We start from the raw sequence: 57671 nt of genomic DNA, 5'->3' as shown, positions 1-57671 counted from the left end.
AGATCGCCGTTGTTCCCGGTCCGGCGGGTTGTTTGGCTGAGGGACATGGCTTCGCAACCAACGGTGGCGCACACCGGACCCGCAACGGCACGGACGACTCCCCGGCAGTGGCTGGCGCTTCTCGTGCTCTCCCTGAGCACTTTTACGGTCGTGACCTCGGAGATGATGCCGGTCGGGGTGCTCACCCCGATGGCCGGCGGACTGGGGATCTCCCGGGGCGCCGCCGGATTCAGCCTGACCGTCACCGGGCTCGTCACGGCCGTCACCGCCCCCGCGGTCCCGCGGCTGCTGGGCGACCGCGACCGGCGCACGGTCCTCGCGGCCGCGATGGCGGTCCTCGCCGCGGGCAACGCCCTGACCGCGGTGGCGGAAGGCTTCGGACTGCTCGTCGTCTCCCGGATCGTCCTCGGCCTGGGCATGGGAGCGGTCTGGGGGCTGGCCGCCGCCGTCGCCCCCCGGCTGGTCGCGCCCCGCCGCGCCGCGCTCGCGGTCTCCGCCGCCGTCGGCGGGGTCGCGGCGGCGTCCGTCGCCGGGGTGCCGCTGGGCACGCTGGCCGGCAACGCCTTCGGCTGGCGGGCCGCGTTCGCCGCCCTGGCCGGGGGAGCGGTCCTCCTGGCCGCCGGACTGCTGACGGCCCTGCCGCCGCTGCCCCGCCCGCAGGCCCCGGCGGGCGCCACGGGAGCGGCCGCCCGGGAACCGCTGCCGCGCAACCGTTCCGTCGCGGCCGGGCTGCTGCTCGTCCTGCTCGTCGTGACCGCGCACTTCGCCGCGTACACCTATGTACGGCCGGTCCTGGAGGAGCGTGCCGGACTGGGCGCCGGTACCGTCGCGCTGGTCCTGCTCGGCTACGGACTCTTCGGGCTGGCCGGGAACTTCGCGGCCGGGGCCCTGGCGGCCCGGCGTGCCGGGGCCACGGTCCTCGCGCTCACCGCGGGCATCGCCCTCGCCACCGCGCTGCTGGCCCTCTCCGGCGGCGGCGCGGGTCCGGCCGGGGCCGCCGTCGCCCTCTGGGGGCTGGCCTACGGAGGACTCTCGGTGGCCGGACAGCTCTGGATGACCCGGGCGGCCCCCGGCCGGGCCGAGCAGGTGACCGGGGTCTATGTGGGGGTCTTCACCGCGGCGATCGCCCTGGGCGCCTTTCTCGGCGGCGCCGTCGTGGAAGCCGCCGGGACCACCGCGCTGCTGTGGGCCGCCGCGGCCCTCGCCGCCTTGGCGCTCCTTCTCGGGCCGGCGGTCGGCGACCGGAACACGGCGGGGAGCCGCAGCCGTTCGGCCAGCGAACCGGGCGGTGCCGCCCCGGGTTCCGGAGCCTCCGCCCCCTGAACCCCGGCTCCGGGGACCCGGCCTCCGGAGCCCCGGGCGACCGGGGCTCCGGGGCTCGGCGTGCGTCAGCCCTGGTGCTGCCACCAGAACGAGGCGGGGCGGTAGTGCCGGTCGACCCCGAGTCGCCGCCAGAGCGGGCGCAGCAGTGACCACAGCTCCGGATCACCGTGGACGAATGCGTTCGGCAGCCGGACGCCGAACCGCTCGGGGGCCGCGGTCAGCATCGCCGCCAGCAGATACTGCTCCGAGTAGAACCGCCACCGCCAGGAATCCGGGTAGTCCGCGGGCAGCATGATGTCGTGCACCTGTATCAGCACCCCCGGCTTCAGGCGGGGCAGCACCTCGAAGAAGAAGACCATCACATCCGACCCCATGTGCAGCCGGTGCGAGCCGTCGAGAAAGAGGATGTCCCCCGGCTCCAGCTCCTCGAAGACCCGGGGGTCCGCCTCCTGGAGCGGTACCCGCACCACCTCGTCGCAGAGGGCGTCGATCGGTGCCCGGGGCTGCGGGTCGACCGAGGTGATCCGGGTGGGCAGCCCGAGGTCCTCGACGGCACGGCGGGCGAACTTGGTGGAGTTGCCGGAGCCGATCTCCAGATACCGGGCCGGTTTCGTGGCGGCGAGCATCCCGTACAGGGCGAGGGCGTCCAGCGGGGGAAGCCAGGTGTTGCCCCAGTACGGGGCAGAGCCCAGCTCCCTGCCGTCCACGGGGATGGCGGCGAGCGCGTCGGAGTGGTCGAGGAAGCCGGTCAGCAGCTCCGCGTACTCCTCCCGCCGCTTCTCCAGTAACTCACGGACCGGGGCGAGTTCGGCGCGGGGCTGCGGGGTGACCACATGGTCCAGGAAGACTGGCTTGGCCAGTCCGGAGGCCCACATCACCAGCCCGAAGGCGGTGGGCCTGCGTTCCAGCCGGTCGAGACCGCGCTGGAGGACGGGGAAACGCTCGAACAGGGTGGGGGGAGTTTCTCGGACCGGGTTCGGGTTCTGGGCACGCAAGGGAGAGAAAGCCTTTCGGTCGCGGTGGGGCCGGTAAGGACGTGCTCTGTGCTGTGCGGCTCTGCGGTGCCGGGGCAGTGGGGTGCGCCCGTGCGGTCGGCGGAAGATCCGGACCCGGTGATCATTTCCCCGAACTCCCGCCGGAAACCCCGGCCGGGCGGTGCTGTCGGGGAGGCGCTGGTGGGAGGCCGACGGCCCGGAGCTGCCCGGCGCACCCATGGGGACGGCCCGCCGGTGCCACGGCGCGGGCACCGGCGGGCCGGGTCTTCGGTGAACCGGTCCTCGGTGAACCGGTCTTCGGCGGACGGGGTCTTCGGCGAAGGGCGAAGGGCGAAGGGCGAAGGGGGCGGCGGTCGGCGGCTCAGGCCGCCGGCCGGGCGGACACGCCCAGGGCCTCGTCGATCGCGGACGGCAGCCAGTCGCGGAGCGGGGAGAAGCGGAATCCCAGGTCCGCGGCGCGGGCGTTGCTCATGGCGTAGTGGCGGTCGAAGGAGTACGGCGATGCCTCCTCGCCCGCGGCGACCGTCCGGAACCGCGGGGTGCGCCCGGTCCGCTCCGCGACGGCCGCGGCCAGTCCATGGACGTCGAGAGGCTCGTCGGAGCAGGCGTTGAGCGGACCGGTGAAATCGGTACGGGTGGCGGCCCAGAGCAGACAGTCCGCCATCTCCTCGTGGTGCACGAAGACGGATGGCAGCGGCCGTTCGTGGACGGCGATCTCCGCACCCCGCACGACGCGTTCCGTGTAGTGGGCCAGCCGGCCGGTGAAGTCCCGTGCGCCGCCGCCGAGCACATGGGCGACCCGGACCGTCGCGAACTCGAAGGCCGCTTCCCGGGTGAGTACGGCCTCCGCCTGGCGCTTGCCCTCGGAGTAGTGGGCGTCGAGGAATTCCTGGTCGCGCCAGGGAAGTTCGGGCCGGACGGCCCAGCCCGCGGGGCTCACGTTCCCTTCGGTCAGCAGCGTGCCCTCGGGTACCGGCGGCAGCGCCGCCGTCGCCGGGTTGTAGACCTCGATGGTCGAGGTCAGGACATACCGCCGGGTGCGCCCGCCGAAGACCCGGACGGCGTCAGCCGCCTGGAGGGGGCTGTAGCAGAACTGGTCGACGACGGCGTCGAAGGTACGGGACCCCAGGGCCGCGCCGAGCGCGGCGGTGTCGTCGCGGTCGGCGACGACATGGTCGACGCCCGCGGGCGCCGCGGCGGAACCCCGGTTGACCAGGGTGACCCGGTGCCCGGCGGCCAGCAGCCGCCGGACCAGGAGGACGCCGAAGTAGCGGCTGCCGCCGATCACACAGATTCTTTGCATGCCCTCATCGTGGAGTCCTAGGGTCCGCAGTGGAACTGACCGTTCACTGGATGTGTATTAAGGAGAACTGTTGATCGATGTGCAGCGGCTCCGGGTATTGCGGGCGGTGGCCGAGTGCGGGAGCTTCAACCGCGCGGCGGCCGCCCTGGCCCTCACACCGTCGGCCGTCTCCCAGCACATTGCCGCGCTCGAACGGACCCTCGGCACGGCCGTGGTCGCCCGCAGCACCCGCGGCGCCCGCCTCACCGAGGCCGGCCGGATCATGGTGAGCGCGGCCGAGTCGGTCGCCGCCGAACTGGAACACGCCCGGCAGCAGGTCGACCGGCTCGGTACCGGCCGCCCCCAGCTCACCGTCGCCACCTTCACCAGCGGCGGCAGGTTTCTGCTGCCCGGGGCCCTCGCCGCCCTCGCGGCGACCCGGCCCGGCACCATGCTGCATGTGCGGGAGGCGGAGCCCGAGGACGCCCTGCGCCTGGTGCGCAAAGGGGCCGTACACCTCGCCCTGGCCTACTGTTTCGACGGTCCGCTGCCCGGCGGGCGCTCCGGTGCGGAGTGGATCCCGCTGCTGGACGATCCGCTGCGTGTCGTCCTGCCGGAGGGGCACCGGCTGGCGGACCGGCCCTCGCTGGACCTCGGTGAACTCGCTGCCGAGCCCTGGGTGCTGGGCTGCCTCAGGACCGAGGAGTATCTGCGGCGCCACGCCGAGCGGGCCGGGTTCGTCCCTGATGTGCGCGGCACCACCAGCGACTACTTCTTCGCGTGCTCCCTGGTCGCCGCCGGGGTGGGAGTGTCGCTCATCCCGTCCATCGCGCTCGCCCAGGAGACCCCGCGGGGCGTTCGCGCCGTACCGGTCGCGGCACCGGACCCGGTCCGGCGGATCGGGATCGCGGTGATCGGCCGCCGCCGGGACGACCCCCTGGTCTCGGCGCTGATCGGAGCGCTGCGGGACCGCGCGGCGGCCGCCGCCCGCTGATCCGGCGGCCGGGCTCCCACGAGTACGGAGCCCGGCCGCCGCGGCCTTCTCAGCCCGCCGTCACCGTGTCCTCGAACGCCGTGCCCGCCGTGCGGTACCCGGCCACCCGGGACGCCACCTCGGCCGGAGTGAGCACCCGGTCCTTCACATGGAGCACCCAGTCGACCTGCTGCTCATAGGTCCGGGGTGTCGTGGACGTCTGGCCCGCGAGGCTCGTCAGCCACTGGTTGAACGCGATCAGCATGCCCCGCTCCGGCAGATAGGCGGAGCTGTGCGTACCGAACAGCCTGCCGTCGACGTAGTAGCGGATGTCCTGGTCGTCGATGGTGAACACGAGGTCGCGCCAGCCGCCGAAGCTCGCGCGCTCGACGGTGTGCGTGTTCAGGACCTGCCCGGTGACCGGGTGGTAGGTCTCCCAGGAGGTGGTGAAGAAGGCGTTCGAGGTCTCGCCCCAGCCGCCGTTGGGCAGATACTCGAAGTCGTACTCGGCGTAGTCGTCGGCCATCGGGGACTTGAGGTCGTTGATGGCGAAGAACGTCTGGATCACATGGTCGCCGTCGGGGCCGTTGACGGGCGCGTCGGCGAACTTCACCCGGGCCGCGTAGGTGCCGTTGCGGAACTTCATGGTGTTGGTGGAGATCTCCGCCTGCCGGGTACTGGCCGCGGTGCCCTCCGTCGAGGTGCTCAGCTTGAGGAAGCTGCCGCCGCCCTCGGTGGCGAAGCCGATGTTCTGCGGGGACCAGGTCGCTCCGGGCACCCCGGGGCCACCGCCCCAGCTCCGGATCATCCAGCCGTTGGCCGTGAGCCGGGGGTCGTTCGCCGCCGTGTAGGAGAAGTCGTCGAACAGGGTCTGGGCGGGCGGCGGATCGACCGGCCCGCCGGGTTCGGTGCCCCAGACGGTGCTGCCCGACAGTTGCGCCGTGACCTTCGGCCAGTCGGCGTAGGTGCTCTGCCCGGAGCCGAAGGAGTGGTCGTCGCTCTGGACGAGCTGCTGCCAGTCGGCGCGGTGGAAGCGCACCTGGATATCGCCGCTGTCGGCGCCCGGCGCCAGGCTGCCCGCCCCGGCGGTGAAGCCGATCTCCAGATAGCGGTCGGCCGTCGCCGTGGGGTTGGCGAGGGTGCCGAAGGTGCCGGTGATGTTGGCGCAGCCGCGGACCGCCCAGTCGCAGGAGAAGCGGTAGTTGGTGGTCGCGGCGTCGGCCTTGAGGTAGTAGCGGAGCTTGACCCCGCTGAGCGGTACGGCGGCGGTACCGGTGTTGCGGACCTTGAACCAGGGGGCGGACTGGGAAGCGGTGGCGCCGCTCACCCCGGTCCGGTACTGCACGGCGAGGGTTCCGCCGGAGGCGTTCGCGGTGCCGGGGAGCGCCGCGAGCCCGGCCGCGCCGAGGACGAGCGCGAGCGCGCCTGCCGCCGGGATGCGCAGCCGGTTGTGGGGGGTTCTTCGCATGACCTGCCTCTCCGATGAGGAACGAGACGGACGAATCGCCCGGCCGGGGCCGGGCGACGCCGATGATCGTACTGAAGAGCGAACCCGAACGGGGGTGCCGGAGAGCGGCCGAATCGCGTCCGGCGAGTGATGAACAACCCGTTTGTGCAGCGGAGTTGGGGGTACGGGCCGTGAGGCCGGCCCTGCTGCGGCGGGGGCGCCCGGGCCCCGGGCCGGGAACCCCGGGCCCGTGCCGCCGCCGGAAGCCGGGGCGGGGCCGCCGTACGGGGTGTCGCCCACCGCACCGCCTCCCCTACAGTGCGTGACGGTGGGTCGACCGCCGAAGACGTATCGACCGCAGAACAGGAGCAGCCCCGTGGCCACCCATGTCCGCCCCGGCCCGCCCCCACCGGCCGGGCGCCCGGTGCCCGCGCTGGACCCCGCCGTCGTCGCGCACTGGCGGTCGGAGGGCGGTGAACTCGTCGACCTCTTCGCCCGGGCCGCCCGCGGCCACGGCGGACTCGTCGCCCTGCCCCTCGGCCCGCGGCCGTCCGTGCTGGTCACCGGCCCCGAGGCGGTACAGCAGGTGCTCGCCCTCCGCCCCGACCGCTATGTCAAGCGCTCGCACCGGGCCGGACTGCTGATCGGCGACGGGGTGCTGGCCGCGACGGGCGAGGCCTGGCAGCGCCAGCGGAAGCTCCTCCAGGCCCAGTTCACCGGGCGGGGCATGCGGCGGTACGAGCAGCGGATCGCCGCGGCCGCCGGGGTCGCCGCCGGACGCTGGGCCGCCGCCGCGGAGAGCGGCGAGGTCTTCGACGTCGGCGAGGAGATGCGCCGTTTCGCCCTGGACACCATCTGGCGCGCCCTCACCGGACACCCGGTCGACCCCCGTACGGAGCACGACCTGGCCTCCGTGCCCGCGGTGGTCGCCGCACTGCCGAGCCTGCCCGCGGACCGGGCGGCCGCCGAGGGGGCCGTCGCCGCCGACCTGGCCCGGATCGACGCGCTCGCGAGCCGCGCCGTTGCCGCGGCCCGGGCGGGTGCCGGGCCGGACGGCGCCGGACTGCTGCACACTCTGCTGACGGCCGCCGAGACCCGCCCCGAGTACACCGACCGGCTGATCCGCGACGAGCTGGTCACCCTGCTCCTCGCCGGTCACGAGACCACGGCCACCACCCTGACCTGGCTCCATCTCCTGCTCGACCGGCACCCCGAGGAGCGGGCACGGGTCCTGGCCGCCGGGCCCGAGGGCTCACCGGAGCGGCGTCAGGCCGTCCGGGCCCTGGTCCACGAGACGCTGCGCCTCTACCCGTCCGCCTGGCTGCTGCCGCGCTGTGCCACCGAGGACGACGTGCTCGCCGGTCACCGAATCGACGCGGGCACCGACGTCCTGGTCTGCCCCTATCTGACACACCGCGACCCCGGGGTCTGGGACGATCCGGAGCGGTTCGACCCGGAGCGCTTCACCGTGCCCGGCCGCCGTCCGGCGCATCCGGGCAGCTATCTGCCCTTCGGTCTCGGCCCCCGCGCCTGTCTGGGCCTCCAGTTCGCGCTTCTGGAATCGGCCGTTCTGCTGGAGCGGCTGCTGCCGGGCCCCGTCCCCCGGTTCCGTTCGGTCCCGGCCGGTGCCGTGTACGGGATCACCGTCCGGCCGGACGGCCCCACCCCCGCCACCCTGGGCCCGCCCCAGGGGTGACGCCCGCCCTCAGCCGGGCGCGGGCCGGTCGTGGTCCGGGGTGAACATGCCCACGAGGGAACGGAAGGACGCGCGGTAGACGCCCGGTGTGGTGCCGTTGACGCGCTGGAAGTGGTGGCGGAGATTGGCGGGCGTCCCCAGCCCCGTCTGCGCCGCGATCTGCTCCACCGGGGCGTCCCCGCGCTCCAGCAGCCACTGGGCCCGCCGCAGCCGGGCCCGCAGCAGGTACTGGAGCGGACTCAGCCCCGTCCCGACCCGGAACCGCCGGGTCAGGGTGCGCACGCTGGTGTCCGCGCGGGCGGCGATGTCCGCCAGGGTCAGCGGCCGGTGCAACTCCTCCTCCAGCCAGCTCAGGACCGGCCCGAGATCCGCCGCCGCGTCCGCCGCGGGCCCGGGAGCCGGTGGTACGGCGCCGGGCGCCGCCGTCTCCGGCGGTTCGGGCAGCCGCAGGAACAGCCGCCGGTCCACCTCCTGCGCCACCGCCTCGCCGTGGTCCTCCCGGACGAAGTGCAGCGCGAGGTCCTTTCCGCCGAGGACACCCGCGGAGGTGACACAGGGGCCGTCCACGACGGGGGCCTCCCCCGGATCCGTGGTGATCCGCGGATACCGGCGGGCGAGCGGTCCGGTGTACCGGCGGTCGGTGGTGGCCCGCCGGCCGTCGAGCAGTCCGGCGGCCGCGAGGAGGAACGTACCGGTGCCGACTCCGCCGATCCGGCAGCCCCGGGCCGCGGCGGCGCGCACCGCGTCCACCACCGCGGCCGGGGGCTCCGCCCCGAAACCGGCGTAACCGGGCACGATCACCGTGCCCGCGCCGTCGAGGCCGTCGAGCCCCAGCGGCACGGCGACCCGGAACGGACCCGGACCGGCCGTGGTGACGGCGCCCGCGGCCGAGCAGAGCCGCACCTCGTAGCCCGCCCGGTGGCCCACGGCCCCGGAGACCGCGCCGAACAGCAGCCCGGGGGTGGTGAGCTGATGACCGGGGACTCCGTCGAGCAGGAGCAGCGCCAGAACGTCCATGGCCCGAATTTAATCAAGGGTGGCAACGCTTTGGCTGTTTCTGGATGGTCGGCCGCCCGGAGGATGGGAGCACACCACACGGAAGCCGGGGAATCCCCCGTACTCCGTACTGCTCGGATAAACCTCCCAAAAGCAATAAAGGGGATAGTTGCCATGATGCGCCGGACCACCCAGCAGAAGACCACCCGCACCCGCGGAACGATGGCGCGCCTGGCCGTGCTCGGCGCGGCCGCCGCACTCGCCGTCGCCGGAACGGGCGGTACCGCCGGGGCCGTCGTCAACGGCGAGGACTCCACCCAGCGGTACTCGTTCATGGCGTCCGTCCCGATGGAGCTGGCCCTGCCCGACGGCGGCACGCTGAAGGGGGTCTGCGGCGCCACCCTGATCCACCCCCAGTGGGTGCTCACCGCCGGCCACTGCGCCGACCCGCGGGTCGGCGCGAAGCCCTCGGGGACGGTCCGCGTCGGCAGTGAGTACCGCAGCTCCGGCGGCTCGGTCCGGACCATCGTGAAGACCGTCGTCCACCCGGACTACAGCACCCCCGAGCGGCGGGGCCACCACGACCTCGCCCTGCTCCGGCTGGACCGCCCCGTCGCCCAGGCCCCCGCCAGGATCGCCGACCGCGCTCCCGAGGTGGGTGCGCCCACCCGGGTGCTCGGCTTCGGCACCACCGTGGACTCGCTCTCCCTGTCCGACTGGAAGTTCGCCGAGCGGCTCCAGCAGCTCGACACCCGCCGGGCCGCGGACTCCGACTGCACCGGCTTCAAGCCGGGCGCCGAACTCTGCACCACCTCCCGGGTCCCGTCCGCGATGGCCTGCGCCGGTGACTCCGGCGGCCCCCAGATCCAGCGGATCGGCGGACGCTGGCAGCTCGTCGGCGCCACCTCCGGCGACGGCGACTCCGACACCAACCCGTACTGCGCGGGCGGCCCGGGCGTCTGGACGTCCGTACCGGCGCACAAGGGCTGGATCGCGAAGACCCTCGCCCAGCACCGCTGAGCCCCGCCCGGGGGACGGCGGCCCGGGCCCCGGTCGCCGCGCCGTTGCCCCGCCTCCGCCAGGGAACCCGTGCCCGGGGGCCCGCCGGCGCCGTTCCGGCAGCGCTTCGGCGGTCCGGGCAGGCGTGGTCCGCCGGGTGCGGCCCTGCCCCGCGGTGTACAGCGCGTGCCCGCCGCGGGCGGTCCGCCGGGGCCGCGCCCCGCTCCCGGGGCGCGGCCCCGGCGGCGAGGAACCTTCCGGGGGGGCAGGTCGTAACAAGGCGCCGCCCGCGCGGGCCCGGCCCGGCACCGGCTCCGGGTACGGTCGGGGCATGCCCGTGGTCGCCCTGCTCGTGTCCGACGGAGTACCCGCACACCAGCTCACCGCCCCCGCCGCCGTGTTCGACGCCGCGGCGGCCGCGGGCGCCGCGCCCGGCGGATACGAGCTGCGGATCTGCTCGGCCGCGCCCGAGATCACCACGGCCGGGCCGGTTCCGCTCCGGATCACCGTGCCGTACGGGCTCGACTGCCCGGCCGGCGCGGACGCCGTGGTCGTCGCCGGGCGGGACGGCGTCCCCGGCGCACCGCCGCCGGAGGTGTCGGCAGCCCTCGGCGCGGCCGCCGCCCGCTCCGCGTGGACCGGGGCCGTCGGCACCGGCGCCTTCACCCTCGCCGCCTGCGGACTGCTCGACGGGCGGCGGGCCACCACCGAGTGGGGCCATCTCGCGGAGTTCGCCGCCCGCCACCCGGGGGTCACCGCCGACCCCGCCGGAACCCCGGTCAGGGACGGCCCGTTCACCACCGCGGCCGGCGTCCTCGGCGGAGTGGACCTCTTTCTCCGCCTCGTCGCGCACGACCACGGGCCGGACGCCGCCGACCGGACCGTCCGCTGGATGATCGCCCCCGTGTACGCCGACGCCGGGGCCACCCGGGAGGGGATCGAACGCGAGCTGGCCGGGACCGCCGGGCTGGAGCCCACCCTGAACTGGCTGGCCGCGAACCTGCACCGCCCGCTGCCGCTCGCCGATATCGCCGCCCATGCCCGGATGAGCGTCCGCAGCCTGAACCGGCGCTTCCGCGAGCAGACCGGGCTCACCCCGCTCCAGTACCTGCTGAAACTGCGCGTCGACCGGGCCCGGCAACTGCTGGCCGCCGGGGACGGAACGGTCGAGGAGATCGCCGCCCGGACCGGTTTCGGCTCCCCGGCAGGCTTCCGCCGCCACTTCCAGCGGCTGACCGGAACCACTCCGTCGGCCTGCCGCGGTACCGGCGGCCGCACCGCGCCCCGAAGCCGGTAGAACCCGTCCCGGCCCGCCCGGCCGGGCCCGGAGCCGTAGGCCCGGCGGACGAACGTCCCAGCTCCCGGCGTACTCCGGAGCGTGTCCGGGAGCGAACCGGACTATGCGTTCACCTGTTCGTATGACCATGAGTGCGGTTATGTCCGCGCCAAACCTCAACGGCACCGAGTTCACCGGTTCGTAGGATCAAATGCGGATCTGCATGGCTCAACGGCCGTGGCAAAGCCTACGGTTCTGGCGGATCCGGGGCCGCCCGGAATCCACCCTTCTCCCGCACCGATTCCGAACTGCGCCGATGCTGAACGCTGCCCTCATGAAGGAGAGCACTGCCCGATGACCGTGGACACCAGCCCGGAGCCCCAACAGCAGGATCCGATTCCGCAGAGCAGCCTCGGCACGGCGGCTGCCCGCAACCTCGCCACCACGACCAAATCCGCCCCGCAGATGCAGGAGATCACCTCCCGCTGGCTGCTCAGGATGCTGCCGTGGGTCGAGGTCTCCGGCGGAACGTACCGGGTGAACCGCCGTCTGACCTACACCGTGGGCGACGGCCGTATCGAGTTCGTCCAGGACGGGGCCCAGGTCCGGGTGATCCCCCAGGAGCTGGGGGAACTGTCCCTGCTGCGGGGCTTCGACGACAACGAGGTGCTCGCCGCCGTGGCCGGCCGCTGCGTCCAGCGCGACTTCCGCGCCGGTGAGGTGATCGTGGAGCGCGGCACCCCCGCCGAGCAGATCCATCTGATCGCCCACGGCCGGATCGAGCAGATCTCGGAGGGCCCGTACGGGGACGAGACCGTGACCGGGGTGCTCGCCGACGGCGACCGCTTCGGCCAGAGCGCGCTGCTCGACCCCGACGCGGTCTGGGAGTACACCGCCGTCGCCAGGACCGCCGGAACCCTGCTCACCCTCGCACGCGGCGACTTCGAGTCCGTGACCGCGGGCTCCCCGGCCCTCCAGGCCCATCTGCGGGAATTCGTCTCGCTGCCGGAACAGCGGCAGAACCGCCTCGGCGAGGCGGAGATCGCCATGTCGGCCGGCCACGAGGGCGAGGTGGCGCTGCCCGGCGCCTTCGTCGACTACGAGCTGAAGCCCAGGGAGTACGAACTCTCCCTCGCCCAGACGGTGCTGAAGGTCCACACCCGGGTCGCCGACCTCTACAGCAAGCCGATGAACCAGACCGAGCAGCAGTTGCGGCTCACCGTCGAGGCGCTGCGGGAGCGCCAGGAGTACGAGCTGATCAACAACCGCGATTTCGGGCTGCTCCACAACACGGCCTTCAACCAGCGGATCCAGCCCCACTCCGGCCCGCCCACCCCCGACGACCTCGACGAGCTGATCAGCCGCCGCCGCGGCTCCCGGTTCATCTTCGCCCACCCCCGGGCGATCGCCGCGATGGGACGGGAGTTCAACGCCCGGGGACTCTACCCGGACCATGTCGACGTCGGCGGTCAGAGCGTGCCCGCCTGGCGCGGGGTGCCGATCCTGCCCTGCAACAAGATCCCCATCACCAAGGAGAACACCAGCTCCATCCTGGTGATGCGGACCGGCGAGGACAACCAGGGCGTCATCGGCCTCAACCAGACCGGGCTGCCGGACGAGTACGAGCCGGGTGTCTCGGTGCGCTTCATGGGCATCGACGAGAAGGCGATCATCTCCTATCTGGTGACCACCTACTTCTCCGCCGCGGTCCTGGTCCCCGACGCGCTCGGGGTGCTGGAGAACGTGCAGATCGCCCGTACCGGAGGCTGAGGGTGCCGGTGCGGACCACCTCAGCCGCGGGAGGAGTGGTGCGGTCATGAGCACCGAAGCCCCGCGGTGGACCCCGGGCGGCCCGACCGGTCTCGGTACGGCGGACCTGTTTCCGGTACGCCGGGACGAGCCGCCCCGGTCCGGGTCCGCCGAGGCCCCGGACCGGGTCCCGCTGCCCGGCCCGCCCGCGGCGGTCCCCGGGGCCCGGCTCCCGGCCGGCCCCGGAGTCCCGCTTCCGGCGGACCCCGGCGGCCCGGCCGCCGGGCCGCCGGAGCCCGGCAACCCCGTGCCCGGCCTCTACCACCACCCGGTCGCCGCCCCGGACCGGGAACGGGCCGCCGAGGTCGACCGGCGGATCAAGACCTGGGCGATCGACGAGATCGAGCTGTATCCCCCCGAATGGGAGGAGCAGTTCGAGGGCTTCCGGGTGGGGACGTACATGACCGTCTGCCACCCCGACGCCCCCTCCGTCGACCATCTGATGGCCGCGGCCAGGCTGATGGTCGCCGAGAACGCCGTCGACGACTACTACTGCGAGGACCACGGAGGCTCGCCCGTCGGACTCGGCGGACGGCTGCTGCTGGCCCATACCGCGCTCGACCCGCTGCACACCACCGGCGAGTACGGGCCCCGCTGGGCGGAGTCGCTCCGGTCGGACGCCCCGCGGCGGGCCTACCGCTCCGCCATGGAGCACTTCCTGGAACTGGCCACCCCGTCCCAGGCCGACCGGTTCCGGCACGATATGGCCCGGCTCCACCTCGGCTATCTCGCCGAAGGCGCCTGGGACCAGACGGACCATGTACCGGAGGTCTGGGAGTACCTGGCCATGCGGCAGTTCAACAACTTCCGCCCCTGCCCGACCATCACCGACACCGTCGGCGGCTACGAACTCCCCGCCGACCTCCAGGCCCGGCCGGCGCTCCAGCGGGTCATCGCACTCGCCTCCAACGCCACCACCATCGTCAACGACCTCTACTCCTATATGAAGGAGCTGGACAGCCCGGGCCGGCACCTCAACCTGCCCGTGGTGATCGCCGAGCGCGAGAGCCGGACGGACCGCGAGGGCTATCTGAAGGCCGTCGAGGTCCACAACGAGCTGATGCACGCCTTCGAGGCCGAGGCCGCCGCGCTGGCCGCCGCCTTCCCGGTCCCGGTCCTGACGCGCTTCCTGCGCGGCGTGGCCGTCTGGGTGGACGGCAACCACCACTGGCACAGCAGCAACACCTACCGCTACCGCCTGCCGGACTTCTGGTAAGGCCGACTCCCGCCAGGGAAGGGAAACCGTCTTTGTCTCCGTCCGACACCACCACCGTCCACAACGCCGTCACCATCCCCGCACCGGCGACGCCCTACCAGGGTGAGATCGCCCGCTACTGGGACCAGGAGGCCAGACCCGTCAATCTGCGCCTCGGTGACGTCGACGGCCTCTACCACCACCACTACGGCATCGGCGACGTCGACCACGCGGCCCTCGGGGCGCCCGGCGCCGCCGACCGGGAGGAGAGGCTGATCGCGGAGCTCCACCGGCTGGAGTCCGCCCAGACCGATGTCCTCCTCGACCACCTCGGCCCGGTACAGCAGGACGACCTGCTGGTCGACGCCGGCTGCGGCCGCGGCGGCTCCATGGTCATGGCCCACCAGCGCTTCGGCTGCTCCGTCGAGGGCGTCACGCTCTCGGTCAAGCAGGCCGACTTCGCCAACCGGCGGGCCAAGGAACTGGGCATCGAGGACTCCGTCCGGGCCCGGGTCTGCAACATGCTGAACACGCCGTTCGCCACGGGACAGGCCGCGGCCTCGTGGAACAACGAGTCCAGCATGTACGTCGACCTCCAGGACCTGTTCGCCGAGCACTCCCGGATCCTGGCGTCCGGCGGCCGCTACGTCACCATCACCGGCTGCTGGAACCCCGTCCACGGCCAGCCCTCGAAATGGGTCTCCCAGATCAACGCCCACTTCGAGTGCAATATCCACTCCCGCCGCGAGTACCTGCGGGCCATGGCGGACAACCGGCTGGTGCCGCAGGCGGTCGTCGACCTGACGCCGGCCACCCTGCCGTACTGGGAGCTGCGGGCCACCTCGTCGCTGACCACGGGCATCGAGGAGGCGTTCATCAACTCGTACAAGGACGGCTCCTTCCAGTACCTGCTGATCGCGGCCGACCGCGTCTGAGTGAGGGCCGTACCGTCCGTGCGGTACGGAGGGAGGCGGTCCGCACCCGAGTCGGTCGGGTACGGGCCGCCTCCCCGCGTCCGGGGCCGGGGCCGGGCGGACCGGTGTCCCGCCCGGCGAGGCCGGACCGCCGTCCCGCCCGCCGCGCCTCCCCGCGTCCTGGCACGTCCGGCCCGGGTGTGAGGATGCCGGTATGACGAGCAGCCATCTCTCCCGTATCCCCGCCCCGGAGGGCGTGCACCCCGCGACCGCGTACACCCATGTCGTCACCGGCACCGGACGGTGGGTCGCCGTCTCGGGACAGCTCGCCCTCGACACCGAGGGCAGGCTGGTGGGCCCCGGGGATCCGCTGGCCCAGGCCCGCCAGGTCTTCGCCAATCTGGGGCGCTGCCTGGCCGCCGCGGGCGCCGGTTTCGACGATGTGGTCCGGCTGACCTACTACATGGCGGACGTCGCCCATCTGAAGGAGGTCGCCGTCGCACGGGGCGAGGTGATGGACCCGGCGCGGCTTCCGGCGTCGTCCGCGTTCCAGGTCGTCTCGCTGGTGTCGCCCGAGTTCCTGATGGAGATCGAGGCCGACGCGATCGTCCCCGCCGACCGGGAGCTGCCCGGAGACCGGTGAGACCCCGCGCCGAAGCTGCGGAACCATGGCCGCCGTATCAAGGAGCTATGAACACTCCATGGCGCCGGAAAGGCCGCAAAGAGGCTGTTCGCCGGGCGAAAGGCATGAACCAGCCAGTCATTTGAAGGGCATTTGCCCGATTCTTTCTGGTCCGGGAATTCCTCCGGAGCGTTGACGTAAATCCGGGTCGGCGGCACGCTCCTCCGCATGCCCAGGACCGAACCGACCGCGCTGACCCTCCTCCGCCGCACGCACGAGGCGCAGGTGGTCGAGGTGCTGCGCCGGCGCGGCGCGGTCAGCCGCGCCGAACTGGCACGGCACACCGGGCTGTCCCGTACCGCGCTGTCGTCCATCACCGGGGCCCTGATCGACCGGGCGGTCGTCGTCGCCGGTCCGGCCCCGGCCGAGGGCATACGCGGCCGGGGCAGGCCCGTCGAACTGCTCCGGCTCCATCCGGCCACCGGCCGCTGCGCCGGTGTCGACCTGGGCCGGGGCCGGATCCGCGCGGTCGTCGCCAACGCGGCCCACGAGATCGTCGCCTCCGGTGCCCGGGCCTGCCCGCCCGACGCCCCGTGGGAGCTGCGCGCCGAGACCGCGCTGGAACTCCTGGACGAACTCCTCGACGGCTCCGCGGCCGGACTCGAAGGCATCGGGGCCGGTCTGGTGGGACCGGTCAGCGAATCCGCCGGACGGGCCCGGACCGTGGTACGGCTTCTCCGCGAGCGCTACGGCGTACCCGTTCTGGTCGACAACAACACCCGGCTCGCGGCGCTCGCCGAAGCCGTGCACGGCGCCGGGGCCGGTGCCCGGCACGCCGTGTACGTCCATCTCTCGCACGGCGTCGGCGGCGGACTCGTCGTCGACGGGCGGCTGCTGGACGGCGCCGGCGGTACGGCGGGGGAGATCGGCCACATCACCGCCGCGCCCGGCGGGCCGCGCTGCCGCTGCGGCAACCACGGCTGCCTGGAGCTGTACGCCTCACTGCCCGCGCTGACGGCGGCCGGGGGCCCCGGTGACGATGCCGCCGTGGCCCGCGCGGGCCGGCTGACCGGCCGGGTGCTCGCCGGAGTCTGCACCACGGTCAACCCCGAGCTGCTGATCGTCGGCGGGGAACTCGCCGCGCTGGGCCCGCGGTTGCTCGCCCCGCTGGAGTTCGAACTGCGGGCCCGCACCCTGCCCGCCGCCCTGGCGGGGCTGCGGGTGGTCACCGCACGGCTGGGCGACGAGGGCGGAGCGCTCGGCGCGGTCGCGCTGATCCGCCAGGAGGCGCCGGTACCGGCCGTCCACGGCGGGGCCGCGGGTATCGGGGCGCCGCTCGCCGCGTGTACCGGGCCGGACCACTCCGGCTGACTTCTCCCGTACCTGTACCTGTACCTGTATCCGTACGCGACCGGCGGCGCGCGTCCCCTTCGGGGGACGGCCCCGGGGGCGGACCGCGGGAACCCGGCCTTCCGGGAACGGGCCCTCGCGGTCCGGCACCGGCCGTGCGGCCCGCCGGGTCCGGGTGGCCGAGGCACTGGCGGCCCGCCCGTGGCCGGGCCCGTACCACCGCCGCAGTGGCCGTGGTCGTGGTGCTCGGTGGTGCCGCGGTACTCCGCGACCTGCTGTGACCTGTCGCGACCTGCCGTGCCCTGCTGTGACCTGTCCCGTCCTGTCGTTCGCGCCGAAGCCGAAGCCGAAGCCGAAGCCGAAGCCGAAGCCGAAGCGACGCCGGTGCCGCGGTGTCCGTCCGTACCCCTTCCTCCGTCCCGTACGCCCGACTCCGTACGCCCACTCAGTACGTCCCAGGACCCCTAGGCGGCCTTCCATGCCACAAACCACCTCGCCACCCGCACCGCCCGAGCCCGCGGCCCGGCGGCAGCGGGCCCTCCGGTTCCGGGGGCCGGTGACGGCCGCCCGGCTGACCGGAGCCTTCTCCGTCGCCGCCGGGATCGGCCTCTGGCAGCTCGCCGCCGCGCTGGGTACGGCCGGTGTCCCGGGCCCCGGGCCGGTGGCCGCGCGCGCCGCCGAACTCCTCGCCGACGGCACCCTGACGGCGGACGCCGTCGCCTCGGTGCGCCGGGTGCTCACCGGCTGGTCGCTCGGTACCGCCGCGGCGATCCCGGTGGGTGCCCTGATGGGCTGGTATCCGGCGGCCCGGGCGCTGCTGGAGCCCTGGGTGCAGTTCTTCCGGGTGGTGCCGCCCCTCGCGATCATCCCGCTGACGATCGTGCTGCTCGGCATCGACGAGCCCGCGAAGATCACGGTGATTTTCCTCGCGGCCTTCCTCTCCACCGTGGTCTCCGTCTTCCAGGGAGTCGTCGCGGTGGACCGGACCCTGGTCGACGCGGCCCGGGTGCTGGGGGCCCGGGACCCCGGCATCTTCGTCCGGGTCGTGGTCCCGGCGACCGTGCCGTTTCTCTTCGTCGGGGCCCGAGTCGGGTTGGGCGCCGCCTGGTCGACGCTCGTCGCCGCCGAACTCATCGCCGCCCAGCAGGGCCTGGGCTACCGGATGCAGCAGGCCCAGCTCTACTACGACCTCGAAACGATCTTCGTGGGAATTGTGGCGATCGGCACCCTCGGGCTGCTGATGGACCGACTGCTGATCGCCGCCGAACGCCGGGCCACGGTCTGGCAGGAGAGGAGGCCGGTATGACCACCACCGGAACCCCCGCCGAACCGGCCGCCGGAGTCCCGGCCCCGGCCGAACCGACCGCCGGAGCCCCGGACCCGGCTCCGGCGGGAGCGCCCGCCGGGACGCGGAGCCGGCCGGTCCGCGAACCGGCCGGGGCGGTGCCGGAGGCGCCCGCCGCGACCCCGCCGCCCCTGATCTCCTTCCGGGACACGACCCGTCACTTCCCGGGCCCCGACGGCGGGTTCACCGCCCTCGACGGCGTCGGCCTCGATGTCGCCGAGGGCGAGTTCACCGTGCTCGTCGGCCCGTCCGGCTGCGGCAAGTCGACCCTCCTCGGCATTGCGGCGGGGCTCGTCGAGCCGAGTCGCGGGGAGGTACGGGTCGACGGCCGCCCGGTGCGCCGCCCGGGCCCCGACCGTGGCATGGTCTTCCAGCAGTACGCCCTCTTCCCCTGGCTCACCGTCCGCGGAAACGTCGAGTTCGGGCTGCGTACCGCCCGGCTGCCCCGGGCCGAACGCCGACGCGTCGCCCAGCATTTCATCGACCTGGTCGGCCTCACCGACTTCGCGGACGCCCTGCCGAAGACCCTGTCCGGCGGGATGCGGCAGCGCTGTGCCATCGCCCGCGCCTACGCCGCCGGGCCCCGGGTGCTGCTGATGGACGAGCCGTTCGGCGCGCTCGACTCACTGACCAGGTCGCGGCTCCAGGAGCAGTTGCTGGAGATGTGGGAGCGGGAGCGCAGGACCGTCCTCTTCGTCACCCACGACGTCGACGAGGCCGTGTTCCTCGCCGACCGGGTGGTCGTCATGGCCGCCCGGCCCGGCCGGATCCACCGGACCGTCGATATCGCCCTGCCCCGCCCCCGTACCGCCGCCACCCGGCTGACCGGCGACTTCACCGAACTGCGGACCGAAATCTGGCGCGCCGTCCACGAGCAGTGAACGCCCCGCCGCCCCCGGTCTCCCGGCCGCCCGCCACTCGCCCGCCCGCCTTCCGTACCACCGCCGGTCCTTCCGCCGGCCGTCCCGTGTCCACCGTGTCCTTGGAGCCCCGAGAAACCATGTCGTCATCGCATCCCGGCCGCAGTCCGCGGCCCCGCCCGGCCGTCCGCCGTACCGCCGTCCGTACCGTCCCCGCCCGCCGCGCCTTCGCCGCGGCCGCGGTCCTCGCCGTCCTTGCCGTCTCCGGCTGCACCGCTGCCTCCGCCGACGGGGACGACGGCGGCCGGTCCGTCGACTTCGGCTACATCGCCGACTACAACCAGGCCGGGCTGCTGGCCGTCGCCCGGGAGCGCGGCCTCTGGAAGGAGCACGGCATCCGCGCCACGTACAAGGTCTTCACCGACGGCCCCACCCAGATCACCGCCCTGGGCGCGGGCGACCTCGACTTCGGCACCATCGGCCCTGGTGCCGCCTGGCTGCCCGCGTCGGGCCGGGCCACCGTCGTCGCCGTCAACCAGCTCGGCCGCGCGGACCGGGTCGTCGCCCTGCCCGGCCGGGGCATCTCCCGTACCGCCGATCTGAAGGGCAAGCGCGTCGCGGTCCCCGAAGGCACCTCCGGCGACATGATCCTCGGACTCGCCCTGGACCGGGCCGGACTCTCCCGCAAGGACGTCGAGATCGTGCCCATGGCCCCGGCCACCGCGGTCGCCGCCCTGGCCTCGCGCCAAGTGGACGCCGCCGCACTCTGGTACCCGCTGCTGGCGACCGTGGAGCAGCGGATCCCCGGACTGGTCCGGCTCGCCCAGAGCGCCGACTTCGCCGCCGAGTTCGCCTTCCCCAGCTCCGTCGTCGCCGTCCCCGGCGCCGTGACGAAGGACCGCGAGCTGGTCGAGGACGTCGTCCGGGTCCTCCAGAAGGCCAACGACTTCCGGCATGCCAATCCGGGGAAGACGATCGACATCACCGCCCGCTTCCTCCGCCTCGACCGCGACGCGGTGGCCGCCGACGCCCGCAACACCCAGCCGCTGTCCACGGCCGAACTGACCACCGCAAGCCGGAACGGCACCGTGACCCGCTGGTTCACCGCCCTCCAGGGCTTCTTCGTCCGCGCGGGCAAACTGGACGCCCCGGTACCCGTGGAGAAGTTCTACGCCGGTGACCTCTACACCCGGGCGGCGGCCCGGTGAACGGCCTGGTGAACAGCCCCGTGACACGCCCCGCCGACGGTGCTCCCCGGCGCAACATCCTCTTCCTGATGACCGACCAGCACCGTACGGACACCCTCGGCGCCTACGGTGCCACCGGCGGACACACTCCCCATCTCGACCGGCTCGCCGCCTCCGGCACCCGGCTCGACCGCTTCTACACCCCCACGTCCATCTGCACCCCGGCCCGCGCCAGCCTGCTCACCGGCTACGCCCCCTTCCGCCACCGCCTGCTCGCCAACTACGAGCGGAACGTGGGCTTTGCCGAGGACCTCGCCGACGACCAGTTCACCTTCACCACCCCGCTCGCGGCGGCGGGTTACCGGCTGGGCCTGATCGGCAAATGGCATACCGGAGTGCGCCGTCTCCCGGCCGACTTCGGATTCGAGGGCCCGTATCTGCCCGGCTGGCACAACCCCGTCACCCACCCCGACTACCTGGACTACCTCGAAGAGCACGGTCTGCCGCCGTACGCGATCACGGATCCGGTCCGGACCCGGCTCCCCGGCGGCGGCCCCGGACCGCTGCTGGCGGCCCGGCTGCGCCAGCCCCCGGAAGCGACCTTCGAGCACTATCTGGCGACCCGGGCCATCGAACTCCTGCGCCGCTGGGCCGCCGCCGACGCGGACGGCGGCGGTCCGGCCCGGCCCTTCTTCCTCGCCACCCACTTCTTCGGCCCCCATCTGCCCTATCTGCTTCCTGATGCCTACTACGACCTGATCGACCCGGCGACCGTACGGCTCCCCGAATCCCTCGCCGAGACCTTCGAGAACAAGCCCCCGGTCCAGCGCAACTACAGCGCCCTGTGGGGACACGACACGCTCACGGAGGACGAGTACCGGAAGCTGATCGCCGCGTACCACGGCTATGTCTCCCTGATCGACCATCAGATCGGCCGGATCCGGGCCGCCGTCACCGAGCTGGGGCTCGACGAATCGACGGCGGTCCTGTTCACGGCCGACCACGGCGAGTTCACCGGCTCCCACCGGATGCACGACAAGGGTCCGGCGATGTACGAGGACGTCTACCGCATCCCCGGACTGCTCCGGATCCCCGGCGCACCCGGGGGAGTGGTCCGCCGGGAGTTCGCCGGCCTCACCGACCTCACCGCGACCGTTCTCGACCTCGCGGGCTGCGATCCGGCGCCCGCCGTCGACGGCCGCAGCCTGCTGCCGCTCACCGGCGGCGGCCCGGCGCCCGCGGACTGGCCGCGGGAGGTGGTCGGCGAGTTCCACGGCCATCACTTCCCCTATCCGCAGCGGATGCTCCGGGACGACCGCTTCAAGATCGTCGTCAATCCCGAGTCCCTGTGTGAGCTGTACGACCTCGACCACGACCCCCATGAACTCCGCAATGCCTGGGACGATCCGGCGCTCCGCGGCGACCGTGACCGGCTGGTCCGGACGCTGTACCGGCTGCTGGTCGCGCGGGGGGACAACTTCCACCACTGGATGGCGGCCGTGCTCGACACCGGGGCCCCGGCCGGTGACACCTCCCTCGGCTCCTTCGAATCCTCCGGCACCCCCGCGGAGGGCCCGGACCCTGCCCCGGCGGCCCCCGCCCCGGATCCCGCCGTACCGGTCGACGGAGCAGCCACCGGTCAGCCACCCGCCCCGGCCCCCGTCCCGGATGCCCCCGTCCCGGATCCCGCCGTACCGGAGAACGCCTCGTCCCGCGCCCCCGCCCCGGAGCCCGCCCCCGTGCCGGAGCCCGCCCCCGTCCCGGACTCCGTGCCGGACCCCGCCCGCCCGCCGACCGCCCCGGAAGGACTCCGTACCCATGTCTCCTGAGCCCAGCGACCCCGCCCCCGCCCCCGGCGCCCTCCCGAAGCGCCGGACCCTGCTGAGAACGGCCGCGGGCACCGCTGCCGTGGCCGCCGTCGCGGCGGGGGCCGGCGCGGCCCCGGCCGCCGCCCACGACCGCCCCCGCGGACCCCGCCGCCGCAGATCGGTCGGACCGCTGCCGGTGGCCGGGACCACCGTCGTCTGGTGGTCGTCCGACGAGCATCCGGACCCCGCGTCCGGCCCGGTCGCCTTCGCCGCCGCGGAGCTGGCCCGCTATCTGGAACGCATCACCGGACGCCGGCCGGCCACCCACCGCGCGGTGCGGCCGGGCCGGGGCGTGGCGCTGCTGCCCCCGTCCGCCGGGACCACGGTCCCCGCCGCCCTCGCCGCCGCCGGGGAGACGCTGCTCGCCGGGCGCGGCGAGGAGGCGCACGCCGTCGTCGTCGGCGCGACGGGCGCACTCGCGGCCGGACACGGACCGCGGGCGGTGCTCTACGCCGTCTACGCACTCCTCGAACGTGCCGGGGTCCGGTTCTTCGCCCCCGCCTTCCCCGCCTATCAGGGCCGTGCCGAGCGCATACCGCGCGATCCCGGCCTGGTCCTGTCCGGCACCCCCGGCACGGTCGAGGAACCCGCCTGGACCTGGCGGCGCAAGTACGTCGAGGAGGGCACCAGCCACACCGCCGAAGGGCTGGTCCTGCTGCTCGACTGGATGGCGAAGAACCGGCTCAACACCCTTGTCCACCCCTCCGACTACAACCACTGGGGCGTGATCACCTGGGACCGGGTCCGGGCGGCCGTGGCCCCGGAGGCAGCCCGCCGCGGCATCGTCGTCGAGGTCGGCGGCCACGGCTACGAGAGCTTCCTGCCCCGCGAGCGGTACCCCGCCTACTACACCGGCGGCGCGAGCGTCTTCGACGTCCACAACCCCGACGCCCTCGACGCCTATGTCCGGGCCGTCGTCGCCCATCTGACCGCCCGCCCCGAGATCGCCGTCTTCGACGCCTGGCCCCCGGACACGGCGACCTGGCCCGCCGCGGCGGTCACCGCCTTCGGGACGGTCGCCAACGCCGAGGCACATGTGGTGAACACCCTGCGCGCCGCGCTGGCCACCGCCCTGCCCGGGGTCCGGGTCGAACGCATCGCCTACGGGGCCGCGATCGCCCCGCCCACCCCCGGCCACGGTTTCCACCCCGAGGTGCTGATCGATTTCGCCCCGTACGAACGCAACTACCTGCACGCCCTGGACGATCCGGCCTCCGGCACCAACGCCCCGCGCGCGGAGCTGCTGCGGTCCTGGTCCGAGGCCGCCGAGGGGCCCCTCGCGGTCTACGACTACAACCGCCGCTACCGCTGGCGGTCGCTGCCGGTCAGACCGCTCGGAATCCTGGCCGCCGACGCCCGCTTCTACGCCTCCCTCGGCATCGACGGCCTCGGCTCCTACGCCGAGCCCGCCGACTGGCTGCCCTTCGAGGCGGTCCATCTCTACTCGGCGCGGCTCGCCCGCGACCCGGCGACCGGCCCGGACCAGTGGCTGGCCGGATATCTGGCCGACCGGTTCGGCCCGGCCGCCGGACATCTCGCCGAGTACTACGCCCGGACCACGGCCGACCCCGACGGATTCTCCGCACCCGCCTACGCGGCGGCCGCGGAAACCGGCTACCGGGCCGCCGCGGCGGCGCTCGACCGGGCCCTGACCGTGCTCGCCGGACGGGAGGAGTACCCGGTCGCCGCGCTGCTCAGGTCCCATACCGACCTGGCGCTCGCCGATGTGGCGATCACCACGGCACCGACCGCCCCCGCCCGCACGGCGGCCCGCGCCGCCTACCGGACCCTGCTGGAGGAGCGCCGCTTCCGGGGGCTGGCCCTCCAGGACATCCGGTCCGTCCAGCGCTGGGGCGGCACCCTCGCGCACCGCGACGGACACGCCGCCTACCGGCTCCCCGCCCATGCCGCCCCGGTCGAGAACGGGGTGACCGTCGCCCGTGGCGGCTCCGCCACCGTACGGCTGCGGGCCCAGGACGTCGACTGGCGCGGACATACCGTGACCTGGAGCGCGACCGCGCCCGCCGGGCTGGTCCCGGCCCGGACATCCGGGGTCCTCGCGCCCGCCGGGGCGGTGGATGCCGTCCACCGGCTGGTCCTCACCGCCTCCACCGCCCTGGCCCCCGGAAACCACACCGTCACCTTCGCCTTCCGGACCGAGGACGGCATCGCCCTGCCCGCCGCGCGGCTCACGGTGACCGTGTCCTGAGGGCCGGGGACCCGGGGCGGAACCCAGGGGTGCCGGGCGGGCCGCCTTCGAAGGTGATGTGCGGCTCACCCGGCACCCCTTGAATCATGGGTGGATCAGGTGGTTAGCATATGAGCGCCACCTAGCTCGAAAGAGAAGTGCCTGTGACTGCCATTGAGGATTCGTTCACCAACTGGAAGCACCGTGAGGAGATCGCCGAGTCGATGATCCCGATCATCGGGAAGCTGCAGCGCGAGCGGGACGTCACCGTCCTGCTGCACAGCCGCTCCCTGGTGAACAAGTCGGTGGTCAGCATCCTCAAGACCCACAGGTTCGCCCGGCAGATCGCGGGCGAGGAGCTTTCGGTCACCGAGACCATGCCGTTCCTCGAAGCGCTGACCGCGCTCGACCTCGGCCCCTCCCAGATCGACCTCGGCATGCTCGCGGCCACCTACCGGGCCGACGACCGCGGACTCTCCGTCGCCGACTTCACCGCCGAGGCGGTCGCCGGAGCCACCGGCGCCAACAAGATCGACCGCCGTGAGTCCCGCGATGTTGTCCTCTACGGCTTCGGCCGGATCGGCCGGCTGGTCGCCCGGCTGCTGATCGAGAAGGCCGGCTCCGGCAACGGCCTGCGGCTGCGCGCCATCGTCGTCCGCCGCGGCGCCGGACAGGACATCGTCAAGCGCGCCTCGCTGCTGCGCCGCGACTCGATCCACGGCCAGTTCCAGGGCACGATCACCGTCGACGAAGCCAATGAGACGATCGTCGCCAACGGCAACGAGATCAAGGTGATCTACTCCGACGACCCGACCACGGTCGACTACACGGAGTACGGCATCAAGGACGCCATCCTCATCGACAACACCGGCCGCTGGCGCGACCGCGAGGGGCTCTCCAAGCACCTCCGCCCCGGTATCGCCAAGGTCGTCCTGACCGCCCCGGCCAAGGGTGACGTCCCCAATGTCGTGCACGGCGTCAACCACGACATGATCAAGCCGGACGAGCAGATCATCTCCTGCGCCTCCTGCACCACCAACGCCATCGTGCCGCCGCTGAAGGCGATGGCCGAGGAGTACGGCGTGCTCCGCGGGCACGTCGAGACGGTCCACTCGTTCACCAACGACCAGAACCTGCTGGACAACTACCACAAGTCCGACCGGCGCGGCCGCTCCGCGCCGCTCAATATGGTGATCACCGAGACCGGGGCCGCCTCGGCCGTCGCCAAGGCGCTGCCCGACCTCGAGGCCCGGATCACCGGCAGCTCCATCCGGGTCCCCGTACCGGACGTGTCCATCGCCATCCTCAGCCTGCGGCTGGAGCGCGAGACCACCCGCGAGGAGGTCCTCGACTACCTCCGCGAGGTGTCGCTGACCTCGCCGCTGAAGCGCCAGATCGACTTCACCACGGCGCCCGACGCGGTCTCCAGCGACTTCATCGGCTCGCGCCACGCGTCGATCGTCGACGCCGGGGCCACCAAGGTCGAGGGCGACGACGCGATCCTCTACCTCTGGTACGACAACGAGTTCGGCTACTCCTGCCAGGTCATCCGGGTCGTCCAGCATGTCTCCGGGGTGGAGTACCCGACCTTCCCCGCACCGGTCGCCTGATCCCGCGACCCCGCGTTGACCGGGGCCGTCCCGGGGAGCACAGCCGGCTCCCCGGGACGGCCCCCGCCGTATGCCGTACGGCTCCGGCCCGCCGTACGGCACCACGGTTCGGCCGCCGGGCCCGGCCCTGTGCACGGCCCCGCGATGCGCTCGTACGGCTCCGGCCCGGCGTACCGCCCCGCCGTACGGCTCCGGGCCCGGGCTAGCTTTCGGCCGGCCGGGGCCCCGGCAGTGCGGGCCCGGCCGTACGGCGGTCCGGAGCCCGGTCGCGGGCGGGGAGCGCCGCCATCGCCGCGGGCTCCAGCCACGACAGGACCGTGGTCAGCACCCGCATCGTCCGGGCCAGATCCTCCCGGCCGACGATCAGCTCGATCTCCCGCTGGAGGCCGGAGATCACCGCGAACACCTCTCCCTCCAGCTCCCGGCCGGCCCCGGTGAGGGTGATCACCTGGCGCCGGCCGTCGGTCGGATCGGGGGAGCGGGCCACCAGACCGGCCCGCTCCAGATCGCCGATCAGCAGGGTGCCCGAGGGCCGGGCCAGCGCCAGCGAGGTGACGAAGTCGTGCTGGAGCATCCGCCCGTCCGGGGTGCGCCAGAGCCGGACCAGCGCGGCGGCCTGGGCGTAGGTCACGCCGTGCGGCCGCAGCGCCGCCGACAGCCGGTCCTGGACGAGCCGGGAGGTCAGCGTCAGCAGCCCGCTGAGATGGTTCTCGGATCCGAGGAACGCGTCGGTGCGGTTCTCCACCCGGCTCAGGCTACCTTCCTGCGGGCCCGCCAACTGGCGGACTGGCTGTGCCGCTCGACCATCACCACGTCCTCGCAGCCGAGTTCGGCCAGCAGCTTCGGATGGTCCGTACGCGAGTACTCCAGCATGAACGGCTCCACGTTGTTGCGGACCATGCCCTCGCGCTGCCGCCAGTCCCGCTCGTTCTCCGGGATCGCCCAGTCGAAGAAGCCGAGGAAACCGCCCGGGGCGCAGACCCGCACCATCTCGGCGACCGTCCGCCGGATCTGGTAGGCGGGCATCTCGTGCAGCAGATGCGACTCGTGGACCACGTCGAAGCTGCCGTCGTCGAAGGCCGACAGGTCACCGGCGTCCATATGGTAGAAGCTGACGTTCCGGATCCCCAGCTCCTTCGCCCGCCGCCGGGCCCACCGCAGCACCGAGGGCGACAGGTCCACTCCGATCACCTCGGCGTCCGGGAAGACCTGGGCGTAGACGAAGGCCGTCGCGCCCGTCCCGGCGCCCACCTCCAGGATCCGCCGCGGCCGCACCCCCCGGTCCAGTACCTGGCTCTCCACCCACCAGCGGATCTGCTCCCGCTTGCCGAGGGGGAAGTCCTCCGCCATCCGCTCCAGCCGGTAGCCCATGGAGGGATGCATCCAGTGCAGACCGTTCATATGGTGCACCGGATTGGCGATGTAGTACGCGGGGAAGTCGGCCGGCCGCCGCTGCCCCGGGGCCAGCAGATCCGACAGATCGCCCGGTCCGGTCGCCTTCGGGGCCCGGCGCATCTCCCAGCGGATCACCGCCCGGGAGAGCTTGGGGTGCTTCTTCGCCAGCCTCAGCGAGAGCAGGGTGGGCCGCCAGCCGTCCGGCAGTGGCGGGCGGGGCCGGGCCGGGGGCGGCGCGCCCTGCTGGTTCGCGGTCTCAGGCATCGGTCGCCTCCGGGTCGGGGACGTACTTCGGGGATTCCGGGTAGCGGGGGGTGTCCGGGTCTTCGAGGTTGTGCTCCGCGATACAGCGCTCGTTGGGCGCCTGGAGCTTGATGATGTTCCGGTCGGGGTCGAGGAGGGTGAGCAGCCTGCCGTACTGCCCGTTGAACTCGGGGGTGAAGTACGGCACCTGCATGGCCCGCAGATGCGTCCGGACCGCGTCCAGGTCGTCGACCTGGTAGGTGACGGAGACCGGGGTGTCCCAGACGTCCGCCGGCCGCTCCTTGGGCACGCCCCGGCCGGTGATCTCGACGCGGCGGTTGTCCGGGCCGACCAGGACGGCCATCCGGAAGGGGCGGTCCGGCACCCGGATGGGGATGTCGAACTCCAGCTTGAAACCGAGGACGTTGCGGTACCAGCGGACCGCGCGCGGCTGGTCCACGGCGCGGATGGTGATCATGCTGGTCCGCCAGAGCACGGCGGGGGCGCTCTGGTCGGGTTCCCGGGTCAGCCAGACCGGTGTGCCGACCGGGTCCTCGGGCGGGGCGGCGACGGGGACCCCGGGGCCGCTCATGCGTCCGCCGCCCGGTGTTGTGCCGCCGCGGCCCGGTGGGTGGCCTCCGGCCCCAGGTAGTCCGCGGCCAGCGGGGTGAGGATCCGGTCGAAGTACGCGTCCCGTTCGGCCCGCCAGGCGCCCGCCGCCTCGTCGGGCACCACATAGGCCTCCGCGGCCCCGGCCGGCAGGGTGCCGTGGTCGGTGAGCAGTTGTTCCAGGACCCGGATCCTGTCCCGCTGGACATAGATCTCGCCCGCCAGGGCCAGCACCATGCCGAGGAGTTTGTCGACGGCGGGGTCCTCGAAGAAGACCATCTGGCCGTCCGTGATGCCTGCGGGGTTCTTCATACCGGCTTCCTTCCCGTGACCAGGCGCCAGCCGCCGGCCCGGGCCCGGCGCGGGTCCGGGGGAGCGGCGGAGCCGTACGCCTTCTTGTCCCCGTGCCGGAACGCGTCGACCACGGTGGTGGCGACCTCCGTATAGCCCGCGTCCACGAGGGGCTTCTCCAGATCGGCCCTGAAGAAGTCGGACATGAACGGCTCGTTGTTGATGTGGGCGTGCCAATCCATCATGAACAGGCCGTAGGTGGTGGGCAGTTCGCCCGCCGTGTAGATCGCGAACCGGCCGCCGGGCGCCAGCAGCCGGAAGCTCTCCCGGACGATGGCCGCGATATGGTCCGCGGGCATCTCGTGGAAGATCATCGTCGAGGTGGCCAGCTCGAAGGAGCCGCTCTCGAAACCGGTGTCGGCCGCGTCCTTCTGGACGAAGCGGATCGGCAGCCCCCGCTCCTCGGCCTTGAGATGGGCCCACTTCAGGAAGGGCGCGGCCAGGTCGACCCCGATGACCTCGGCGCCGGGGAAGGTCTCGGCCAGCCCGAAGGTCCCGTCCCCGGTGCCGCAGCCCAGGTCGATGATCCGCCGGTAGTCGCCGCGGGGCAGCGCCTCCGTCTTGGCCCGGTGGATGGAGCCCACGTTCTCCAGTCCGGCGAAGTGGATCCGGGTCCCGAAGTCGTAGACCGGCCCGTCCAGATCGTCCTGCCAGTAGCCGCCCTTCTCCAGGTGGTAGTCGGTGTCGGCGTAGTACGCGGGCATCGGCAGGTCCGGGTCCAGCTCGGGGCCGTCGCCGGCGGCCATCCGCTCCGTCAGCTCCGCCCGGCGGGCCTCGATATAGGCATGGGTGCCGTGCGGGCCGTACTTCATCAGCAGCTGGGTGTGCCGCTGGAGGTACATGAAGTACCGGAAGAGCGCGGAGTCCTCGATGACCTCGCCGATCTCGGTGGTCTCCTCGGGGGTGCGGCCGTCGTGCCCGGCGGACCAGTCCGCGGCGCGGGCGTCGAAGAGGTCGAGCAGCGGATGGTGCAGCTTGGCCCAGCCGATCCGCAGGCCGAGGTAGAAGTCGAGATAGGCGCGTTCGGTGCCCGTGACGGGCTCGTCGTTCAGTCCCAGCATGGGGGTCCTTTCGCAGATGGTGCGGTGCTGTGCTGCGGAGGGAGGGGGTCAGCCTCCGATGCGGATACCGCGGAGGTTGAGCCGGCCGAGCGTCAGGGCCTTCTCGTCGACCCCGCTGATCTCGGCCCGGGTGGCCATCAGCAGTTCCGGATAGACGGGCGGCAGTTCGATCGCGTTCTCGGTGAGGGCGCGGTTGAGGCGGGCGGCGATCCGGGCGCGCTCGGCCTCCGGCGCGGTGCCGAAGAGCCGGACGAAGTCCCGGTCGTAGGCGGCGTCGCGGTAGCCCGGGTTCTGCCGGGAAGCGCCGCGGTAGACGGTGAACTGGGAGAGCGGCATCACTCCGCCGACCAGGCCGTACTCCTGCACGGTGAGGGACATGTCGTAGTCCCGGACCAGCCAGCGGCGGTTCCAGTTCGCCGGGTCGGCGACGTCCAGGCTCACCTTGAGCCCCAGCCTGCCCCAGTTCTCGGCCAGTACCTGGGCGATGTCGCGGGCGGCGCCGCTGGTCGACACCATGATCCGGAAGGTGGTGCCGCGGGGGATCCCGGAGCGGGTGAGGAGTTCGGCGGCCCGGTCCAGATCGGCCCGTTCCGGATAGGGCCGGTACTCCGGCTCGTGACCGGTGACCAGGGGGCCGAGGGGGCCCTGCGCGGTGCGGGCCCGGCCGTGGAAGACGGCTTCCCGCACCCCTTCGCGGTCCATGCCGAAGGCCAGGGCGCGCCGGAAGTCGGGCCGGTCGAAGGGGCGGCGGGTCAGGTTCATCATGGCCCGTACGCCGCCGGTGCCCTGGACCGCGTGCAGCCGCAGCGAGCCGTCGCGGCGGATACCGGCGACATCGACGGGCTGTACCCCGGTGGCGATATGGATCCGGCCCTCGCGCAGATTGACCAGCCGGGTGGACGGATCCGGTACGGAGGTCATCTCGATCGCCCGCAGGGCGGGCTTGCCGCCCCAGTAGCCGTCGAAGCGGACCAGCCGCATGGACTGCCCGGTGACGACCTTGTCCACCCGGAACGGTCCGGTGGCCACCAGCTCGGCCTTCTCGGCCATGAAGTCCTTGTGGCTGACCGGGATCCGGGCCAGCTGGTCGGGCAGGATGCCGTACGGCATGCGCAGCTCGATCCGGACGGTCGTCGGGTCGACCACGACGGCCTGTTTGAACCAGGGCGACAGCAGCGAGAGGAACTGGCTCTTGCCCCGGCTGCCGGGGATGAAGTTCAGCCCGGCGGCGACGTGTTCGGCGGTCAGCTCGTCCCCGTTGTGGAAGCGGACCCCCTGGCGGAGCCGTACGGTCCAGGAGACCCCGCCGGGTCCGGCCTCCGGCAGGGCGGCGGCGAGCTGGGGCACCAGCTTCCCGGTGCTGTCGTGGGTACAGAGGGCGTCGGTGGCGGGCTCGGTGACCCAGCGGACGTTCTGCGAGTTGGAGTAGAGGGGCGCGTAGCCGACGGGGATCTCGAAGAGTCCGACGGACAGGGTGCCGGAACCGGATGCGCTGCCGCCGGCGTCGGGGTCGCTGCATGCGGCGACGGCGGCTCCGGCGGCGAGTGCCGAGGCAGTCCGCAGCAGATCGCGGCGGCTGGGACGGCGGTTGGGGCCGATGGTTCTCCTGGTGGTGGACGGTGTCATGACGGGCTCCTGTTCGGTGTCGGCGGCCGTCAGGCGGTCAGCGGGCAGGCGGCGGTGTGGCCGGGGGCGACGGAGCGGGCGGCGGGTCGGTCCCCGGCGCAGTCGTCGACGGCGTGCGGGCAGCGGGTGCGGAAGCGGCAGCCGCTGGGCGGGTCGACCGCGGACGGTACGTCCCCGGTGAGCGGCAGCAGGGTCCGGCGGCGCCGCGGATCGGGCACCGGGACGCTGTCCAGCAGCGACCGGGTGTAGGGGTGGGCGGGCCGGTCGAAGACGGCGTCGGCGTCGCCGGACTCCACGACGTGCCCCAGATACATCACCAGGACCTCGTCGGCGAGCAGCCGGGCCACGTCGATCTCGTGGGTGATCAGCAGATAGGTCAGCCCGAGGTCGTCGCGGAGGTCGCAGAGCAGATTGACCAGTCCGGCCTTGACGCTGACGTCGAGGCTGGCCGTCGGCTCGTCGAGGACGAGGACCCGGGGTTCGGCGGCCAGCGCCCGGGCGATGGTGACCCGCTGGAGCTCGCCGCCGGAGACATCGGCCGGATAGCGGTCCAGGAACTCGGGCGGCAGGGAGGTCAGCTCCAGCAGTTCCCGGATCCGGGCGGCGCGCCCCCGGGCGTCGAGGTCGCGGCGGTGGATGCGCAGCGGCTGGTCGAGGGCGTGCCCGATGGTCTTCCGCCGGTTCAGCGCGGACCAGGGGTTCTGGGCGACGAGCTGGATCCGCCGCTCCCCGGCGACGGTGATGGTGCCGGAGGTGGGGTGGAGCAGCCCGAGGAGGAGTTTGGCGACGGTGGACTTCCCGCAGCCGGACTCGCCGATCACGGCCAGGGTGCGGCCGCCGTCGATCCGGAAGGCTACGTCGTCGACGGCGTGGACGGTACGGATGCCCCGGCCGCGCCGCAGGGGGCGGCCGTGGCCCCGGAGGGTGAAGTGCTTGGTGAGGCCGGTGGCCTCGACGACGGTGGTCATGCCGCGTCCTCCTCGGCGTGGTGGCAGCGGACCAGGGAGCCGGCGACCGTGCGGAGTTCGGGGACCCGTTCGCCGCAGACGGTGTCCGCGCGCGGGCAGCGGGGCGCGAAGGCGCAGCCGGGGAGCCGGTTGGCGCCGGCCGCCGAGCCCTCGATCACCTTGATGCGGTGCCCCCGGGTGTAGCGGCTGGGCAGGGCCCGCAGCAGTGCCCGGGTGTAGGGGTGGCGGGGCGAGTCGAAGAGTTCCTCGACCGGCGCGCTCTCCACCAGCCGTCCCGCGTACATCACCCCGGCCCGGTCGCAGACCTGGGCGATCACCCCGAGGTCGTGGCTGACGAACACGATGCCGATGCCGAGCCGGTCCCGCAGGTCCAGCAGCAGCCGCAGCACCTGGGCCTGGACGGTGGCGTCCAGGGTGGTGGTGGGCTCGTCGGCGAGGAGCAGCGCGGGGCGGCGGGCCAGCGCGGCGAGCATGATCAGCAGCCGCTGGAGCTGGCCGCCGGAGAATTCGAAGGGGTAGCCGTCGAGCCGTTCGGCGACGGCCCGCAGGCCGACCTGGTCGAGGAGTTCGGTGACCTCCGCCGGATCGCGGTCGCCGAGGAACCAGCGCAACTGCTTGCGCAGCGGGGTGACCGGGCTGAGGGAGGTCATGGGGCGCTGCGGTACGAGTCCGATGCCGGTGCCGCGGATCTCCCGCAGCCCGGCGGTGTCGAGCCGCAGCAGATCGGTGCCCCGGAACCGCAGGGCGGAGGCGTCGGTGACGGCGACGGACGGCAGCAGTTGCATGATCGCGGAGAGGACGGTGCTCTTTCCGCTGCCGGATTCGCCGACCAGACCGAAGATCTCCCCGGGGGCGAGTTCGAAGGAGACGTCCCGGACCGCGGGCACCCGGCCCCGGGAGGTGTCGAAGACGACGCTGAGGTCCCGGACTTCCAGCAGTGGCGCGGTACGCCCCGGCTCGCGGGGGCCGCCGTCGGGCAGGGCCTCGGTCCCGGCCGGGGACCCGGCCGTGGCGCCGGTCCCGTTCCGGGGGCCGGGGGCGTACCCGGACCGGCCCGTGCTCCTCTTCATCAGCGCTCCCCTCGGTCGAGCAGATCGTTGGCGCCGTCGCCGAGCAGGCCGAAGCCGACGGTGGCGACGAGCAGGACGAGACCGGGCATGACGCAGTACCACCAGGCGCCGGCCATCAGATAGCGGGTGGCGTCGGCGATGACCCCGCCGAGCGTCGGGGTCGGCGGCTGCACCCCCACCCCGAGGAAGCCCAGGGCGCCCTCCGCGAAGACCGCGACCGCCATCCAGAGACAGCTCTGCACGATGACCGGCGGCAACACGTTGACCAGGAGTTCGTTGCCGATGATCCGGCGGCGCGGGACACCCAGCAGCCGGAGCGCGGAGATGTAGTCCTCCTGGACCTCGGCGAGGGTCGCGGCCCGGGCGACCCGGGCGAAGTAGGGCGTCGCGGCGATCGCGATCAGCAGCACGATCTTTCCCGCCGCGCCGATCTCGACCGGGCCGAGATGGAAGGAGGTGACCCCGGTGATCCCGAGCACGACCATGGCGAAGACGAACAGCGGTACGGTCTGGATCGCCTCGAAGACCCGCATGATCAGCTCATCGGGCCAGCGCCCGGCGCAGTAGCCCGCGGCGATCCCCAGCGGCAGGGCGACCAGCAGCCCGATGCCGACGCTGAACACGGCCACCAGGACCGAGACCCGGGCCCCGGACGCGACCCGGGACAGCAGATCGCGGCCGAGGTGGTCGGTGCCGAACCAGTGGGCGGCGGACGGGCCTTCGAGCGGCGCTCCGGTGCGGGCCAGCGGATCGGGGGTGAACAGCGGCCCGAAGGCCGCGAAGAGCAGATAGCCGGTGACGAGGGCGACCCCGAGCAGGGTCAGCGGTTTGATGTGGCGGCCCTGGACGGTGACGCGCCGCCGGGGCCGGGACCGGACGCGGATACGTGGCTGGGAGATGGTCGTCATGGCTCAGGTACCTGCGAATTTCTGCCGTACGCGAGGGTTGAGCGCCGCGTAGAGGATGTCGACGATCAGATTGGCGAGCAGGAAGAACACCGCGAGGGCGAGCGTGGCGCCGACCGCCAGGGGATAGTCCTGGCGGCGGATGCCGTCGACCAGCAGCCGCCCCATACCGGGCAGGTTGAAGAGGTTCTCGATCAGGACCGAGCCGCTGAGCATGACCCCGACGAGCTGCCCGACGACCGCGGTGGTGGGCAGCAGGGAGTTGCGGAAGGCGAGCGAGTGGTGGATGCGCCGTTCGGAGAGGCCCATGGCATGGCCGAAGCGGACGTAGTCGGTACGGACGGCTTCGAGCATGGAGACCCGCAGGGTGCTCGCGGTGACCCCGAAGGTGCCCAGCCCCAGGACGAACGCGGGCAGCACCAGGGCCCGCAGATGGCCCATCGGGTCCTCGCCGAAGCCGACCCAGCCGCTGGACGGCAGCACTCCCGGCACATAGAGCCCGAAGAGCAGGATCAGCAGGGCGCCGAGCCAGAAGCTGGGGACGGCGATGGAGAGATTGCCGATCACCCGTACGGCCGCGTCCGCGGCGGTGTCGCGGCGGGCCGCCGCGTACCGGCCGGCGAGCAGGGCCAGCGGAATCCAGAACACCAGCGAGACGGCGGTCAGTTCCAGGGTGACCGGCAGCCGGAGCATCAGCTCGTGGACCACCGGATCCCCGGTGAAGATGGAGTCCCCGAGATCCCCGGTGAGGATCCGGCCCAGCTCCGCCGCGTACTGGACGAACAGCGGCCGGTCGAGCCCCAGCTCCCGCTCCACCTGGGCGATCTCGGCCTCGGTGGCGTCGGCCCCGACGATCAGATAGGCCGGGCTGCCCGGCGCCATCCGCATCAGGAAGAAGACCAGGGTCAGGACGATGAGGAGGACCACCGCCATGGCGGCCGCCCGGCGCAGTACATGGCCTGCCAACGGAACCTCCCTTCCAGGGCCGGGCCGCTCACCGCGGGCCGGGTGCGGACGGTGTCTGCTTGCTCGTGTAGTGGTCCCGGAAGACCCGGTAGGCGGCGACCAGCTCCGGATCGTGCTCTTCCGAGCCCTCGGGCCGCAGCAGCCCGAACCGGAACACGCCCTCGCCCCGTTCGTTGTGGACCATCACCCAGTACTCGGGCTTGCCCGAGTGCCGGCCCGGGCCCTCGCCGAACTCCAGCCGCCAGCGGGTCCGCCGGGAGAAGTGCAGCTCCGGGCCTTCGAAGTAGTTGACGTACCGCTCGCTGACCTGCCAGTCGGTGAAGTGGACCTTCGCCTCCGCCATGGCCTCCCCGGTGCTGCCGCCGAAGACGGCGAGATGCACCCGGCCGAGCCGCCGCAGATCGAAGAGGAAGTCGACGATGTTGACCACCGGGGTGATCGCCTCGAAGGCCGCCGCCGGCGCGAGTTCGCCGCCCAGCACCTCCACGGCCCGGCCCGTCTGGTCATGACGGCCGACCAGCTCCGCGACGACCGCCGCCACATCGGCGCGGGTCACCTTCCCCCGGTCCAGTCCCTCGCCCAGGACGACCCGCCCGGTGGGCTCCTCGTCGGTGAGTCCGCCCGGCCGCAGCACGCTCCACTCCAGTCCGCTGCCCGCCAGATGGGTCTCCGCCTTGGCTTTGATCTCCAGATAGGGGCGGAGGAACTCCGGGGCGCGCTCCGGGGCGTCGGTGCCCTTCGAAGTGACCAGGACGAAACGTTTCACCCCCTGGCGTACACAGGCGTCGATCAGGGCGCAGCAGCCGGTGTTGTCGAGCCGCTCGGCCCCCTCCACCGAACCCCCGCCCGGCCCGGCCAGCCAGATCACCGCACCGGCCCCGGCGACCGCCCGGTCCAGCTCCCCGGGGCTCGCCCCGGCCAGATCGCAGCGGTGCGCCTCGGCGCCGGGCACCGGTCCTTCGGAACGGGTCAGCGCGCGGGTGGCGTGCCCGGCGGCGGTGAGCAGCGGGATCAGCCTGCGGCCGGTACGGCCGGTGGCTCCCGCGAGGACGATCAGCATGGTGACTACTCCAGGTCCGGTGATCCGGGTACGGGTGTGGTGCCGTGGTGCGTGAAGCCGTGTCACGGCGGGGTACTGAGAGGTGGCTCCGGGGCGTTCGGTACCGGGCGGTGCGCCGGGGGCCGTGGCGGGAGTCCCGCGGGTGCTGCCGGGAAGGGGGCGGGTCAGAATTCGTAGCCGGGCGGCGGCCCCGGCTCGGTGGACGTCCAGACGCTCTTGGTCCAGGTGTAGAGATGGACGGCGTCGGGCCCGCCCTCGCGGCCGTACCCCGACCGGCCGACCCCGCCGAACGGCACACTGTCGGAGAGCATCCGGTACGTGTTCAGCCAGACCGTGCCCGCGCGCAGCCGGCCCGCCATCCGGTGGGCCCGCCCCAGGTCCGTGGTCCAGACGCCCGCCGCGAGGCCGAAGTCGGTGGCGTGGGCCAGCTCCACCGCCTCCTCCTCGGTGTCGAACGGCATCGCCGCCAGCACCGGACCGAAGATCTCCTCCCGCATCACCGTCATCTCCGGGTCCACCCCGGTGAAGAGCGTCGGCGGTACGTAGAAACCGTTCGCGAGCCGCTCGTCGTCCGGCACCGGGGCGGCCGCCGCCCGGACCGCGCCCTCGGCGAGACCCGCCTCGACCATCCGCAGCGTCTTGTCCCGCTGCGCCGCGGTGACCTGCGGCCCCACCTGCACGGACCGCTCCCGGGGATCGCCGACCCTGAGCCCCGCCACGGCCTCCCGCAGCCGGGCGACAAAGGGTTCGTACACCTCCCGCTGGACCAGCAGCCGGGAACCGGCGATGCACATCTGGCCGGTGGCGCTGAACGCCCCCAGCAGTACGGACGCCAGCGCCCCGTCCAGGTCCGCGTCGGCGAACACGATCTGCGGCGACTTGCCGCCCAGCTCCATCGCGGTCGGCGTGAGCCGGGCCGCCGCCTCGGCGGCGATCACCCGCCCGGTGCTGTCGGCACCGGTGAACACGATCAGATCGGCGCGCGGGTCCGACACCAGGGCCCGGCCGGTGTCGGCGCCCCCGGTGACGATCTGCGCCACCCCGTCCGGCAGCCCCGCCCCGGCGAGCACCTCCGCCAGCATCAGCGCCGTCAGCGGGGTCTCCTCGGCGGGTTTCAGCAGGCTGACATTGCCGAAGGCCAGCGCGGGGGCGATCTTCTTGGCGGCGAAGACATAGGGGACGTTCCACGGGATGATCCCGACGGCCACCCCGTACGGCTCCCGCCGGGTGTAGGTGTGGAAGGGGCCCGGGACGTCCAGGGTGTCCCCGGTGACCTTGTCCGCGAGCCCGCCGTAGTAGGCGAAACAGGCGGCGGCGCGGGTGGCCTCGCGCCGGGTGTCCTTGAGGAGCTTCCCGGTGTTCAGGGTCTCGGTGCGGGCGAAGTCCTCCACCCGGCTGTCCAGCAGTTCGGCGGCGCGGAGCAGGATCCGGCCCCGGCGCTCGGCGGGCATCGCGCGCCAGTCGTCGAACGCGGCGCGCGCGGAGTCGTAGGCACGGGCGACCGCGTCCGCGGTCATCCGCTCGGCGCGCCCGATCGGCCGCCCGTCGATCGGGCCGACGATCACGGACTCGGCGGGCCGCGGCGCCGGAGCGCCGGGCTCGTCGCCCGTTCCGCTGTCGGTGCTGTTGGTACTGCCGGTGGTGCCGGTGGTGCCGTTCGGGCCGCCGGAAGCGGCGGGGGCCGCGGGGCCGCGGGAGCGGGTGGTGGCGGAGGCCACGGGGACGGGCGGTACGGGGGTGGGCATACGGTCTTCCCTTCAGTGTTCCGCGAGCAGCCGGCCGGCGCCCTCGACCCGGTCGGTGATGCCGTGCGCGCGCAGGGCCGTCCAGAGGGTGGCGGTGTTGATCGCGACCACCGGCAGGGCGAGCCGTTCCTCCAGCTCGGCGGCGAGACCCGCGAACCAGAGGTTGGTGCCGACCTGCACGATCGCGTCGGGTCCGGTGGCCGCCAGCTCCATGACGACGGGAACGATCTCCTCCTCGCCGACCTCGGCGATCTGGGTGGCCGAGGTGCAGAGCAGCGACCGCAGTCCGGTCACGGTGAACCCGGCTTCGGTGAAGTAGCGCCGCACCTCGGCGTCGTTGACCGGACGGTAGGGACTGAGGACCGCGATCCGCCGGGCGCCCAGGGCCCGCAGCGCCGCGGTGCAGGCGGTCGATCCGGCGGTCGCGGGCACCCCGGCCAGGGCAGCGACCTCCGCCTCGTACTTCAGGGCACCCTCGGTCCCGCCGTAGAAGGTGGGGGCGGACATGCCGAGCAGTACCCGGTCCGGCCGGCAGGTGAGCACCGAGCGCAGGGCCCCGGGCACACCCCGGCGGACGTCGGCGAGCAGCCGGGTGGTGTCGTCGTCGCTGGCCACGGACGGCGCGGGGACCAGCATCCGGCCGGTGTGGACGACGACCCCGGGCGGGGCCAGCGCCTGGTACTCGGCCTCCACCACGGTATTGGTGGAGGGGACGAGGACCGCGAACCCGGCCCGCCGGCCGCCGATCCTCAGCACGGCAGCAGACCCTGTCCGCGGACCGCGCGCAGCATCGACGCGTCCAGCAGCCAGTCCCGGGCCTTCGCCGGGTCGGCCGCGGTGGCCGCCAGTTCCCGCTGGGCGGCGAGCCTGCGCTCCGGGTCCTTCTCGCCGAGCGCGCGGGCGTTGCGGTCGGTGATGACCTTGACGTATTCGAGGGCGGTACGGCGCCGGCGGTCCGCCCAGGAGTCGAGTGCCTCGTCCGTCCAGGGCGCGGAGCCGTCCCCGGCCGGGCCGCCGGGGCGCAGCGCCGCCGCGAGGGCGAAGGCGTCGTGGATGCCGTTGTTCATGCCCATCCCGCCGATGGGGCTGTTGATGTGCGCGGCGTCGCCGATCAGCAGCACCCGGCCGGCCCGGAAGCGTTCGGCGACCCGCTGGTGGACCGAGTAGAGCTGGTGGTGGAGAACGCGGTACGGCTCCGGGCGGGCCACGACGCCCTGGAGCATCCGCTCCCACTCCGCCGGGTCGGTGATGTCCTCCCGTACGGGGAAGAGCACCCGCCAGGCGTCCGGGGCCCGCAGCAGGACGACGTACTCGTCGGGGTCGGAGATATAGGCGACCTTCTCCAGTCCTTCGAGATGGTCCTCGAAGGGGAAGTCGGTCAGCAGGACCAGATAGCGGTCCTCGTAGGTGAAGCCCTCGAAGCCGATGTCCAGGGCCTGCCGGACGGCGCCGGGCGCGCCGCCCGCGTCGATCAGATGCCCGGCCGTGGTGATCAGGGGCCCGTCGGGGCCCTCGGCGCAGACCACGGCCCCCCGGTCGTCCTGGGAGACCCCGAGCACCCGGTGCCCGAACCGGACCCGGTCGCCGAGCCGGTCCAGCAGCAGGGCGCAGAGCTTGTGCTGTTCGGCCTGGAGCCGGAAGGGGAAGCCGGTGTCCCGGGCCAGGACCGCGTGGTCGAAGTCGGCGACGAGCCCGCGTTCGCGGTCCCGGTGCTGGTAGACGGGGGCCTTCAGACCCTGGGCGATCAGGGGTTCGGCGAGCCCGAGCCGGTGGAGCAGGTCGAGGGTGGGCGGATGGAAGGTGGAGGCCCGCGGCTGGGTGCTGATCGCGTCGGCGGCTTCGAACACCTCGACGGACAGACCGTGTTCGGCGAGCAGAAGAGCGGTGGTCAGGCCCACGGGGCCCGCACCGGCAACAAGGACATCTGGCATGATTGCCTCCCAGTTGTTAGGGGATAAAACAACTTTGCCGACAGGCCGTCAATACCTTTGGCCGAATGAGTCCGGCCGAAAATCGGGGGGCCGGGCGGGGTTTCGTGGCGTGAATCCGCCGCGCGGGTGCCTGTGCCGGTAATGAACAGGCAGTGGAACGGTGGGTGTTCAGGTTCCCGAGAGCAGTCGGCGGGCGGAGCGCACCACTGCTTCGTCGATCAGCCGGCCGTCGGCGTCCAGGCCGACCGCGGCCCCCGACGCCAGCGCCCGCTCATACCGTTCGACCAGGTCACGGGCGCGGGCCAGTTGGCCCTCGTCCGGTGTGAAGACCTCCTTGACGACCGGCAGTTGTGCCGGATGGATGCAGGCGCGGCCCCGGAATCCCAGTCTGCGGAAGGCCAGGGTCGACCGTCGCAGCGCTTCGGTGTCCCGGACGTCCGTGCTCACCGGCGCCGGGGGTGGTACGAGCCCGGCGGCCGCCGACGCCAGCACGATCCTGGAGCGCGCGTACAGCAGCTCCAGCCCCTCCGGGCCCGGTTCGACGCCGAGTCCGGCCCGCAGGTCCGCCTCGCCGAGCTGGAGCCGGACCACCCGGGGCGCCCGGGCGATGCCGGGCGCCGCCAGTACGCCCGCCGCCGATTCGATCAGCGCGACGATGCCGAAGGTGCCCGAGGGCAGCCCGTACCGCTCCTCGGCGGCCCGCAGCGGGGCCCCCAGTGCGGCCGGCCCCGCGGCCGAGTCCGTTTTCGCCGCGACCACTCCGGCGACCCCGGGCACCGTCACCGCGGCGGCGTCCTCGATACCGGCGGGCCCCGGATTCACCCGTACCCAGATCCTCGGTACGGCTCCGGGCGCGGCCCGCGCCAGCCACGCGGCGACATCGGCCCGGGCTCCCGCCCTCGCCTCCGGCGGTACCGCGTCCTCCAGGTCCACGATGATCTCGTCGGTGTCGAGACCGAGGGCCTTCTCCCGTTTGCGGGGCGCGTCGCCGGGGACGTACAGCGCGGACCTCACGGCCCGCCCCGGTGGCCGGGGCGCCCGGGGAGCCGCCGGTCAGCCGCGGCGCAGATAGCGGCCCGAGGGCTCATCCGCGACCTCCGGTCCGCCGTCGCCGAGCCGGTACGCGATCCGTCCGCCGACCACCGTCGCCACCGGCCAGCCCCGGACCCGGACGCCCTCGAACGGACAGTGGTCCTGGCCCGAGAGCAGCAGCTCGGACCGCACCTCGCGCTCCAGTTCCAGATCGACGACCGTGAAGTCGGCGTCGTAGCCGACGGCCAGACTGCCCTTGCGGCCCCAGAGGTTGTACGCCCGGGCCGGCCGGGCCGAGACCAGCTCGGCAATCCTGGTCAGCGGGATCCCCCGGCGGTGGTGCCCCTCGCTCAGCAGTACCGGGTAGAGCAGCGCGCTGCCGCCGAACCCGGGCCGCGCGGGCCAGAGTTCGTCCCCCTTCTCCTCCTCCATACAGCAGGCGTGGTCCGAGGCGACCCAGTCGACGGACCCGTCCCGGACCCCCTCCCAGAGCCGTTCGGCGTCCCGGGCGGTACGGATCGGCGGATTCACCTTGCCGCCGAGCCCGCCGCGGGCGTCCAGCGTCTCGTGGTCGAGACAGAGATGGTGGAGCGTGACCTCGAACCGCATATCGGTGCCGTACCGGCGGCGCGCGGCCAGCGCCGATTCCAGCGCCTCGGTGCTGGAGAGATGGAGCAGATTGACCGGGGCGCCCGCGTGCGCGGCCAGGGTCGCCGCCTCGCCGATGGCGACCTCCTCGGTCAGCGGGGGCCGGCCGTCCGAGTAGGCCCGCAGATTCTGCGGCGCCCCGCTCGCCCGCACCCGGTCGATGAACACCCGCATCAGCTCGGCCTGTTCGCAGTGGAGCGAGAGCGAGAGCCGCAGCTCCGGATGGTCCGCTTGGGTGCGGGCGAGCTGTTCGAGGATCAGATAGAGATGCCCCAGGTCGTACTCGTCGCCCATGGTGAAGGACCGGGCGTCCCGGCTGTTCGCCGCGAGGTCGAAGCCCTTGTAGAACATGTAGTACTTGAACGAGGTGATCCCGTGGTCGGCGACCAGGGACGGGATCTCGGAGATCTGGTCGACGGTCATCGGCGCCAGATGGAAGCCGTAGTCGGTGTAGGAGCGGCCCGCCACCGCGGCCAGCACCTCGGGGAAGATCTCCTTGTAGGGCCCGGTGCGGTTCAGATAGTGCTGGCCGGTGCGGAAGTACGAGAGCACCGAGGTCACCCCGCCGACCAGCGACGAACGGGTCTCCTCAGCCGCGTCCAGCCCGAGATCCCGGTAGATGCCGAGGTGGTAGTGGGCGTCCACGGCGCCGGGGAGCACCGCACGGCCCGCGGCGTCCAGCACCTCGGCCGCGTCGGCGGCCGGCAGATCGTCGCCGATGGCCGCTATCCGGCCGCCGGAGACCGCGAGGTCGGCGCGGACCTCACCGTGGTACGGGATCACCAGTCGGCCGTTCTTGACGAGCAGGTCGTATCGAGTCATACGGATCGGGCCGGTCAGGAAGAGCCGACCGGCCATCACCTCCTCCGTGGTGAAGGGCCGCTGCTGCCGGGCCTGTTCCAAAAAACGTAACGCCGTTCTACATTCAAGCGCCAGGGTCATGACCGAGAATTCGTAACGGCGTTCCGTCCAGCGGAACGGACCCGCAGTCCAGGACCGTCCAGGAACAGCTCGTCCCCCGGGAGGACCGATGGCTCCGCCGGCACCGCTTCCGCATCCCGACACCCCCCGTCCACCCGCCGAACCGGAATCACATCCAAAGCCGCGGCAGAAGCTGCGACCGGAACCGCATCAGGACTCGAACGCACAGATGGAAAGGGGTCCGACCCCCGAACCGGAGCAGCACCCGACCAGTCGGCCCGACCTGGAACCGGACCCTTGGCCCAATCCGGCGGCGACGCCCGCGGGCCCGCTCGCCGGGACCGTCGTCCTGGACCTGGCGACCCTGTTCGCCGGGCCCCTCGCGGCCACCGTCCTCGGCGACTTCGGCGCGGATGTCATCAAAGTCGAGCATCCGGCCAAGGGCGACCCGTCCCGCACCCACGGCCCCGCCAAGGACGGACACGGCCTCTGGTGGAAGATGCTCGGCCGCAACAAGAAGGCCGTCACCTGCGATCTGGGCACCGGGGAGGGCGCGGAGCTGCTGCGCTCCCTCGCCGCCGACGCGGACGTCCTCATCGAGAACTTCCGCCCCGGCACCCTGGAGCGCTGGGGGCTCGCCCCCGAGGACCTCCAGCGGCTGAACCCCCGGCTGGTGATCGCCCGGGTCACCGGCTTCGGCCAGTTCGGGCCGTACGCCCGCCGCCCCGGCTTCGGCACCCTCGCCGAATCGATGAGCGGGTTCGCCGCCGCCACCGGCGAACCCGACGGCCCGCCCACCCTGCCGCCCTTCGGTCTCGCCGACGGCATCGCCGCACTGACCTGCGTCAATGCCATCCTGATGGCCCTACGGCACCGGGACAGCGGCGGCCGCGGCCAGATCGTCGATCTGGCCATCATCGAACCGCTGGTCACCCTGCTGGGCCCGCAGCCGATGATCTGGGACCAGCTCGGCCGGGTCCAGGAACGTACCGGCAACCGGTCCGCCAACAACGCCCCCCGCAACACCTACCGCACCCGAGACGGCCGCTGGGTGGCCGTCTCCACCAGCGCGCAGAACATCGCCGAACGCGTGATGCGGCTCGTCGGCCGGCCCGAGGTCATCGCCGAACCCTGGTTCGCCGGGGGCGCCGGGCGCGCCGCCCACGCCGACCTCCTCGACGCCCACGTCGGCGACTGGATCGCCGCGCGCGACGCCGCCGAAGTCGTCACCGCCTTCGAGGAGGCCCAGGCCGCGGTCGCCCTCGTCTACGACATCCGGGACGTCTTCGACGACCCCCAGTACCGGGCCCTGGACACCATCACCACCGTCGACGACCCGGACCTCGGCCCCCTGCGGATGCAGAACGTCCTCTTCCGGCTCTCCGAGACCCCCGGTTCGATCCGCAGCACCGGAGCCGCCCTCGGCGCCCACAACGCCGAGGTCTACGGCGAACGGCTCGGCCTCGGCCCCGACGACCTCGACCGACTCCATGCGAAGGGCGTCATCTGACGATGCGTACGATCGACCTCGCCCAGCCCCTGCGGCGCGGCATGCCCCAGTCGCCCAACCACCCCCCGTTCCGGATGGCCCTGGAACGCCGCCACGGCGATCTGCGGCGCCCCGACGGCGGCTCGGCCGCCAACGAGATCATCGTGATGGGCGGCCATGTCGGCACCCATGTCGACGCCCTCGCCCATGTCTCCCAGGACGGTCTGCTGTACGGGGGAGCGCGCCCCGCCGACATCAGCGACCACCTCGGCTTCGCCGCCCTGGGCATCGACACCTTCGAGCCGTACGTCGGCCGGGCCCTGCTGCTCGACGTCGCCGCCGTACACGGAGTGCCGGTCCTGCCCGCCGGATACGAGATCACCCCCGGCGATCTGGAACGCGCGGCCGCCGGACTCGACCCCCGCCCCGGCGACGTCCTCCTGATCGGCACCGGCTGGTCCCGCCACTGGGCGGACGCCGACACCTTCACCGGCCGGGAGAAGGGGGTGCCGGGGCCGGGGGAGGCCGCGGGCCACTGGCTGGCCGGACTGCGCCCCCGGGCGGTCGGCGGCGAGACGATCGCCTTCGAGCACCTGGCCCCGGGCCGCGGCCACGCCACCCTCCCCGTACACCGGATCCTGCTGGTCGAATCGGGTATCAACATCGTGGAGACCATGAAGCTCGGCGAACTCCTCGACAGCGGGGCACGGGAGTTCACCCTGGTGCTCAACCCGCTGCCGGTCGTCGGCGCGACCGGCGCCCCGGTCCGCCCGCTCGCCCTGCTGCCGGACCCGGAGCCCGGGCCCGTGCCGGAGCCCGTGTCGGCCCCGGACCCGGAACGGGACCCGGGCCCGGAGCCCGGACGGAGAACGGCAGCAGGGCCGGACCCGTCCCTCCCCCCGGCCCCGGGTCCGTTCCCGAGCGGGTCCCCGTCCCCGGCGCCGGGTGCCGCGCCCCCGGCGTCCGCCGCGCCCGGCCCGGCGGCTGCCGGTCCGGGCCGCGGGTCACGGCCCCCTTCGGCAGCTCCGGACGTGCCGGCCGGAGACGTTCCGGCCGCGGATGTCCCGCCGGACGTCCCCGGCGCCCCGGCGGACCGGCCCGGCACGGCCGGGGGTGACCGGTGATGACCGCGAACCCCCGTACGCCCGCCGCCCCGGCGGAACCCGTCCCCGCCCCGCCCGGCGACCACGCCGACTCCCGTACCGCGGTCCAGCGGCTGGCCCGGTTCGCCGTGGACTGCCGGGACCGGGGGCTGCCCGCCGAGGTCGCCGGCGATATCACCGGCCGGATCCTCGACGTCGTCGGCAACTGCCTCGCGGGCCGGGCCGAGGGGGGTCCCGCGCAGGCGGTGCTGAACACCGTGCGCGCCATGGGCGGCAGCCCCGTGGCCGGTGTCCTCGGCGAGCCCGGCCGGTTCCCGGCGGCCCAGGCCGCCCTGGTCAACGGCACCCTCGCCCATACCCTCGACTTCGACGACACCCACCTCCCGTCCGTGCTGCACCCCAGCGCGTCCGTGGTGCCCGCGGCCCTCGCCGCCGCCGAGGAGACCGGGGCGAGCGGCGCCCGGCTGCTGGCCGCCGTCGCCGCCGGGACCGAGATCTGCAACCGCCTCGGCATGGCGTCGTACGTACCCGGGATCCGCAACTCCCTCTTCTTCGAGAAGGGCCAGCACGCCACGTCCATCTGCGGCACCCTCGGCGCCGCGGCCGCCGCCGCCCTGCTCCACGGACTCGGCGAGGAAGGCGTCGCCGACGCCATCGGCATCGCCGCCAGCATGGGCGCCGGAATCCTGGAGGCCAACCGCACCGGCGGCACCGTCAAACGGATCCACTGCGGCTGGGCCGCCCACTCCGGAGTGATGGCGGCGGCCCTCGCCCGGGCCGGGATCACCGGCCCGCCGACCGTCCTCGAAGGCCGCTTCGGCTTCTTCCGGGCCTGGCTCGACGGCACCTGCGACAGCGAAGCCCTGCTCGGCGGCCTCGGCGAGCGCTGGGAGACCCTGCGGACCGTCTACAAGCCCTACCCCTCCAACCACTTCACCCACCCCGCCGTCGACTGCGCCCTCGCCCTGCGCGCCGAGGGCCTCGACCCCGGCGACATCGTCTCCGCCGAACTGGGACTGGCCGCGCCCGTACTGCGGACCGTGGCCGAACCCCGGGACCAGAAGATCCGGCCCTGTACCCCCTACCACGCCAAGTTCTCCGGCCCGTTCACCGTCGCCACCGCCCTGCTCGGCGGCGGCGGACTCGGCATCCACCTCGACGACTTCACCCCCGAAACCCTCGCCGACCCCCGGCGGCTGGACCTCGCCGCCCGGGTCACCTGCTTCGCCGACGACCGGGCGGGCGAGATCTTCCCCACCGCCTTCGCGGCCGTCCTGAGGGTCCGCACCCGGGGCGGCGCGCTGCTGGAGAAACGCGTCGACTCCTCCCGCGGCGGCCCGGGGCATCCGCTGAGCCGCGCCGAGCTGCTGACCAAGTTCCTGCTCAACGCCGAGCGCGGCACCACCCCGGAACGTGCCCGGCAACTCGCCGAGGCCGTAGGCTCGTTGGCCACGGCACCCGATGTCCGGGCACTGTTCGGCTGAGACCCCGCGGCGCCGCGGACGGAACCACGTTCCTATGATCGGAATGCACTCCGGCCGGTCCGGGACCACCGCGGCGGACGCCGCGGTCCCGGACCGGCCGGGCCCGGGCGGCACCCGCCGCGCCGCGCGGAAACCGTCCGGACACCAGACCACGACCGCTCCACGGGCAGGGGACGCGCATGCCGACCGAGACCTCCACCGACACCCCGACCGCGGCCACGGCCGCCGCGCCGACCCCGGCCGCGACGCCCCGCGGCTCCGCGGGCGGCAGCCAGAGCGCGTCCACCGTCGAACGCTCGGCCGATGTCCTGCTGCTCTTCGCCGAACCCGGCGCCGTCACCCTCGGCGTCACGGAGATCGCCGACCGGCTGGGACTCTCCAAGCCCACCGTCCACCGGATCCTGACCTCCCTGCGGCTGCGCGGCCTCGTCGAACTCGACGAGGACACCCGGCGGTACGCCCTCGGGCTCTCCACCATGCGCCTCGGACTCGCCTACCTCGACCGCATCGACGTCCGCCGCCTCGCCGCCCCCGAACTCACCCGCCTCTCCCGGCTCAGCGACGAGACCGCCACCCTCTCCATCCGCACCGGGGACAGCCGGGTCTACGTCGACCAGGTCACCCCCGCCCGGGAGGTCATCATGGCGGTCCGGCTGGGCGTGCCCTACCCGCTGCACGCGGGCGCCTCCTCCAAGGCCTTCCTGGCCTTCCTGCCCGACGACGAGATCACCGCCTATCTGGACCGGGCCCCGCTCACCCGGCTGACCGACGCCACCCCCGCCGATCCCGAAGCCCTCCGCAAGGACCTCACGGCCATCCGCCGCCGCGGCTACGCCCGCTCCAGCGGCGAACGCCAGCCCGGCTCCTCCTCCGTCGCCGCACCCGTCCTCGACCACCACGGCCGGCCGGCCGGCGTGATCAGCATCAGCGGCCCCCGCGAACGCTTCCGCAAAGAGGCCGGACGCTGCGCCGAAGCCCTGCTGGAGACCGTGGGACGGCTGTCGGCGCAGTGCGGATACGGCGCGGAGCGGGCCCCGGGTACCCGCTGACCACCCGGCGGCGGGCCCCGCCCGGACGGGCCCGCTCCGGTCGCCGGACCAGGGGCCCGGGGGAACAATGGTGCCGGTACGGGCATAAAACGATGCGGCGGGCGCCCGGCGGGCGGACCCCGGCCCGGTGACGCCCGGCGGAGGGATGATCGCCGTGACGACTTCGCCCTTCGGGTCCGGGGACCCGTTCTCCGATCTGTTCAACCGGTTCTTCGGGATGAGCCCGGCCGCCTCCCCGCCCGCGGTCCAGCGCGTCCCCATCGGCCGGCTGCTCAGCGACTCCGCGCACGAGCTGCTGGCCGCGGCCGGCGCCCGCGCCGCCGAGGACGGCTCCGACCTCGACACCCCGCATCTGCTGTGGGCCGCGACCCGGGTGCCCGCCGGACGGCAGGTACTGGAGCACGCCGGGGCCGACCCCGACCGGCTCGCCGAGGACGTGGCCCGCACCCTGCCCTCCGGCGACGGGGACGAGGAACCCTCCCTCACCCCCGCCGCCAAACGCGCCCTGCTCGCCGCCCATGCCCGGTCCCGGGCGGCGGGCGCCTCCTATATCGGCCCCGAGCACATCCTCGCCGCCCTCGCCGAGGACCCCCGCTCCGGACTCGCCGCCGCCCTGGGCGCCGAAGGCGTCGCCCCCGGCGCACTGGCCGGCACCCCGCCCCGCCCCACCGGCCGGGGCGAGGGCCCCGGGCCTGCCGGGGACGGCGGCGAAACCCCCACCCTCGACCAGTACGGCCGCGATCTCACCGAGGAGGCCCGCGGCGGCCGCCTCGACCCCGTCGTCGGCCGCGCCGAGGAGATCGAGCAGACCGTCGAGGTGCTCTCCCGGCGCACCAAGAACAACCCGGTGCTCATCGGCGACCCCGGCGTCGGCAAGACCGCCATCGTCGAGGGACTCGCCCAGCGGATCGTCGCCCAGGAGGTCCCCAAGGCGCTCCGCGACCGCCGCGTGGTCTCCCTCGACCTCCCGGGGCTGGTCGCCGGATCCAAGTACCGCGGCGAGTTCGAGGAACGGCTGAAGAAGGTCATCGACGAGGTCACCGCCGCCGACAAGAGCGTCATCCTCTTCATCGACGAACTCCACACCGTCGTCGGCGCCGGTGGCGGCGGCGAGGGCGCCATGGACGCCGGGAACATCCTCAAACCCGCGCTCGCCCGCGGCGACCTCAGCGTCGTCGGCGCCACCACCATCGACGAGTACCGCAAGCACATCGAGAAGGACGCCGCCCTGGAACGCCGCTTCCAGCCCGTCATGGTGCCCGAACCGACCGTCGACGAGACCGTGCAGATCCTCCGCGGCCTGCGCGACTCCTACGAGGCACACCACCAGGTTCGCTTCACCGACGAGGCCCTCGACGCGTCCGCCGCGCTCTCCGACCGCTATCTCACCGACCGTTTCCTGCCCGACAAGGCCATCGACCTGATGGACCAGGCCGGGGCCCGGGTCGGACTGCGGAACGTCGGCGGCCCCTCGCCCACCGCGGAGCTGGAGGACCGGCTCACCAAACTCCGCCGGGAGAAGGACGAAGCCGTCGGCGCCGAGGACTACGAACGCGCCGGAAACCTCAAGAAGAGCATCCGGGAGGCCGAGAAGGAGATCGCCGAAGCCGGGCACGAACGGGACAAGGCCGCGAGCGTCACCGCGGACGACATCGCCGAAGTGCTCTCCGCCCGTACCGGCATCCCCGTCTCCCAGCTCACCGAGACCGAACGCGAACGGCTGCTCAAGCTGGAGGACTCCCTCCACGAACGCGTCGTCGGCCAGGAAGAGGCCGTCACCGCCGTCGCCCAGGCCGTCCGCAGAGGCCGGGCCGGGATGGGCGACCCCGACCGGCCCACCGGCAGCTTCCTCTTCCTCGGCCCCACCGGCGTCGGCAAGACGGAACTGGCCAAGGCCCTCGCCGAGCTGCTGTTCGGCGACCCCGACCGGATGGTCCGCTTCGATATGAGCGAGTTCCAGGAGCGGCACACCGTCTCCCGGCTGGTCGGCTCGCCCCCCGGCTACGTCGGCTACGACGAGGCCGGACAGCTCACCGAGGCGGTGCGCCGCAAACCGTACAGCGTCGTCCTCTTCGACGAGGTGGAGAAGGCCCACCCCGATGTCTTCAATCTGCTGCTCCAGGTCCTCGACGACGGCCGGCTCACCGACGCCCAGGGCCGTACGGTCGACTTCCGCCACACCGTCGTCATCATGACCAGCAATATCGGCTCCCAGCGGATCCTGGAGCACCACGGCGAGGTCGCCGCCATCAAGGACGAGCTGATGAACGACCTCAAGGCACACTTCCGCCCCGAGTTCCTCAACCGGGTCGACGAGGTCATCGTCTTCCACGCGCTGACCCGCGCCGACCTCGTCCATATCGTCGACCTGCTGCTGGAACGCAGCCGCCGCAGGCTCCACGCCCAGCACATCGGCCTGGAGGTCACCGACGCCGCGAAGGAACTCCTCGCCAACCTCGGCTACCAGCCGGAGTTCGGCGCCCGCCCGCTGCGCCGCACCCTCCAGACCGAACTGGACAACCGGCTGTCGACGCTGCTCCTCGACGGCAGCCTCGACCCCGGCGACACGGTTGTCGCCGACGCCGCCGACGGCGAACTGAAGCTCTCCGTGCAGGAGGGCACCGGCACCGGCACCGAGGCCGAGGCCGGAACCCGCACCGGCACCGGCACCGGGGCCGGGACCGAAGCGGCGGAGCCCGCGGCCTGAGACACCGCCCGGCGCGCCTCAGACCTTCCGGGCCCGGCCCGCCAGTACGGCCGCGAGCAGCGGGAAGACGATGAGCAGCGCAAAGGTCGAGCCATAGGCGACCAGCGGGTCGGCGGGCGAGTGCAGCCAGGCGTTGAACAGGGCGGCGGCCAGGCCCATCACCGCTATCTGCCCCAGGTTCTGGGTGGTCTGGAGGGCGCTGCCCGCATAGCCCTGCCGACCGGGCGGGCTGTGGTCCAGGGAGAGCAGGGTGACCGTCGGGGTGAGCATGCCCATCCCGAAGGCCGCGATCACCAGGGAGACTGCGGAGGTGATGGGCGGCGTCGCGGGGAACGCCCCGGCCACCGCCACCACCATGGCGGCCACCATGACGAGCGCGCCGGCCGTGACGGTGCGGGTACGCGGCCAGTGCGTCAGCCGGTGCCCCTGGAGCCAGGCCCCCGCCGCCCAGACGACCGCCGCCGCCGTGAATGCGATACCGGTCTGCACCGGCGCGACCCGGCGCTCGGAGTCCAGCATCAGCGGGACGAACGCCTCCAGGGTGAAGTAGGCGCCCGAGGCCAGCCCGCGCAGCAGGACTGTCACCGGCAGTCCCGGCGCCGCCCGCCAGGTGCCGGGCGGCAGCAGCTTCGGGGCGAACACCACCAGCAGGATCACCCCGGCCCCGGCGCAGACCAGATGCAGGACCTCCCGGCCGGAGACACCGTACTGGCCTAGCGCCGCCCCCAGGCTGACCGCCGCCGCGATCAGCAGCGGCGGCCGGGGTCCCTTCTCCGGCGTCCCGCCCTCCGGCGGGGCGGCGGCCCGGGCCCGGCGGACCAGCATCACCACGATCGCCAGGGCCGGAAGCACATTGAGCACCGCCAGCCCCAGGAACACCGTCCACCAGGACGACCAGGCCACCACCACTCCGGCCAGCGGCGGGCCGATCAGTGAGGGAACGATCCAGCAGGTGCTCATCAGTGCCAGCGCGCGGGGCCGCAGCGAGTCCGGGAAGGACTGCGCGATGGCGGTGTTGACCGCCACCGCGATCATGCCCGCCGCCATCCCCTCCAGAAACCGGCCCGCCGCCAGCTGCCAGATGGTGGTGCTGGTGCCGGAGATCAGCAGGGTGACCACCGCGAGCCCGACCCCCGCCGCCAGCGGCCGGTACGGCCCCGAGCGGTCCGCCCAGCCGCCCCCGATCACCCCGCCGATCAGACTCGCCGCGACGAAACACCCGGCCACCAGCGGATAGAGCCCGACCCCGTCGAGCTGACGGGCGGCCACCGGCAGGGTCGGCAGCACCGCGAGCGCCGCGAAGCCCTCCAGGAACATCACCACGGCGAAGGTGGCGGTCACGGCGCCGTACCGCCGGGAGAAGAGCCCCTCACCGGGCGGCGCGGCGGACTCCTGCACTGCTGGATCACTGGTCACGAGCGGGGAACGTACAGCGGGCCCGCCGACACGTGCCAGCAAATAAAAAGGCCCCCGGGGGAAGGGGGAGCGGGGCGCAGGCCCGGCGTCCGGCCGCCGGATCGCGGCCGGTGGTCCGGGAGCGGCGGTACGGCGGGGGAGCAGGGCCACGGGCGGTACCGGGCCCGCGCGGTGGGCCGGGCCGGTGGGCCGCGGGAATCCGGTTGGCGCGGCGGACCCGGATCACGTGATCGCCCGTCCGGCGGCCCCCGCTCCGGCGACCGTCCCGCGGGGCGGGGAGCCGTGCCGCGCGGCGAGCGGACCCGCCGGTGCCTCCGGCATGAACTTCGGCCGCCCGCGTGCGGCGGGCGCCTCCGGCTCTCTCGCGTACGGTGCCGCCGCAGCCGGTGCGCCGGTGCCGCCGCAGGTCCTCACCGGCGCGTACGGCCGCACCCCGCTCGGGGCGCTGTGGAACTTTCCCGGCCGGACTCCGCCGCCGGAATCCGGGCCGGGACCGGCCCCGCCGGCCTGGTGGCCGGCGGGGGCACGGACTCAGGCCTGGCGGCTCGTGACCTCGATGAGGTGCAGCCCGAACTGCGTCCGGACCGGGCCCTGGACCTCGTTCAGCGGGGCGCTGAAGACGACGGTGTCGAACTCGCGCACCATCTGGCCCGGGCCGAAGGAGCCGAGGTCGCCCCCGTCACGGCCGGAGGGGCAGGAGGAGTGCTTCTTGGCGAGCTCGGCGAAGTCCGTACCGGCCGCGATCTGCTCCTTGAGCTGCAGCGCTTCGGCTTCCGTCTTCACCAGGATGTGGCGGGCAGTGGCCCTGGCCATGGTGGTTCCCTTCGAGTGAGGCGATCATGAAATGGGTTACCCGGCATGCTATCGAGCCCCACCCGGGCTCCCCCGAAGCGGCCCCACCCGGGCTCCCCCGAAGCGGCCCCGCCCGGGCTTCCGCGACGCGGCCCCGGCGGGCCGGGACCGGCCCGGCGCCCCGGGCCGTCCGGCTGCCCCGGCCCGGCACCCGGCCCGCCGGCGGGGATCACCGGTCACGGCGCCGCGCCGGGCTTCGGCATCGGGTCGTCGTTCTCGACGACCACCCATCCCTCCTGGGCCCCGACGGCCGCGTTCCGTACCGCCTTGACGTACGCCGTCTGCACCCGGTCGTGGCCGTAGCGCGTGTCGCCCTCGACGGTGACCGGCACATCGATGGTGTTCGTACCGGGCGCGACGGTCACCACCGTGGAGACCACCTCCTCCCGGTCGGACGCGGCAACGAACAGCCGCACCCGGCCGCTGCCCTTGCCGGAGACCGTGACCGGCACCCGGACCGTCCGGACGCCCGAATCGCCCTCCTTCACCGTGAGCACACCCAGGTCCACCCGGGGCAGCTCCGACACCCGGACGGCGGGGGTACCGGGGCGCCAGCCCCAGGCGTCCATCAGCCAGATCTGCCCCCGCAGGCTCCGCGGCACCAGCTCCAGCGAGCGGATGCTCCCCGTGTCCACCCCGGCCGCGGCCGCCGCGGCCAGCGGGACCCGCACCTCACGGGCCCAGTGGGCGGTGTTCTCCGGGGTGCCCGGCAGGCCGTCGATCCGCACCCCGCCGAGTACGGCCCGCCGTCCCGCCGTATCCGTGACGGCGATGTCCATCCGGTTGTCCCGGAGGTTCGGCGGTACGGCGACGCGCAGCGCCAGCGCTTCGGCGCCCGCCACGGAGACCGGTTCGGGCAGGGCGATGCGGACCGGCGCCGACCGCGGCTTCGACCAGCGGGCCTTCACGGCGTACCGGCCCTCCTCCGGCATGATGCCCCAGAAGGCGAAGTGCGCCGAGAGCCAGTCCGCCGTCTCCCGGTTCTGGCAGCCGGTCCGCCAGTCCGCGGCGATCTGCAGACAGACCTCGCCGTTCGTGACGGAGACCGACCGGTCCGGCACCACCAGGGGTGTCCGGTTCCCGCCGACGGCATGGGTGAGGACCCGGGCGGGAGCGGCCGACGGCGCGCTCCGGCCGGTACCGTCCAGCAGCGGACGGATCCGGTCGTCCCCGCCCGCGAACAGTCCGGCCGCCGCAGCGATATAGGTGTTGCCCGCCTTCTGCTGCTGGACGGCGGTCAGCCGGGTCGGGGCACCGGGCGAGCAGACCCGGTCGCCCCGGACGCCGAAGTCGTCCGCCGCGGGGGCTCCGGTCTGGCCCGGAGTCCACTCGCTGTTGAAGTAGTTGTGGTTGGCGCCGACCAGGTACGCCGCGCTGTGCAGGGCGGTCGCGCTGCCGGAGCCGCGGCCGCCGTCGACGTAGATCTGGCCCTGGAGGTCGGCCACGTCCCCGTCGCAGCCCGGCAGCAGGGTCAGCGACGGGACGTCCGGCGCCGGGTTCTGGCCGAAGAGCGTGGGGCCGATCAGTACGGTGCCGCGGATCCGCCAGGTGACCGGGCCGCGGTAGCCCTCCTCGGCCGCGGGCGGCCGGTGCAGGCTGTCGAGCGCGGCGCGGTTGACGCCCTCGCCGCCCCGGGAGTGCCCGACCAGCAGGACCCGGGAGAGGTCGGCCGGAGCCGCCCGGCGCACCGCGTCCGGCGCGGTGGCGGACGGCGTCCCGCCGCGCGACCACTCCGCCCAGCGGGCCAGATGGTGCCGTACCAGCGACGAACGGGCCTGGGCCCCCTTGTCCTGGGCGCCGCCGTCCTGGGCGTTGATGCCGTTGGCCGAGACGGAGACCGTCACATAGCCCTGGGACGCCAGCAGCCGCTGGGTGTGCAGATAGCCGCGGTGGCTCAGGATCGGCCGGGTGCCCCGCGGACAGGGCCAGGTCACGATCGCCTCGTCCGCGGGTGTGCTTCCCGGGGCGTAGCAGGTGGCGTGCCGGCCGTGCAGGAAGAGGACCACCGGCCGCTTGCCGGGCGCGCCCGCGGGGGAGACGACGGTGCCCCGCATCTCCACCGGAGTGGAGTAGCCGGGGAGCGGTACGGAGGGGAGGACGTACTCGCCGCCGACCGTCCGGTACGGGCCCGGGGTTCCGGGGTCCACGGCGTTCGCCGGACCCGGGGCGGGGGGCACGGCCGGGGGCGGGGCCGCCCGGCGGGATTCGGCGGCGGCCGCCGCCCGGCCCGCCGCGTCCAGCCTGCGGCCCGAGGCCGTCACCCGGAGGTCGCCGCCCGGTCCGGCGGACGCCCGGTCCACTTCCAGGGTGAACGTCCGCCGCCCGGCGTCGGCCACCGGAAGGCCCAGCAGCCGCTCCCCGGAGTGGAAGGCGATCCTCGCGCCGCCGACCGGCACCGGCCGCGGCGAGGTCCACACCAGCCGGCCCGCCCCGGCGGACCCGGCGGCCGGGGGTATCCAGCGCCAGTCGGGCGGCAGGGCCCCGGATTCGCCGGAGGCCGGGGCCGCGGGGCCCCGGGCGGTGCCGGGCGGCTGGGCGTACGCCGCCCCCGGCGCCGCCGCCGCGAGCGCCAGCACCGCTGCGGCAGCGGTGACCATGCGCGTCACACGGTTCACGGTGATCTCCTCGTTCGTCGCTCACCGCCCGCCGCCGGTCCCCCGTGGTTCGCCGTATCCCGTCCGCGCCGGCCGGCCGCCCGCGAACCCTCTGACACCCCGTGAGAACCGCGTCGGCGCGCGGACGTTCGTCGCCCTCGGAGGACGGGCGGCGGAGCCCCGCGGTTGCCTGCCACCGGGGGATATCCCCGCCGGGGCGCCGGGGCGGGACGGGGGAGGGGCGTACCGGCTGTGGGATCCTGCCCGAAGAACGGGATCCCGGGTACGGCGCTCCCGGGCCCGGTGGAAGGACCGGGCGGCGCGTTCCGGTACGAGGCCGGGGCGGCGAGCGAGGACGCGGCGGCGGAAAGGGGCCGGAGATGACGGGGGAGCAGAGCGGGCACGCCCCGGACGCGTCGGGGGAGCACGGTATGTACGAGGTCCACGAGGCCGACGGGGCGGAGCGGCGCGGCAGGACGCGCCGCCCCTACCCCGAGGAGGTCCCCCTGGTCTCCCGGGTCGCCGGGGCGCTGGAATCCCTCGGCGCCGAGGACCCCCGCTTCGAGGTACGGGCCACCGGCGGACCCAGCTGGCTGGCCGAATGGGACGGCGAGCTGGGCGGCTCCGGCGTATGGATCGCCTTCGAGGGGGCCGGCTCCGACGCCGAGGGGGTCCGGCTCTTCCTGGACCGGTGGACGTTCGAGTTCGTCCCGGCCGCCGATCTCCCCGGGCTGCTGCTCGCCGCCTTCTCGGGCCGGGCCGCGATCACCGTGGAGCGCCGGCTGTTCCTCCGGCGGCTCGACGTCCTCACGGTCACCGTCGGCGAGCGGACCTACAGCACCGGCGAGGGGCACGACCCGGACCGCCGGTGGAGCCCCTGGGAGGACGGCCTCAGGGCGGCGTGAACCGTACCGCCGCCCCGGTCGCCGGTGGCCTCAGTTGCGGCGCAGCAGATAGGTGTCCATGATCCACCCCTTGCGCTCGCGCGCCTCGGCCCGCAGCGTCTCGATCCGCTCCGACACCTCCGCGAGCGGCCCCTGCACCAGGATCTCGTCCGGGGTGCCGACGTACGCGCCCCAGTAGATATACGCGTCCTGGTCCAGATGGCGGGTGAACGCGGTCCGGGCGTCCAGCATGACCACCACGTCGTCGGCGCCCTCCGGCCAGCCCTCCGCGAGCCGCCGCCCGGTGGTGATCTGCACCGGGCGCGCCACCCGGTTGAGCCCCGTCCGGTGCCGGGCCAGCAGCGCCGACACCGAGCTGATCCCGGGCACCACCTCGTGGTCGAAGGCGACCGTGCCGCGGGCGGCGACCTCCTCCAGCGACCCCAGGGTGGAGTCGTAGAGCATAGGGTCGCCCCACACCAGGAACGCCCCGCACTCGCCGTCCGCGAGCTGCTCCGCGATGAACTCCTCGTACAGATCGGCCCGGCGGGACCGCCAGTCCTCGACGGCCCGGGCGTACTCGGCGGTCTCCCGGTCCCGGTCCGGATCCCGCGCCTCGACCAGCCGGTACGAGCCGGGTTCCCGGTGGGCGTCGAGGATGTCCCGCCGCAGCCCGGTCAGATCCGCCTTCGCCTCCCCCTTGTCGAGTATGAAGAAGGCGTCCGCCGCCTTCAGGGCCTTGACCGCCTGGAGCGTCAGATGGTCGGGGTCGCCCGCACCGATGCCGATCACGTAAATCTTCCTCACACCGCCGAGTCTCCCCCACGGCCCTCCCCGCCCCGCCGGGGGGTACCCGGTGCGGTGACCGGAAGGGTCCACCGGCCCACGGCAAACCCTTCAGGTCACTAGGTGAGGGTCAGCCGGGGTGCCTCGGCCCGCGGGTCGACCGGCGCGGCCCCGCGCGCCAGCCGCTCGGCGAGATCCCGTGCCCAGGCCGCGAGCCCCGACACGTCCACGTCGTACGGATCCCCGTACCCCGCGATCCGCTCCGCCCCCCGCGCCAGCAGCGACGCCCCGCCCGGCGCGTTCCCGCGGGCCGCGTGCGTCAGCCCCACCGCGAGCTGCGCCAGCCCCTGCCAGAGATCGCGCTCCGGCTCCGGCCGGGTCTTCCACGCGTCCTCGAAGACCTCGTGCGCATGGAAGGGCTTCCCCTCGTCCAGCAGCCGCTGCGCCGCCGCCAAGGTCTCCCGGGGCGTCCGCACCACCCCCTCGGCCTGCCGCTCCACCCCCACCCGCCCGTACGGCAGCGGCCGCCCCAGCCCGTCGCGGGGCCGCGCACTGCGGGCGCGCCCGTCACTGTCCCGGTCTCTCGGTGCCCTCTCCACACCCCGGATTCTCCCCGAAACAGCCACCCGCCCGCAGGCCGGAGGCCTGAACCACCCCGCCGAGTGGGGTAAAGTCTTCCCTGCAAGCCCGGCCGGGAACGGCGGGGCAGGCGGACGGGACGTGGCGCAGCTTGGTAGCGCACTTGACTGGGGGTCAAGGGGTCGCAGGTTCAAATCCTGTCGTCCCGACCAGCTCTTGAAGCAGGTCGCAGGCGGTATCGGAGTAATCCGGTACCGCCTTT

At 73.6% G+C, this 57671-nt stretch carries 47 protein-coding genes and 1 tRNA gene; 23 read left to right on the top strand and 25 right to left on the bottom strand.

Annotated elements, in window-relative coordinates; all coding sequences use genetic code 11:
- Nucleotides 1–45 precede the first annotated feature (45 nt).
- Nucleotides 46–1323, top strand: a complete 1278-nt coding sequence (locus tag ACWDR0_RS18025) for an MFS transporter (protein ID WP_456352662.1) — start codon at nt 46–48, stop codon at nt 1321–1323.
- Between the two features lie 65 nt (nt 1324–1388).
- On the opposite strand, the gene ACWDR0_RS18020 is transcribed toward ACWDR0_RS18025, so the two are convergent.
- On the bottom strand, nt 1389–2318 hold the full coding sequence (locus ACWDR0_RS18020; protein WP_456352661.1) for a class I SAM-dependent methyltransferase: 930 nt from the start codon (nt 2316–2318) through the stop codon (nt 1389–1391).
- Nucleotides 2319–2679: 361 nt separating this feature from the next.
- Nucleotides 2680–3621, bottom strand: coding sequence for an NAD-dependent epimerase/dehydratase family protein (locus tag ACWDR0_RS18015; protein ID WP_456352660.1), 942 nt, complete (start codon nt 3619–3621; stop codon nt 2680–2682).
- 70 nt (nt 3622–3691) lie between these two features.
- Here ACWDR0_RS18015 and ACWDR0_RS18010 point away from each other — a divergent pair, with 70 nt between their 5' ends.
- The gene (locus ACWDR0_RS18010; protein ID WP_456352659.1) at nt 3692–4594 is read left to right on the top strand and encodes a LysR family transcriptional regulator; all 903 of its coding nucleotides are present in this window, start codon (nt 3692–3694) and stop codon (nt 4592–4594) included.
- Nucleotides 4595–4643: 49 nt separating this feature from the next.
- Here the strand turns inward: ACWDR0_RS18010 and ACWDR0_RS18005 are convergent, their stop codons facing one another.
- The gene (locus ACWDR0_RS18005; RefSeq protein WP_456352658.1) at nt 4644–6041 is read right to left on the bottom strand and encodes a cellulose binding domain-containing protein; all 1398 of its coding nucleotides are present in this window, start codon (nt 6039–6041) and stop codon (nt 4644–4646) included.
- 355 nt (nt 6042–6396) lie between these two features.
- Between ACWDR0_RS18005 and ACWDR0_RS18000 the strand changes: the two genes are divergently transcribed.
- A complete protein-coding gene (locus ACWDR0_RS18000) occupies nt 6397–7716 on the top strand; it encodes a cytochrome P450 (RefSeq protein WP_456352657.1) in 1320 nt (439 codons plus the stop codon).
- 9 nt (nt 7717–7725) lie between these two features.
- Here the strand turns inward: ACWDR0_RS18000 and ACWDR0_RS17995 are convergent, their stop codons facing one another.
- Nucleotides 7726–8733 (bottom strand): GlxA family transcriptional regulator, encoded by a 1008-nt coding sequence (locus ACWDR0_RS17995; RefSeq protein WP_456352656.1) that lies wholly within the window; start codon nt 8731–8733, stop codon nt 7726–7728.
- A gap of 153 nt (nt 8734–8886) precedes the next feature.
- Between ACWDR0_RS17995 and ACWDR0_RS17990 the strand changes: the two genes are divergently transcribed.
- The 13 genes from ACWDR0_RS17990 to ACWDR0_RS17930 all read left to right on the top strand — a co-directional run bounded on the left by ACWDR0_RS17990 (nt 8887) and on the right by ACWDR0_RS17930 (nt 25935).
- Complete coding sequence (locus ACWDR0_RS17990) at nt 8887–9732, top strand: S1 family peptidase (RefSeq protein ID WP_456352655.1); 846 nt, start codon at nt 8887–8889, stop codon at nt 9730–9732.
- A 310-nt stretch (nt 9733–10042) separates the two neighbouring features.
- The gene (locus ACWDR0_RS17985) at nt 10043–11008 is read left to right on the top strand and encodes a GlxA family transcriptional regulator (protein ID WP_456352654.1); all 966 of its coding nucleotides are present in this window, start codon (nt 10043–10045) and stop codon (nt 11006–11008) included.
- A gap of 333 nt (nt 11009–11341) precedes the next feature.
- Nucleotides 11342–12757 carry a family 2B encapsulin nanocompartment shell protein gene (locus ACWDR0_RS17980; protein WP_456352653.1) on the top strand — a complete coding sequence of 472 codons (1416 nt, stop codon included), beginning with the start codon at nt 11342–11344 and terminating at the stop codon, nt 12755–12757.
- 46 nt (nt 12758–12803) lie between these two features.
- Entirely contained in the window at nt 12804–14012 is a 1209-nt protein-coding gene (locus ACWDR0_RS17975) for a family 2 encapsulin nanocompartment cargo protein terpene cyclase (protein ID WP_456352652.1), read from the top strand.
- 32 nt (nt 14013–14044) lie between these two features.
- The gene (locus ACWDR0_RS17970) at nt 14045–14926 is read left to right on the top strand and encodes a geranyl diphosphate 2-C-methyltransferase (RefSeq protein WP_456352651.1); all 882 of its coding nucleotides are present in this window, start codon (nt 14045–14047) and stop codon (nt 14924–14926) included.
- Nucleotides 14927–15119: 193 nt separating this feature from the next.
- Nucleotides 15120–15548, top strand: coding sequence for a RidA family protein (locus ACWDR0_RS17965; protein WP_456352650.1), 429 nt, complete (start codon nt 15120–15122; stop codon nt 15546–15548).
- Between the two features lie 207 nt (nt 15549–15755).
- Nucleotides 15756–16898, top strand: a complete 1143-nt coding sequence (locus ACWDR0_RS17960) for an ROK family protein (RefSeq protein WP_456352649.1) — start codon at nt 15756–15758, stop codon at nt 16896–16898.
- 457 nt (nt 16899–17355) lie between these two features.
- A complete protein-coding gene (locus tag ACWDR0_RS17955; RefSeq protein WP_456352648.1) occupies nt 17356–18183 on the top strand; it encodes an ABC transporter permease in 828 nt (275 codons plus the stop codon).
- Nucleotides 18180–19103 carry an ABC transporter ATP-binding protein gene (locus ACWDR0_RS17950; protein ID WP_456352647.1) on the top strand — a complete coding sequence of 308 codons (924 nt, stop codon included), beginning with the start codon at nt 18180–18182 and terminating at the stop codon, nt 19101–19103. The genes ACWDR0_RS17955 and ACWDR0_RS17950 overlap by 4 nt, the downstream gene beginning before the upstream one ends.
- Nucleotides 19104–19222: 119 nt before the next feature.
- Entirely contained in the window at nt 19223–20290 is a 1068-nt protein-coding gene (locus ACWDR0_RS17945) for an aliphatic sulfonate ABC transporter substrate-binding protein (RefSeq protein WP_456352646.1), read from the top strand.
- A gap of 68 nt (nt 20291–20358) precedes the next feature.
- Nucleotides 20359–22098: a sulfatase-like hydrolase/transferase gene (locus tag ACWDR0_RS17940; RefSeq protein ID WP_456352645.1), complete on the top strand. Its 1740-nt coding sequence runs from the start codon at nt 20359–20361 to the stop codon at nt 22096–22098.
- Complete coding sequence (locus ACWDR0_RS17935) at nt 22088–24346, top strand: DUF4838 domain-containing protein (protein ID WP_456352644.1); 2259 nt, start codon at nt 22088–22090, stop codon at nt 24344–24346. Before ACWDR0_RS17940 ends, ACWDR0_RS17935 begins: the two co-directional genes overlap by 11 nt.
- Before the next feature lie 143 nt (nt 24347–24489).
- Nucleotides 24490–25935, top strand: a complete 1446-nt coding sequence (locus tag ACWDR0_RS17930) for a glyceraldehyde-3-phosphate dehydrogenase (RefSeq protein WP_456352643.1) — start codon at nt 24490–24492, stop codon at nt 25933–25935.
- Between the two features lie 202 nt (nt 25936–26137).
- On the opposite strand, the gene ACWDR0_RS17925 is transcribed toward ACWDR0_RS17930, so the two are convergent.
- From ACWDR0_RS17925 to ACWDR0_RS17850, 16 genes are all read right to left on the bottom strand, one after another.
- Nucleotides 26138–26680 carry a MarR family winged helix-turn-helix transcriptional regulator gene (locus ACWDR0_RS17925; protein ID WP_456352642.1) on the bottom strand — a complete coding sequence of 181 codons (543 nt, stop codon included), beginning with the start codon at nt 26678–26680 and terminating at the stop codon, nt 26138–26140.
- Nucleotides 26681–26685: 5 nt separating this feature from the next.
- Complete coding sequence (locus ACWDR0_RS17920; RefSeq protein ID WP_456352641.1) at nt 26686–27594, bottom strand: class I SAM-dependent methyltransferase; 909 nt, start codon at nt 27592–27594, stop codon at nt 26686–26688.
- Nucleotides 27587–28165: a VOC family protein gene (locus tag ACWDR0_RS17915; protein ID WP_456352640.1), complete on the bottom strand. Its 579-nt coding sequence runs from the start codon at nt 28163–28165 to the stop codon at nt 27587–27589. Before ACWDR0_RS17915 ends, ACWDR0_RS17920 begins: the two co-directional genes overlap by 8 nt.
- Nucleotides 28162–28494 (bottom strand): hypothetical protein, encoded by a 333-nt coding sequence (locus ACWDR0_RS17910; RefSeq protein WP_456352639.1) that lies wholly within the window; start codon nt 28492–28494, stop codon nt 28162–28164. The genes ACWDR0_RS17915 and ACWDR0_RS17910 overlap by 4 nt, the downstream gene beginning before the upstream one ends.
- Nucleotides 28491–29594: a class I SAM-dependent methyltransferase gene (locus tag ACWDR0_RS17905; RefSeq protein ID WP_456352638.1), complete on the bottom strand. Its 1104-nt coding sequence runs from the start codon at nt 29592–29594 to the stop codon at nt 28491–28493. Before ACWDR0_RS17905 ends, ACWDR0_RS17910 begins: the two co-directional genes overlap by 4 nt.
- 48 nt (nt 29595–29642) lie before the next feature.
- The gene (locus ACWDR0_RS17900) at nt 29643–31220 is read right to left on the bottom strand and encodes an ABC transporter substrate-binding protein (RefSeq protein ID WP_456352637.1); all 1578 of its coding nucleotides are present in this window, start codon (nt 31218–31220) and stop codon (nt 29643–29645) included.
- Between the two features lie 29 nt (nt 31221–31249).
- On the bottom strand, nt 31250–32188 hold the full coding sequence (locus ACWDR0_RS17895; protein ID WP_456352636.1) for an oligopeptide/dipeptide ABC transporter ATP-binding protein: 939 nt from the start codon (nt 32186–32188) through the stop codon (nt 31250–31252).
- A complete protein-coding gene (locus ACWDR0_RS17890) occupies nt 32185–33258 on the bottom strand; it encodes an ABC transporter ATP-binding protein (protein WP_456352635.1) in 1074 nt (357 codons plus the stop codon). Before ACWDR0_RS17890 ends, ACWDR0_RS17895 begins: the two co-directional genes overlap by 4 nt.
- On the bottom strand, nt 33258–34166 hold the full coding sequence (locus ACWDR0_RS17885) for an ABC transporter permease (RefSeq protein WP_456352634.1): 909 nt from the start codon (nt 34164–34166) through the stop codon (nt 33258–33260). Before ACWDR0_RS17885 ends, ACWDR0_RS17890 begins: the two co-directional genes overlap by 1 nt.
- Before the next feature lie 3 nt (nt 34167–34169).
- A complete protein-coding gene (locus ACWDR0_RS17880) occupies nt 34170–35129 on the bottom strand; it encodes an ABC transporter permease (RefSeq protein WP_456352633.1) in 960 nt (319 codons plus the stop codon).
- A gap of 28 nt (nt 35130–35157) precedes the next feature.
- A complete protein-coding gene (locus tag ACWDR0_RS17875) occupies nt 35158–36189 on the bottom strand; it encodes an SDR family oxidoreductase (protein ID WP_456352632.1) in 1032 nt (343 codons plus the stop codon).
- A 164-nt stretch (nt 36190–36353) separates the two neighbouring features.
- Nucleotides 36354–37934, bottom strand: a complete 1581-nt coding sequence (locus tag ACWDR0_RS17870; protein WP_456352631.1) for an aldehyde dehydrogenase family protein — start codon at nt 37932–37934, stop codon at nt 36354–36356.
- Nucleotides 37935–37946: 12 nt separating this feature from the next.
- Complete coding sequence (locus ACWDR0_RS17865) at nt 37947–38690, bottom strand: maleate cis-trans isomerase family protein (protein WP_456352630.1); 744 nt, start codon at nt 38688–38690, stop codon at nt 37947–37949.
- The gene (locus ACWDR0_RS17860) at nt 38684–39865 is read right to left on the bottom strand and encodes an FAD-dependent oxidoreductase (RefSeq protein ID WP_456352629.1); all 1182 of its coding nucleotides are present in this window, start codon (nt 39863–39865) and stop codon (nt 38684–38686) included. Before ACWDR0_RS17860 ends, ACWDR0_RS17865 begins: the two co-directional genes overlap by 7 nt.
- Nucleotides 39866–40033: 168 nt before the next feature.
- The gene (locus ACWDR0_RS17855) at nt 40034–40879 is read right to left on the bottom strand and encodes an HpcH/HpaI aldolase/citrate lyase family protein (protein ID WP_456352628.1); all 846 of its coding nucleotides are present in this window, start codon (nt 40877–40879) and stop codon (nt 40034–40036) included.
- A gap of 39 nt (nt 40880–40918) precedes the next feature.
- The gene (locus ACWDR0_RS17850) at nt 40919–42487 is read right to left on the bottom strand and encodes a dihydroorotase (RefSeq protein ID WP_456352627.1); all 1569 of its coding nucleotides are present in this window, start codon (nt 42485–42487) and stop codon (nt 40919–40921) included.
- Nucleotides 42488–42695: 208 nt separating this feature from the next.
- Here ACWDR0_RS17850 and ACWDR0_RS17845 point away from each other — a divergent pair, with 208 nt between their 5' ends.
- The 5 genes from ACWDR0_RS17845 (at nt 42696) to ACWDR0_RS17825 (ending at nt 50298) form a co-directional block, all read left to right on the top strand.
- Entirely contained in the window at nt 42696–43976 is a 1281-nt protein-coding gene (locus tag ACWDR0_RS17845) for a CaiB/BaiF CoA transferase family protein (RefSeq protein WP_456352626.1), read from the top strand.
- A gap of 2 nt (nt 43977–43978) precedes the next feature.
- On the top strand, nt 43979–45079 hold the full coding sequence (locus tag ACWDR0_RS17840; RefSeq protein WP_456352625.1) for a cyclase family protein: 1101 nt from the start codon (nt 43979–43981) through the stop codon (nt 45077–45079).
- A complete protein-coding gene (locus ACWDR0_RS17835) occupies nt 45079–46542 on the top strand; it encodes an MmgE/PrpD family protein (protein ID WP_456352624.1) in 1464 nt (487 codons plus the stop codon). Before ACWDR0_RS17840 ends, ACWDR0_RS17835 begins: the two co-directional genes overlap by 1 nt.
- A gap of 179 nt (nt 46543–46721) precedes the next feature.
- Complete coding sequence (locus ACWDR0_RS17830) at nt 46722–47591, top strand: IclR family transcriptional regulator (protein WP_456352623.1); 870 nt, start codon at nt 46722–46724, stop codon at nt 47589–47591.
- Between the two features lie 154 nt (nt 47592–47745).
- Entirely contained in the window at nt 47746–50298 is a 2553-nt protein-coding gene (locus ACWDR0_RS17825; protein ID WP_456352622.1) for an ATP-dependent Clp protease ATP-binding subunit, read from the top strand.
- An 18-nt stretch (nt 50299–50316) separates the two neighbouring features.
- On the opposite strand, the gene ACWDR0_RS17820 is transcribed toward ACWDR0_RS17825, so the two are convergent.
- From ACWDR0_RS17820 to ACWDR0_RS17810, 3 genes are all read right to left on the bottom strand, one after another.
- A complete protein-coding gene (locus tag ACWDR0_RS17820; protein ID WP_456352621.1) occupies nt 50317–51714 on the bottom strand; it encodes an MFS transporter in 1398 nt (465 codons plus the stop codon).
- A gap of 531 nt (nt 51715–52245) precedes the next feature.
- On the bottom strand, nt 52246–52527 hold the full coding sequence (locus ACWDR0_RS17815; RefSeq protein WP_456352620.1) for a peptidylprolyl isomerase: 282 nt from the start codon (nt 52525–52527) through the stop codon (nt 52246–52248).
- Between the two features lie 215 nt (nt 52528–52742).
- Nucleotides 52743–55181, bottom strand: a complete 2439-nt coding sequence (locus ACWDR0_RS17810) for a hypothetical protein (RefSeq protein WP_456352619.1) — start codon at nt 55179–55181, stop codon at nt 52743–52745.
- A gap of 359 nt (nt 55182–55540) precedes the next feature.
- Here ACWDR0_RS17810 and ACWDR0_RS17805 point away from each other — a divergent pair, with 359 nt between their 5' ends.
- Entirely contained in the window at nt 55541–56065 is a 525-nt protein-coding gene (locus ACWDR0_RS17805) for a hypothetical protein (RefSeq protein WP_456352618.1), read from the top strand.
- A gap of 30 nt (nt 56066–56095) precedes the next feature.
- Here the strand turns inward: ACWDR0_RS17805 and cobF are convergent, their stop codons facing one another.
- Together cobF and ACWDR0_RS17795 are read right to left on the bottom strand one after the other, a co-directional pair.
- Nucleotides 56096–56851: a precorrin-6A synthase (deacetylating) gene (cobF, locus tag ACWDR0_RS17800; RefSeq protein ID WP_456352617.1), complete on the bottom strand. Its 756-nt coding sequence runs from the start codon at nt 56849–56851 to the stop codon at nt 56096–56098.
- A gap of 98 nt (nt 56852–56949) precedes the next feature.
- Complete coding sequence (locus ACWDR0_RS17795) at nt 56950–57429, bottom strand: DUF309 domain-containing protein (RefSeq protein WP_456352616.1); 480 nt, start codon at nt 57427–57429, stop codon at nt 56950–56952.
- A gap of 115 nt (nt 57430–57544) precedes the next feature.
- Between ACWDR0_RS17795 and ACWDR0_RS17790 the strand changes: the two genes are divergently transcribed.
- Nucleotides 57545–57621, top strand: a tRNA-Pro gene (locus ACWDR0_RS17790).
- Nucleotides 57622–57671: the final 50 nt, after the last annotated feature.

The organism is Streptomyces sp. NPDC003691 (assembly GCF_053981115.1).
Note: the sequence above shows the minus strand (reverse complement) of the source record. Positions and strands in the feature narration are given on the sequence as shown.

Coding starts and splice junctions, on each gene's coding strand:
- ACWDR0_RS17845 (WP_456352626.1), top strand. CDS start 42,696: ATGGAAAGGGGTCCGACCCCCGAACCGGAGCAGCACCCGACCAGTCGG.
- ACWDR0_RS18005 (WP_456352658.1), bottom strand. CDS start 6,041: ATGCGAAGAACCCCCCACAACCGGCTGCGCATCCCGGCGGCAGGCGCG.
- ACWDR0_RS17965 (WP_456352650.1), top strand. CDS start 15,120: ATGACGAGCAGCCATCTCTCCCGTATCCCCGCCCCGGAGGGCGTGCAC.
- ACWDR0_RS18015 (WP_456352660.1), bottom strand. CDS start 3,621: ATGCAAAGAATCTGTGTGATCGGCGGCAGCCGCTACTTCGGCGTCCTC.
- ACWDR0_RS17985 (WP_456352654.1), top strand. CDS start 10,043: ATGCCCGTGGTCGCCCTGCTCGTGTCCGACGGAGTACCCGCACACCAG.
- ACWDR0_RS17900 (WP_456352637.1), bottom strand. CDS start 31,220: ATGACACCGTCCACCACCAGGAGAACCATCGGCCCCAACCGCCGTCCC.
- ACWDR0_RS17960 (WP_456352649.1), top strand. CDS start 15,756: ATGCCCAGGACCGAACCGACCGCGCTGACCCTCCTCCGCCGCACGCAC.
- ACWDR0_RS17955 (WP_456352648.1), top strand. CDS start 17,356: ATGCCACAAACCACCTCGCCACCCGCACCGCCCGAGCCCGCGGCCCGG.
- ACWDR0_RS17940 (WP_456352645.1), top strand. CDS start 20,359: ATGACCGACCAGCACCGTACGGACACCCTCGGCGCCTACGGTGCCACC.
- ACWDR0_RS17895 (WP_456352636.1), bottom strand. CDS start 32,188: ATGACCACCGTCGTCGAGGCCACCGGCCTCACCAAGCACTTCACCCTC.
- ACWDR0_RS17835 (WP_456352624.1), top strand. CDS start 45,079: ATGACCGCGAACCCCCGTACGCCCGCCGCCCCGGCGGAACCCGTCCCC.
- ACWDR0_RS17890 (WP_456352635.1), bottom strand. CDS start 33,258: ATGAAGAGGAGCACGGGCCGGTCCGGGTACGCCCCCGGCCCCCGGAAC.
- ACWDR0_RS17950 (WP_456352647.1), top strand. CDS start 18,180: ATGACCACCACCGGAACCCCCGCCGAACCGGCCGCCGGAGTCCCGGCC.
- ACWDR0_RS17870 (WP_456352631.1), bottom strand. CDS start 37,934: ATGCCCACCCCCGTACCGCCCGTCCCCGTGGCCTCCGCCACCACCCGC.
- ACWDR0_RS17910 (WP_456352639.1), bottom strand. CDS start 28,494: ATGAAGAACCCCGCAGGCATCACGGACGGCCAGATGGTCTTCTTCGAG.
- ACWDR0_RS17815 (WP_456352620.1), bottom strand. CDS start 52,527: ATGGCCAGGGCCACTGCCCGCCACATCCTGGTGAAGACGGAAGCCGAA.
- ACWDR0_RS17995 (WP_456352656.1), bottom strand. CDS start 8,733: ATGGACGTTCTGGCGCTGCTCCTGCTCGACGGAGTCCCCGGTCATCAG.
- ACWDR0_RS17885 (WP_456352634.1), bottom strand. CDS start 34,166: ATGACGACCATCTCCCAGCCACGTATCCGCGTCCGGTCCCGGCCCCGG.
- ACWDR0_RS17980 (WP_456352653.1), top strand. CDS start 11,342: ATGACCGTGGACACCAGCCCGGAGCCCCAACAGCAGGATCCGATTCCG.
- ACWDR0_RS18025 (WP_456352662.1), top strand. CDS start 46: ATGGCTTCGCAACCAACGGTGGCGCACACCGGACCCGCAACGGCACGG.
- ACWDR0_RS17830 (WP_456352623.1), top strand. CDS start 46,722: ATGCCGACCGAGACCTCCACCGACACCCCGACCGCGGCCACGGCCGCC.
- ACWDR0_RS17875 (WP_456352632.1), bottom strand. CDS start 36,189: ATGCTGATCGTCCTCGCGGGAGCCACCGGCCGTACCGGCCGCAGGCTG.
- ACWDR0_RS17840 (WP_456352625.1), top strand. CDS start 43,979: ATGCGTACGATCGACCTCGCCCAGCCCCTGCGGCGCGGCATGCCCCAG.
- ACWDR0_RS17990 (WP_456352655.1), top strand. CDS start 8,887: ATGATGCGCCGGACCACCCAGCAGAAGACCACCCGCACCCGCGGAACG.
- ACWDR0_RS17805 (WP_456352618.1), top strand. CDS start 55,541: ATGACGGGGGAGCAGAGCGGGCACGCCCCGGACGCGTCGGGGGAGCAC.
- ACWDR0_RS17935 (WP_456352644.1), top strand. CDS start 22,088: ATGTCTCCTGAGCCCAGCGACCCCGCCCCCGCCCCCGGCGCCCTCCCG.
- ACWDR0_RS17860 (WP_456352629.1), bottom strand. CDS start 39,865: ATGCCAGATGTCCTTGTTGCCGGTGCGGGCCCCGTGGGCCTGACCACC.
- ACWDR0_RS17920 (WP_456352641.1), bottom strand. CDS start 27,594: ATGCCTGAGACCGCGAACCAGCAGGGCGCGCCGCCCCCGGCCCGGCCC.
- ACWDR0_RS17850 (WP_456352627.1), bottom strand. CDS start 42,487: ATGACCCTGGCGCTTGAATGTAGAACGGCGTTACGTTTTTTGGAACAG.
- ACWDR0_RS17905 (WP_456352638.1), bottom strand. CDS start 29,594: ATGCTGGGACTGAACGACGAGCCCGTCACGGGCACCGAACGCGCCTAT.
- ACWDR0_RS17945 (WP_456352646.1), top strand. CDS start 19,223: ATGTCGTCATCGCATCCCGGCCGCAGTCCGCGGCCCCGCCCGGCCGTC.
- ACWDR0_RS17975 (WP_456352652.1), top strand. CDS start 12,804: ATGAGCACCGAAGCCCCGCGGTGGACCCCGGGCGGCCCGACCGGTCTC.
- ACWDR0_RS17915 (WP_456352640.1), bottom strand. CDS start 28,165: ATGAGCGGCCCCGGGGTCCCCGTCGCCGCCCCGCCCGAGGACCCGGTC.